The following is a 57671-nucleotide window of genomic DNA, read 5'->3' as shown; positions in this document are numbered from 1 at the left end:
ACAATTTCTCCCGTTTCCTGCAGGGCGTCGACCTTTTGAGCGGCGCCAGATACGTCCTGCGCTGCAAGCTGCGGATGAACGGCTCGGACTTCATCCAGATCGAGGAGTCGGTGTCGGAAAAGGTCGAGGTGGTGCGCAACTTCTATCCCACCGTCACCCAGTGGCTGCTGCCGGCGCTCTACGGGGCCTTCGGTGCGGTGATGTACTTCATGCGGATCTACATCACCTCGATCTATCCGGACCCGCCGCGCAGCGCGGTGCTGTTCCGGGTGATCCTTGCGGCGTTCACCGGCATCTTCGTCGTCTGGTTCACCACCCCCTCGGTGATCAGCGACGCCGGGATCGTCAATCTCTCCTTCGGTTCGCTCTTCCTCGCCTTCATCTTCGGCTTCAGCGTCGACATCTTCTACGACATTCTCGACAAGCTGGCCCGCACGGCAGGCAACGCCGTCGGACAGCTCGGCTCGGGCGGCGGATCCGGCGGCAAGCAGGGCGGCTGAGGCGCGCGCAGCGTCGCCGGCCTGTCGCGATTTCGCTGTGGCTCTGTCATCGTCGGCTCGACAGTCGTAAGATTCGCGTCGAACCGCGATGCTCGTCGGACGATCCGGCCTCGCGTCGGCTTCCTCCGTCCGGGCCTCACCCCGAGAAAGCGTGGCATGATGCGAATTCGACTGGGCTGCCGGCTGACCTACGAATTCCCCGCGCCGACGCCGATGATCGTCATCCTCAACGTCCACTACTCGCGCGTCGGACGGCTGGAGCGGCCGGACCACCTGCAGACTGAGCCGCATGTCCCGATCGAGAGCTATCGCGACTCGTTCGGCAACTGGTGCAACCGCCTGGTCGCGCCGGCCGGACATTTCGTCATGGGCACCGACACCGTGATCCAGGACGACGGCTTGCCGGACGAAGAAGCTCCGGGCACGATGCAGCACCGGGTCGAGGACCTGCCGGCGGAAACGATCCTCTTCCTCCTGCCGAGTCGCTACTGCGAGAGCGATCTGTTGTCCAACGAGGCGTGGCGGCTGTTCGGCCAGACGCCGGAGGGATGGGCGCGGGTGCAGGCGATCTGCGACTTCGTCCACGACCACATCAGCTTCGGCTACGAACATTCGCGGCCCACCAAGACGGCGGCCGAGGCCTATTTTGAGAAGACCGGCGTCTGCCGCGACTTCACCCATCTCGCCGTCGCCTTCTGCCGGGCGATGAACATCCCGACCCGCTACTGCACCGGCTATGTCAGCGATATCGGCCAGACGCCGCCCTTCGGCCCGATGGATTTCGCTGCCTGGATGGAGGTCTATCTCGGCGGCCGGTGGTGGACATTCGATCCGCGCAACAACCAGCCGCGGATCGGCCGCATCCTGATCGCCCAGGGGCGCGATGCCGCCGACGTTCCGCTGACCCATACCTTCGGCCAGAACACGCTGACCGGCTTTGAGGTTTGGACGGACGAGATCGCGGGCTGAGACGAGCAGGACCGCACGCTTTCGCGCCAGCTTCGAAAGCCGGATCCCGAGGTCGCTTCCCGTGCGAGAGCGATCCGGTGCCTGAAGTGATGACAAACTGATCGATAAGTGCTTAAAGGCCGCTCACGCGACTTTCCGGCGGCCTTTTGGCGCAGCGATCGCGAAGAACCCAAGGATTTCCGAGGCGAGGACGACCGGCTGGCCCGGTCAGGAGACATTGCAATGGCGAAGGATTGGACACCGTCGAGCTGGCGCGCAAAGCCCGTTTTGCAGATGCCCGACTATCCGGATCCGGCCGCGCTCGCCGAGACCGAAAGGCGGCTCGCCAGCTATCCGCCGCTGGTCTTTGCCGGTGAGGCGCGCAAGCTGACGCGCTCTCTGGCCGAAGTCGCAAACGGCCGCGCGTTCCTTCTGCAGGGCGGCGACTGCGCCGAGAGCTTCGCCGAGCACGGCGCCGACAATATCCGCGACTTCTTCCGCGCCTTCCTGCAGATGGCGATCGTCCTGACATTCGCCGGTGCCCAGCCGGTGGTGAAGATCGGCCGCATTGCCGGCCAGTTCGCCAAGCCGCGCTCTTCCGACAACGAGACCAAGGACAGCCACACGCTGCCCTCCTATCGCGGCGACATCATCAACGGCATCGAGTTCGACGCGGCGTCGCGCATTCCGAACCCGGAGCGCCAGATCATGGCCTACCGGCAGTCGGCTGCGACGCTGAACCTTCTGCGCGCCTTCGCGCAGGGCGGCTATGCCAATCTCGACAACGTCCACCAGTGGATGCTCGGCTTCGTCGCCGGCAGCCCCGAGGCCGACCGTTACAGGGCGCTCGCCGACAAGATCTCCGAGACCATGGCCTTCATGCGGGCGATCGGGATCGACGCGGAAAACCACCCCTCGCTGCGCGAGACCGACTTCTTCACTAGCCACGAGGCGCTGCTGCTCGGCTATGAGGAGGCGATGACCCGCGTCGACTCGACGTCCGGCGACTGGTACGCCACTTCCGGCCACATGATCTGGATCGGCGACCGTACCCGCCAGCTCGATCACGCCCATGTCGAGTTCTGCCGCGGCATCAAGAACCCGCTCGGCCTGAAATGCGGCCCGACCTCGCAGCCGGACGATCTGTTGCGGCTGATCGACAGGCTGAACCCGGAGAACAAGGCCGGCCGGCTGACGCTGATCACCCGCTTCGGCCACGAGCGGGTCGAGGAATGCCTGCCGAAGCTGATCCGCGCCGTCGAGCGCGAGGGCCGCAAGGTGGTCTGGTCCTGCGATCCGATGCACGGCAACACGATCACGCTGAACCACTACAAGACGAGGCCCTTCGAGCGGATCCTCGCCGAGGTTCAGGCCTTCTTCGACGTCCACGCGGCAGAAGGCACCCATCCGGGCGGCATCCACATCGAGATGACCGGCAAGGACGTCACCGAATGCACCGGCGGCGCCCGGCCGATCCTCGCCGAGGACCTGTCCGATCGCTACCACACCCACTGCGATCCGCGGCTCAACGCCAACCAGGCGCTGGAACTCGCCTTCCTGGTGGCCGAGCTGCTGAAGAAAGACCACGCCGCCGACGCCGGAAAGCGGGCTCAGGCGGCGGGTTGAGAGATTGTTCTCAGTTTGAGCGGATTTCATCGCTCAAGCTGTGAACAATGCGTCGGGGCTTTGGCGTCCTGACGTCTCGATGGCTTCGGCATATTCTTCCGGTCTCACTCACCGGGAGGATCTCCCATGCTGCCGACCCTCTTCATCTCCCACGGCTCGCCGGACATCGCGATCGCCGGAACCGCCGCGACGGCCTTTCTGCGCGATCTGGCGGCGAGCCTGCCGAAGCCGCGGGCGATCGTCGTCGCCAGCGCGCACTTCGAGGCGAATGGCGGTGTCTTCGTTACCGGTGACGCGCGCCCCGAGACGATCCACGACTTCGGTGGTTTTGCCCGCGAGCTCTACGAGATGCGTTATCCGGCGCCCGGCGATCCGAAGCTCGCCGCGACGATCGTCGAAGGGCTCGAGGACGCCGGCTTCCGGGCAAAAGTGCTCACCGGCCGCGGCTTCGATCACGGCGCCTGGGTGCCGCTGATCCTGGCTTTCCCCGAGGCCGCAATCCCGGTGGTCGAGGTATCGGTCGATCCGGGCAAGGACGCGGCCTATCACCACCGGCTCGGCGTGGCGCTCTCGCAACTGCCGGAGGAAGACGTGCTCGTCATCGGATCCGGCTCGCTCACCCACAATCTGCGCGAGGCCTTCACCCATCTCAAGGTCGGCAACCGCACCGCCGCCGTGCCGGACTGGGTCGAGGCCTTCGCCGTCTGGATGGGTGAGCGGCTGGCGCAAGGCGACGTCGAGGCGCTGCTCGACTATCGCGACAGGGCGCCCTTTGCCCGCGAGAACCACCCGACCGACGAGCATCTGATGCCGCTCTTCGTGGCGCTCGGTGCCGGCGGCGGCGCGGCAAGGATGCTGCATCAGAGCCGCGACTTCGGCGTGCTCGCCATGGAGGCCTTCGCCTTCGAACGCGCGGCCTGACCTTCATGTAGCGTCTGCAACACCGTGGCTCGAACTACTCCTCGGAGCCCTGGTCGCGCAGCCGCGGACCGCGCAGCATCATCCGCAGGCGGGCGGCAAGGCCGCGCCGTTCCCGAGCCTCGCGCTCCGGCCGCGCCGGCCGGCGCCACCAGTCGAGGATGACCGGTCCCCATTGCTTCCAGCCGAAATAGGCCGCCAGAAGCACGGCGGCGCCGCAGAGGACGTAGAGCGCGCCCTGTTCGAACACCTGGAGATTGGCGAAGACCGACCAGATCGAATAGCCGAAGACATAGCCGACGGTGGTGAAGATGCCGGCCCAGAGCCCGGCCCCGAGGAGATTGAGCACGGTGAAGCGCAGAACCGAGATGCGCGACATGCCGAGCGCCACCAGCCCGGGCATGCGCAGCCCGTAGACATAGCGGTTCACGATGACGAAATAGGCCTGGTAGCGCTCGACCAGCGACAGCGCCTTGGCGAATCGCGGCTTCTCCCGCCAGGCCCGCACCCAGCGGTGGTTCGAGGAAAAGCGCGCGAACAGGAACACCGCGAGATCGCCGCAGAACGAGCCGGCAAAGGCAAGGCCGATCATCATCTCGAACGGATAAGAGCCGCGATAGGCCAGGAAACCGCCGATGATCGCGAAGACCTCGCCCTCGAAGAAGGTGCCTGCCAGAACGATGACCGGGCCGAACTGCGCGATCAGGGACAGGATCTCGTACACGGTTACTCCATATCGGCTTGCATTCGCGGGCGCCGTCCTGGCGGGGGCGGCCCGGCGCTTCGAACGTGCCTTGTTTCAGAACTTTGCGGCACAAGAAAGTGGCCGCCCGCCGTCGCGGGGGCATGACGCGGCCGGCACCGGCCGTTGCCTCACCGCATGGCGTCCTCCGCGCCCCGCCCTTCGATCCTCTCCAGCCGGTCGATGATCTCCGCTAGAAGGCGCTTCGTATCGGAGATTTCAAGGTCCTTCAGGTGATCGAGCTTGTCGTGCAGCGCCATGATCTCGATCTCGGCCTTAAGATTGACCTCGTAGTCGCGGCTCGCCTCGCGCCGGTCCCTGGCGGCGGCGCGGTTCTGCGACATCATGATGATCGGCGCCTGGATCGCCGCCAGCATCGACAGGACGAGATTGAGAAAGATGTAGGGGTAGGGATCGAAGGCGTCGCTTCGAAGGATGACGGTGTTGACGAGCGACCAGGCGAAGAGGAACACCAGGAAGGAGACGATGAAGGCCCAGGAGCCGCCGATCTCGGCGATCCTGTCGGCCAGCCGGTCGCCGAGGCCGAGCGCCTCCGGCCCGTGCGGCTTCAGCTCCGAGGAGATCGGTCGGCGCAGCCCGATCAGCTCGAGAATGCGGCGCTCGCGGGGAAGCAGGCTTTCCGCGGGGCGGCCGAACCAGCGCTCGGCGCCGTCCTTCAGAGAATGTGTCACCGTCGTCATGTCCGTCGTCAGGGGGATGGGATCTCGATTGCCGCGGCCGGCCTTGCTATCTGATGCAGCGCATCGGTCCTGGAACCGTTGCAACAGATAGCGCACTCTGCCTGCCGCGGGGATGCGCGCCCGACACTGACTGAAATCCGCGCGTCGCGCCGCCCGGGCCGCGGCCTTGCCCACGACACGCGAAACGATCGGCGACAAGCCGGGGAGATGCCGACGATGGCCGATGTGACGAACCGCCTGAAACTTGCCGTCGCGCAGCTCGACCCGGTGATGGGCGACGTCTCCGGGAATCTGGCGCTCGCCCGCAGGGCGCGGGCGGAAGCCGCCGCGGCCGGAGCCGACCTCGTGCTCTTCACCGAGCTTTTCATCTCAGGCTATCCGCCGGAAGACCTCGTCCTGAAGCCGGCCTTCGTCGCCGCCTGCATGGCGGCGGTGGAAGATCTCGCCGCCGACACCGCCGATGGCGGGCCCGGCGTCGTCGTCGGCTGCCCGCTGCGGACGGGCGAGGGGCTCTACAACGCCGTCGCCGTCCTCGACGAGGGCCGCATCGTCAACTGGCGCTCCAAGGTCGACCTGCCGAACTATGGCGAGTTCGACGAAAAGCGGGTGTTCCAGCCGGGCCCCATGCCCGGTCCGGTGAACTATCGCGGCCTCAGGCTCGGCATCCCGGTCTGCGAGGACATCTGGGGCGATCTCGGCGTCTGCGAGACCCTCGCCGAATCCGGCGCCGAGATCCTGCTCGTGCCGAACGGATCGCCGTTCTATCGCGGCAAGCTCGACATCCGGCATCAGGTGGTGCTTCGCCAGGTGATCGAGGCCGAGCTGCCGGTGGTTTATGCCAACCAGATCGGCGGCCAGGACGAACTGCTCTTCGACGGCGCCTCCTTCGCCTTCAACGCCGACCGCTCGCTGGCCTTCCAGCTGCCGCAGTTTCGGACCGGCGTGTTCGTCACCGATTGGGTGCGGGACGGTGACGGCTGGCGCTGCGAGGGCGGCGAAGTCGCCGAGATCCCCGGCGACGACGCGGCGGTGTGGAGCGCCTGCGTCCTCGGCCTTGCCGACTACGTCAACAAGAACGGCTTCAAGTCGGTGGTGCTGGGACTTTCCGGCGGCATCGATTCCGCCGTCTGCGCGGCGATGGCGGTCGACGCACTCGGGGCGGACCGCGTCCACGCGGTCATGCTGCCCTATCGCTACACCGCCGAGACGAGCCTCGAAGACGCAGCTGCCTGCGCGAAGGCGCTCGGCATCCGCTACGACACCGTGCCGATCAAACAGCCGGTCGAAGGCTTCCTCGCCGCGCTCGGACCGATGTTCGAGGGAACGCCCTCGGGCATCACCGAAGAGAACGTCCAGAGCCGCACGCGGGGCGTCATCCTGATGGCGATCTCCAACAAGTTCGGCGCCATGGTGGTGACCACCGGCAACAAGAGCGAGATGAGCGTCGGCTACGCGACGCTCTACGGCGACATGAACGGCGGCTTCAACCCGATCAAGGACCTCTACAAAACGCAAGTCTTCCGCCTCGCCCGCTGGCGCAACGAACACCATCCGGAGGGTCTGCTAGGCCCGTCAGGCAAGGTCGTCCCCGAGCGGATCATCGTGAAGCCGCCCTCGGCGGAGCTGCGCGAGGACCAGAAGGACGAGGATTCGCTGCCGCCCTACGACGTGTTGGACGCCATCCTCGAACACCTGGTGGAACATGACGGCGGCGTCGACGAACTGGTGGAGAGAGGCTTCGATCGCGAGACGGTCGCCCACATCGAAAAGCTTCTCTACATCGCCGAATACAAGCGCCGGCAGTCGGCGCCGGGGACCAAGGTGACGCGGAAGAATTTCGGGCGGGACCGGCGGTATCCGATCACCAACCGATTTCGGGATGGGGTGTGAGGGGCACGGCGTGTTCCAACACTTCCGCCTGGGAGAGATAAAAGACCGGCAGCGTTCGGATTGACGCACTGAAAAGTCGCTTTGAAATTGCGTTTTTCTGTTGATTATTGTGTACAAGAAAATTTAAGTTACGGTAACAAAATCTACGGTCAAGCTGTCCGCTTCGTTGTTCATTCTCTGCATTTCAATCACCGTAATTACGAGCTGAGCCTTTCTTTCAGTCATCGCCACCTGTCCCGCTGTGGCCGGGTTAGTGGCTTATGATGATACATGGAATATCGGGCCACAAGGCCGCTTTAGCTACGGTAGCCGTCGAGTTACCGTCGAGGATAAGGAACTTTCCATTCTCAAACTCGCGGACCCGGATAGGGCTCCGCTTCGGTTTTTCACCAAGGTAGGAGGCAGCCATCAGTTTGAGCGCATTCTCTATGCCCTGCGATCGAGCCCTGCTTTGGATCAGCAAGGCAAGCTGTACGTGTTGGCAACTCGGAATTTCAGAGAAATAGCGGTGTGGGTCGTAACGCAGCGCTCGTGCGGCGTGGACGATGTGTTGGGGGATGGGAATCGATACAACATACCCATTCTCGTTATGAACGCTAACCTGAAGCTGTGCGAAAGAATCTTCGTGACTTGCATTTTCCATCTCATCTTTCCATTCTAACATGGGAGAGTTGGCGGGCTAAGCGCTCGTTAACGATTGCGTGCCATCGTTGACCCGGCTATGAGTCGGCGAGGTTCAGGGGAACCTTAGGGGGGCTGCTTCATTGTTGAAGCGTCAATTAGGAAAAATATGATGATCGATCAAATCTTGGTTATGTCTCGCCCGATTTTTAAGCGCCCGATTTTTAAGACATAGCTCTGGAGCAAGGGCCCTCTCCGGACGCTTCTTAGATTGGCGTTTCATCGCGATTAAGTTGCAAAAGGCGCTTCCGTATAAGCGCCTTTTGCGTTATTAGTTAATGCGTGAAATCAGCTCACTGAGCCCAAAAATTCCTGAAGCGCGCAGGATTAATGAATGGCCGATCTTAATGTAGCGGACAAATTCATCTCCAATTTTGGCGAAAGTTATCGAGAGCTAGTTGATTTAGTGAGACGTGAGTGTGACCGCTACCGCAATGGTGGTGGTTCTGGACGCATAAGTGATATATATACTCGATCTGATTCAACGTCGGGTAAGTTTTTCTTTAAAGAAACGCATAAGATTGTCGAAAAGGTGCGCCGCGCCGGGAAGAATGTTACCCCTAACCATATATTCGAACTCACAGATATTGTTGGACTCACCGTCGTATTCTATTATTCCGATCACATGCGCAAAGGTGTGCAATCCATATCAGCCGCCCTTAACTCAATAGGGGTCAGTACTACAAAGCCGGAAGAGCACTTCAATAAGCGAGGTTACTACGCAACGCACGTCGTGTCTACAAAGCTAATTGCCGGCAATCCGATACAATGTGAAATCCAGTTTAAGACCATGCTGCATGACGCTTGGTCTGCGAAGATGCATGATCTCACCTATAAGCCCCTTGGCTTGCTTGATCCTCGTCTTTCTTCAATGATGGAAAATATTGCTCAGTCGATACAAAGTCTTGAAGAGCAGAGCCGTATCATCCGCAACATGATCCAAGCGAGCTGGAATGTTGAAGAAGCGACACGCCAGGCCGCTAGGGATGAAATTTTTACCAGAATGCTCAGCTACGGGCCGCAATTTAGGGGCGATATCGTACCTGAACGCATTCAGGCTATTGACTCCAGGATCGAGGAGTTGCGGATAGCGCTTGAAAATGAAGACGCTAACAGTGTCAGCTTGCAAGAAGCAATAACCGAAATAGCACAATGCTGTAGAGACTCTTCACTAGTTAGGTACTCATGGATCCTTGCCGGTAAGATCGCAACGATGCGAACGAGAAAATGGGGCAACGATCTCGGAATGTGGTTCTATGTTCAGGCGGAAGCATGGCTAACCGCTTCCTCTGAAGTCTTGCGTTCTGGAAATCGTTTGGAGGACGAAGGCGAGATAATCGCGGTACCGCTGATGTTCTACGTTCTTGGCGACATCGACAGGGCAGTAGACATCTCGGAGCGACTACTCGACGATCGCGAATTTGCGAGCATATCGGACAAAACTAGAAAAAAGATCAAGTTCAATCGGATGTCGTTTCTGGTGGAGAAGGAGTATCATGTGCCAACGCAACATCCTGAAGCGCGGCGCGCGATACGAGCCGAGGTCGAATGTGTGTTGTCCGAGTTCGACGACGATGAGTTCGATGAAGTGAAAGCGGCGGTTGTTGATACGCGGGGGCTGATGAGAATCGCTTTTGGTGAAACTCAACGTGAGGTCCGAGAGGGAATTCGATATTGTATGGAGGCGACGCAATTTGCTACTGGTTCGGAGAAGTCGATTACCGAAGCCTACTCGGACCTTAACCTGAGGTTGGGCTGGAGGCGATACTTCGAACTGGAGGCGTTAGAGGACGCTAGCAGCTCTCTACCTGACTGACGAAGAAGGGTTCTCTAGCGTCGGTGCTTCTCGTCGCCGCAACGTCGACGATCCTGAAAATGCGGAAGCCGCTGCAGAATCCAAGGTAGTATTTAAATACTTGAAGTGGAGCTACTTGCTCTGCCGGACGTATTATGGAATTCCTCACCTTCATGGGCCGGAACGCCCGCTGGCTTTCCGGCGGGTTCCTGCTCTGCTTCTTCTCGTCCTTCGGGCAGACCTTCTACATCTCGCTCTCCAACGGCGACATCCGCCGGGAATTCGACCTGTCGAACGGCGATTTCGGGTTGCTCTACATGGCGGCGACGCTGGCGAGCGCGGCGACCTTGCCGACGCTTGGATGGACGCTCGATCGCTTCAAGGCCTGGCAGGTGGCGGCCGTCACCGTCCTCTGCCTGGCGCTGGCGACAGCAGTGATGTCGCTCGCCGCCAGCCTGCCGCTGCTCGTCCTTTCGCTCTACATGCTGCGGCTGTTCGGCCAGGGGATGATGACCGAGACGGCGATGACGGCGACCGGCCGCTGGTTCGCCGCCAACCGGGGCAGGGCGATGGCGCTGATCTCCCTCGGCTTTCATGTCGGCACCGGGCTGTTTCCGCTGATCTTCGTGGCGGTGGCGGCGAGTCTGGGCTGGCGCGGCACCTGGCTCGCCTGCGGCGCGGTTCTCGTCGTGATCGCGCTGCCGACCCTCGCCTGGACGACGGCGAAGGATCGCGACCCGCAGTCGGAACCGAAGATGCGCGAGCGGCCGGCGGTGCGCGACTGGACGATGCGCGAGGTGGTCGCCTCGCCGACCTTCTGGCTGGTCGCCTCGGCGGTTCTGGCGCCGCCCTTCATCGGCACGACGCTGTTCTTCCACCAGGTCTATCTCACCGAGTTGCGCGGCTGGCCGATCGAGGTCTTCGCCTCGGGCTTCGCGGTGATGTCTGCGACGACGGTGGTCTTCGCGCTCCTCTGCGGCTCGCTGGTCGACCGGTTCTCGGCAGTGCGGCTGTTGCCGTTCTTCCTGATCCCGATGTCCCTCGCCTGCTTCGTCGTCTGGCTGTTCTCGGCAGAAGTGACGATCTTCGTCTTCATGGTCTTCCTCGGCATCTCCAACGGTTTTTCCTCGACGCTTCTGGGCGCGCTCTGGCCGGAGCTCTACGGGACCAAGCATCTGGGGTCTGTGCGCTCGGTGACGGTGGCGCTGATGGTGCTCGCCTCGGCGCTCGGGCCGGGGGTGACCGGCGTCCTGATCGACCGGCAGGTGGACTATCCGCTGCAGATCGGCGTGATGGGGCTCTATTGCGTGGCGATCTCGCTGGTGATGGCGGTCGTGGCGATGCGCCAACGCAAAGTCGAGAGCGCGCATGCCGCCAGCGCGTCAGTGGCCGGCGCCCTTGCCGAGCGCGGCATCGACCGGGTGGATCCTCAGCCGCACGAGCGGTGAGGGTGCCGCCGCCACGTCATCCTCGGCCTCCGTGCCGAGGATCCACTGAGGGTCCCGGTCCAGAACTGTGTCTCGGGATGCACCCTTCCTCCACCGATCTGTCGCTTCGATGGCAGCAGATCCCCGGCACAAGGCCGAGGATGACGGCCTCAAGGGCCGAGGATGGCGGCTTGAAGGGCCAAGGATGACGGCGTTGGGGGCGCTGATGGCGCTGGCCCCGAGGCCGGGCAGTGGGCGGTCGATCGTCGATGCGGTCTCCGCTCGATCGGGGGCTGGCAGGCGGCGGGTGCCGCCACCAACGCTTCGTCATTCTCCATGCCCATAATCCAGGAATTGTCGGGCGCTTCTCGTCGCCGGTGTCACGAGGTGCGTGTCATCCGACGGCCGTGGTTGCCGCCCCTGGGTTCTCGGGACGGGGCCCGAGAACGACGACGCGGAAGAGGGCGGCGCCCTCATCTGCCACATGGTCTGCTATCCGCCTTCGATGGGCGCGATGAAGGACGTAGTCGGCGACGCAGACGCGTCGTCATCCTCGGCCTCCGTGCCGAGGATCTACTGAGGGTGCCGATCCAGAACCGTGTCTCGGGATGCACCTCTCCTCCGCCGATCTGTCGCTTCGATGGCAGTAGATCCTCGGCACAAGGCCGAGGATGACGACCTGAAGGGCCGGGGATGACGGCCTCAAGGGCCGAGGATGGCGGCCTGATGGGCCTAGGATGACGCCGCGTATGAGGGAGGGCGGCCCGGCCTTCCGGCCCGCCACGCTTTCGTGTAGGCCGCTCGCATGACCGCCATCCTCCGCTTCGCGCCGTCGCCGACCGGTCGGCTCCATATCGGCAATCTGCGCACCGCACTGTTCAACTGGCTGTTCGCCGCCAGGGAGAACGGGACCTTCGTCCTGCGCTTCGACGACACCGATCGCGAGCGCTCGCGCCGGGAATATGCCGATCTCATTGAGCGGGACCTCGCCTGGATCGGCATTCGACCGCATCGCACCGCCCGGCAGTCGGAGCGGATCGCGCTCTATGACGCGGCGGCGGAGAAGCTGAAGAGCGCCGGGCTGCTTTATCCCTGCTACGAGACGCCGGACGAGCTCGACCGCAAGAGGAAGCGGCTCGCCGCGCGCGGCCTGCCGCCGGTCTATGGCCGCGAGGCGCTGAAGCTCTCGAAAGGAGAGCGGGCGGAGCTGGAGGCCGAGGGTCGCCGGCCCCACTGGCGCTTCCTCTTGCCGAATTTCCGGACCGAGCCGTTTTCGCCGCAGCGCACCGACCTTGCCTTTGATGACCTCATCCGCGGCGAGACGGTGATCGATCTCGCCTCGCTGTCGGACCCGGTGCTGATCCGCGCGGACGGCAGCTATCTCTACACGCTGCCCTCAGTGGTCGACGATGCCGAGATGGGCGTCACCCATGTCATCCGCGGCGACGACCACGTCACCAACACGGCGGTGCAGGCGGCGATCTTCGAGGCACTGGGCGCAAGGGTGCCGCGCTTCGGCCACCACAATCTTCTGACCACGGTGGGCGGCGAGGGGCTGTCGAAGCGCTCCGGTGCGCTGGCGCTGGAGACGTTGCGCGGGGACGGCTACGAGCCGATGGCTGTCGCCTCGCTCGCCGTCCTCGTCGGCATGTCCGGCGCGATCGAGCCGATGGCCGATCTGGAAGCGCTCGCCGCGCGGCTGGATTTTTCGGCGATCTCCCATTCGGCCTCGAAGTTCGATCCGGCCGAGCTCGACCGGCTGAACCGCGAGATCGTCCATCAGATGCCCTACGAGGCGGTGCGCGACCGGCTGGCGGCGATGGGCGTCAGCGAGCGCGAGGGCGACGCCTTCTGGCAGGCGGTCAGGGCCAATTGCGACAAGGTGCCGGAGGCGAAAGCCTGGGCAAAGATCGTGTTCGGCGAGATCAGGGTGCCGGCGCCGGAGGACGAGGCGGAGCGCGAGTTCCGGGCGGCGGCGCTGCGGCTTTTGCCCGAGGGCGAGCCGGGGCCGGAGACCTTCAAGGCCTGGACCGGCGCGATCAAGGCTGAAACCGGCGCCAAGGGCAAGGCGCTGTTTCTGCCGCTGCGCCGGGCGATCACCGGGCTGGAGCACGGGCCGGAACTCGGGCCGCTGCTGCCGCTGATCGGGCGCGAGCGGCTGGTGGAGCGGCTCAAGGCCGGCTGAGGACGGGCAGGCAGGGTCATTGGACGAATAAGACGCCAACGACCCCTCATCCTAAGGTGCGAGCCGAGCAAAGCGAGGGGAGCCTCGAAGGGTGAGGGGGCCTGGCCTCGATGTCCGCGATTGTAAGATGGCGGTCCGTCTGCCCCGCGCTCTCGCCCTTCGAGGCTCGCCCGATCACAGATCGGGCTCGCACCTCAGGATGAGGGCGCGGGTTGCGCCTTTCGACCAGGAACCCCGCCTATTCCTTCATTGCACCCGGTCCCGGCGTCGCGCCGGCAGGGCACTTGCCGAGGATGATCATGCCGAGCACCTCGTCCTTGGTGACGTCCTCGGTCTTGGCCGAGCCGACCACCTGGCCGTTCTTCATCACCACCACCCGGTCCGACAGGTCGAAGACGTCGTGGATGTCGTGGCTGATGAGGAAGATGCCGATGTCTTCCTTCTTCAGCTCTTTGATCAGGTCGGCGACCTGGGCGGTCTCCTGCGGCCCGAGGGCGGCCGTCGGCTCGTCCATGATCAGGATCTTGGCGTTGAAGAGAATCGCTCTCGCGATCGCCACCGACTGGCGCTGGCCGCCGGAAAGCGCCTTCACCGGCTCCTTGAAGCGGCGGAAGTTCGGGTTCAGCCGGCCCATGACCTTGCGGGCCTCGGCCTCCATCGCGCCGTCGTCGAGGGTGCCCCAGGCGGTCATGATCTCGCGGCCGAGGAAGAGGTTGGCGGCGGCGTCGACATTATCCGCCAGCGCCAGGGTCTGGTAGATCGTCTCGATCCCGTAGGCCTTGGCGTCGCGGGGATTGCCGATCGAGGCCTTTTCGCCCCGCACGTAGATCTCGCCGGAATCGCGCTTGTAGGCGCCGGACAGGATCTTGATCAGCGTCGACTTGCCGGCGCCATTGTGGCCGAGCAGCGCGACGACTTCGCCGGGATAAAGGTCGATCGAGGCGTGGTCGACGGCGTGGATGCCGCCAAAGGCGATCGAGATGTCCTCCATCGCGACGAGCGGCGCGCCGGTGCGATCGACGCTGTCGTGGTGATGGCCCGGGCCGTGGTCCCGGATTTCCTCCATCGTGGTGCTCATGCGGCCCTCCTGCGATAGATGGTGTCGAGCCAGACGGCGACGACAAGGACGGCGCCGACGACGATGTTCTGCAGCGGGGTGTCCATGCCGAGAAGCACCATGCCGGACTGCAGGCTCTGCATGACGAGGGCGCCGAGCATCGCGCCGGCGATCGTGCCGGCGCCGCCGGCGAGCGAGGTGCCGCCGATCACCGCCGCGGCGATGGTGTAGAGCTCGTCGAGCGTTCCCTGCGCGTTGGTCGCCGAGGAGAGACGCGCCGTCGAGATCGCCGCGGCGACGGCGGCGAGCATTCCCATCAGCGCGAACACCATCAGCGTCACCCGCTTGGTGTTGATGCCGGCGAGATCAGCGGCTTCCGGATTGCCGCCGATGGCAAAGACGTAGCGGCCGAAGCGCGTGCGCCTGGCGATGAAGGTCATGACGATGCCGACGCCGATGAACAGGAGCACCGGCACGGCATAGCCGAAGCTGATCTGAAGGCCGCCTTCGGGAACCGCGATGCCATTGGCGTCGGCATAGCGCCGGGCAAGCGGGCCTGGCAGAAGGTAGGAATTGACGATCATCGTCGCGACGATGACGGCGATCACCGAAATGCCGACGGTCACCGCTTCCGCCCACATCGGCTTGACGGCGAAGGCGAAGCGCTTGCGCTGGCGGCGGGCGGCAAAGGCGCCGAAGACGATGAAGACCACTGCGAGGGCCGCGAGGATCCAGCTCCAAGTGGCGCCGATCGAGCCGTCCGAGCCGCCGCCGAGAAGCTTGAAGTTGTCGTCGGTGAGCGGGATCGTCCGGCCGGAGGCGACCCACCAGGCGCCGCCGCGCCAGACCAGGAGGCCGCCGAGGGTGACGATGAAGGCCGGAACGCCGAGATAGGCGATGATGAAGCCCTGCAGGCCGCCGATGACGAGGCCGCAGAGCAGGCCGACGATCAGCGTGGCGATCCAGACGAGGCCGGAGTCATAGCCGAGCATCGGCGTCAGATACTGGGTCTGGGCGACGGCCATGATCATGCCGGTGACGCCGAGGATCGAGCCGACGGAGAGGTCGATGTTGCGGGTGACGATGACCAGCACCATGCCCGTCGCCATGACGCCGACGGAGGCGGTCTGGACCGAGAGGTTCCAGAGATTGCGCGGCGTCAGGAAGGTGCCGCCGGACAGGATGTGAAAGCCGACCCAGATGACCAGCAGCGCGCCGATCATGCCGAGCATGCGTGTGTCGATCTCGGTCGCTCGCATGAAGCCCTTCAGGCCGCCGCCCGACCTGATCGTCGGACTGGCGCCCGGAACGGACGTGTTCGAGGTCGCCTCGCTCAATGCCGCCTCCCTTGCGCAACGGCAGCTGAACGGCCCTCTGGCCGGGGGCTGGCTGTCGCGCGGTGTTGTTTTCGTTGAAGCCGTGTATCCGGCTCGTTCCGGCGCTTCTGCACGTTTTCTTGGCAGGATGGCCCAGTTGCTCCCGTCGGTCGAGAGCACCGTGTCGAAAAATGGCCGCAGCTAAGCGCCGCGGCCATCGTTTTCAGAGGACTGTCAGCTTCAGCCGCAGACGGCGACCGAGCCGGGCTTGACGCCCTGGCAGACCTCTTCCTTGGAGATCCAGCCGGCGTCGATGACGACGTCGAGATTGTCCTTGGTGATCGGAACCGGCTTGAGGAAGATCGACTCGAGCTTCTTGCCGGCCGGGCTGTCCCATTCCTCGGCGCCGGTGACTTCGCTCATCGTCTTGCCGCCGGCGAGTTCCAGGGCGATCTCGGCCGCCCGCTTGCCGAGCTCGCGGGAGTCCTTCCACACCGAGACGGTCTGGGTGCCGAGGGCGATGCGGTTGAGCGCCGCGTGGTCGGCATCCTGGCCGGAAACCGGTACGGAACCCGCCAGACCCTGCGCCTCGAGCGCCGCGATGGCGCCGCCGGCGGTGCCGTCGTTGGAGGCGACCACCGCATCGACCTTGTTGTTGTTGGCCGTCAGGATCTGTTCCATGTTCTTCTGGGCGTTGGCCGGAAGCCAGCCGTCCGTATAGGCCTCGCCGACATTTTTGATCTTGCCGGAATCGATCGCCTCCTTGAGGACTTCCATCTGGCCGGAGAACAGGAAGTCGGCATTGGGATCGGACGACGAGCCCTTGATGAAGGCATAGTTGCCCTCGGGCTGGGCTTCCTGCACCGCGCGGGCCTGCATGCGCCCGACTTCCTTGTTGTCGAAGGTGATGTAGAAGGCGTTCGGATCCTCGATGAGACGGTCGTAGCCGACCACCGGGATGCCGTTGTTGGCGGCCGTCTGGACGGCCGGGCCGATGGCGGCGGAATCCTGCGCGAGGATGATCAGGGCGGTGGCCCCTTGCGTGATCAGCGACTCGACGTCGGTCAGCTGCTTGGCGGCCGAGGACTGGGCGTCGGCCGAAATGTATTTGGCGCCGGCGGCCTCGAGCGCCTTCTTGATGGCGGCCTCGTCGGTCTTCCAGCGCTCTTCCTGGAAATTCGACCAGGACACGCCGACCGTGATGTCCTGTGCAACGGCCGCACCGCTGCCCATGGCAGCCATCGAGAACATCGCGCCGGCAAGCGCGAACTTCAACGTTTTCATGAATTTCCTCCCCTGGCGCCCCTGGCGCCCTTGCGTCACGGAGCCCGGCGACGTGGCGCCGGCCGAGACTTTTTCCAAGCCTCGGAAAAAATGGTGACAGCAATTGCGATCCATGTCAACGTGTTCGATCAGAGCCGCCGAGACGCCGAGAAGAGCGCCAGGCGGAGGGGAGGAGATTGGCTTTGAGCAGTCTGGCGAAGACCGACGCCGACATGGTGCGTGCGCACAATCGGCTGGCGGTGCTCGATCATCTGAGACGTGTCGGCGTGACGACCCGCAAGGCGGTCAGCGAGGCGACTGGCCTGTCGGTTTCCGCCGCCTCGGCGATCTGCGGCACGCTGCTGCGCTCCGGCCTGCTGCAGGAGGTCGAAGAGGAGGACGATCGCTCGACCCGCCGCGGCCGGCCGGGCAAGAGCCTGGCGCTGCGCGGCGGCGCGGCGCGGGTCGCGGCGCTGAAACTCGCCGTCGGCGAGATCACCGGCCGGATCAGCGACTATTCGGGCGCGCCGCTCGCCGAGGCCCGCCGCGAGGTCGACATCTCCGGGCGGAGCGGCGAGAGGCTCGTCGCGCTGCTGGCGGAACTTGCCGAGGAGCTGATCGGCCAATCTGCCGATGGCCGGGGACATCCGTCGGGCGGCAGGCTCGACAAGGTCGTGGTAGCGGTGCAGGGCAAGACCCACAGCGACCTTTCCGGCATCGTCTGGTCGCCGGCCCTCAAGCACTGGAACATCGAGATCGCCGGCCCGCTGTCGGAGCGGCTCTCAGCCGATGTCAGCGTCCTCAACGACTGCTCGCTGATGCCCGAGGCGTTTCGCTGGCGGCCGGATTTCATCGGCCTCGACTTCGCCACACTGTTCGTCGGCTTCGGCGTCGGCATGGGCCTCAGGATCAGCGGTGCGACCTTCCAGGGCAAGCATTCCTCGGCCGTCGAGTTCGGCCATATCAACCACATCCCCCATGGCGCGCTCTGCCGATGCGGCAATCGCGGCTGCGTCGAGGCCTATGCCAGCGACTACGCCATCTGGCGCAGCGCCACCGGCAGCGACGAGATCCCGGCCCACCGCATTCCGGACGACGCGATGCTTCAGCTCGCCGCGGCGGCGCGGCAGGGCGATGAGCCGGCGCGGGCGGCCTTCGAGGCGGCCGGCAACGCCATCGGCTACGGCCTCGGACGGGTCTTCACCATGATCGATCCGCTGCCGATCGTCCTGACCGGTTCGGGGGCGCGGGCGATCGACCTTCTGGAGCCGGCGATCCGAAAGGGCATCACCGAAAGCTCGGTCGACGGGCTCGGCGCCGACGCGCCGCTGGTCATCCAGGAAGACACCGACGCCCTCGTCTTCGATGCGGGCACGGCCTATGCGCTGGCTGCGCTCGACGGAGAATTTGCGCGATCGGCGGCGGAAGCGACGGAGGCGGCATGATGACGGCAAGGCGCGACATACTGCTGATGGCGGCGTTCGCCACGGCCGGTTTGTGGGGAACCGGGGCGAGGGCCGAGGAACCCGCCTGGAGCGAGAAGGCAATCAAGGAGCGCATCGAACCGGTCTCCGGCAGGATCGCCGGTGAGGGGCTGGAGGCCTTGGCAATGAAGGGCCGCGATCTTTTCGAGGCGCGCTTCACCGTGCTCGACGGGGCGGGCCGGCCGAACGCCACCCAGGCGATCGTGCCGACCGCGCCGCGGCGCCCGGCCGAGTTCGCCTTCCAGCGGCTCGCCGGGCCGGACGCCAATGCCTGCTCCTCCTGCCACAACGAGCCGGTGGCCGGCGGTGCCGGCGGCTTCATTGCCAATGCCTTCGTCTCGGAAGGTTTCGAGAGCGCCAATTTCGACACGCTCGACGCGCAGTTTTCCAACGAGCGCGGCACCACCCATCTCTTCGGCGCCGGGCTGGTCGAGCTGCTTGCCCGCGAGATGAGCGCCGATCTCGCGGCCGGCCGGCGCGAGGCGCTGCGCCAGGCGCGGGACAGGCATGAGCCGGTCCGCTTTGCCCTGTCCTCGAAGGGCGTCGATTTCGGCCGGATCACCGCCTTTCCGGACGGCTCGGTCGACCTTTCCGAGCTTGCCGGTGTCGACGACGACCTCGTCGTGCGGCCATTCAGCCAGAAAGGGGTGATGACGTCGCTCCGGCAGTTCACCGTCAACGCCATGAACCAGCATCACGGCATGGAAGCCGACGAGCGCTGGGGCGCCCGCTGGACCGGGGCTGTCGATTTCGACGGCGACGGCCATGGCGACGAACTCGGCGCCGGCGAGATCTCGGCGCTGGTCGCCTTCCAGGCGACCCTGCCGCCGCCGGTGATCGAAGCGCCCGAGGACGAGGGCTGGGCCGAGGCGGCAGCCCGTGGCCGAGATGTCTTTGCCGAGATCGGCTGCGACAGCTGCCACAGGCCGGCGCTGCCCTTGAAGAGCCTTTCCTTCGAAGATCCCGGCCCGGTCGACATGGCCGGGACGCTGAGAGCAGGGGACGTCGAAGCCCCGGCAAGCTACGACCTTGCCAGCCTCGAATGGGCGAGGCGCCTGCCGCGCAACGACGAGGGCGAGGTGATGGTGCCGCTGTTCGGCGACCTGAAGCGCCACCGCATCGCCGACAGCCGTACGCCGCTTCTCGGCAACGAGACGCTCGCGCAGCGCTTCGTCGAGCGCGACGTCTTCATGACCGCCGAGCTCTGGGGCCTTGCCGACACCGCGCCCTACGGCCATCGCGGCGACATCACCACGCTGGACGAGGTGATCCGCGCCCATGGCGCCGAGGGTGAGAAGGCCGGCCGCGCCTATGCCGCGCTGCCCGATGCCGACCGCTCGGCGCTGATCGCCTGGCTGAAGACGCTGAAGGTGGGGGAGTGAGGGGGATGGACCTGAGATTTCGTGCGCGCCTGGATCTGCGGGCGCGGCAGACCCCCTCTGCCCTGCCGGGCATCTCCCCCTCAAGGGGGGAGATCGGCAGCTTTGGGTCTCAGCGCCCTTCCTTCATCGCTTGCGCTTTCTTCAGTCGTCGATGATGGGCCGAGGCGTCGGCGCAGGGTCGATCTCCCCCCTCGAGGGGGAGATGCCCGGCAGGGCAGAGGGGGGCGCGACGGGCGCCGGTCGGACCTGGTGTTCGCCGTTTTTGTCCACCCGAATGGAGGCGGTCTCTCCGACGATATCACCGTCGGTGGAAGTTTGGGCGCAGGCGACAAGGCGCCGTCATCCTCGAGCTTGTCCCGAGGATCTACTGCCATTGACGCTCCGAACCGCTGCAGATGGCGCGATACGGGAAAAGGATCGCAAGTCGCAAGCGAAGGTAGATCCTCGGGACAAGCCCGAGGATGACGACTGGAGGAGCGTGACGGCCAATCGCCGAGGTCGCGAATGCCAGGGGGGCAAGGCACACTCCATCGCGAGCTGGGCATTCTTGGCGATCGCCGCCGCGGCGATCCCGCGTCCCGCTTTCGCCGCCGAACCTGCGGCAAAGCCCTTCGCCGGCGACGTTCCGGTCCTCCACGAAGAGGCCGCAGCGGCGGGCATCGACCACACTTACGGCGGGCCGTGGGAGTTTTTCGTCGGCGGTGGCGGGGCGGCCTTCGACTGCAACGACGACCGCTTTCCGGATGTGTTTCTGGCCGGCGGCAAGGGCGAGGGCACGGTCTACGTCAACCGTTCGCAGGCCGGCGGACGCCTCGCCTTCGAAACGGTGCCGCAGGATCTCGATCCGAAGGACCTCGAAGATGTCACCGGCGCCTATCCGATCGACATCGACCAGGATGGCCGCCAGGACCTCGTGCTGTTGCGCGTCGGCGGCAACATCCTGCTCAAGGGTCTTGCCGAATGCCGCTTCGAAAAGGCGAATTTTTCCTGGGCCTTCGACGGCGGCCGGGCCTGGACGACGGCCTTTTCGGCGATCTTCGAGCCGGGCAACCGCTATCCGACGCTTGCCTTCGGCAACTATGTGGACCGCGCCGCGCCGGGCTCGCCCTGGGGCACCTGTGCCGACAACGTGCTGATCCGGCCGAAGTCATCGGACGAGCGCGATGGGCGGGCAGACCCCGCCGCGGCAATGCAGGGAGCGGGCGCTCCGACCGGCAAGCCGGGCGGTGCGCAAGCGCCCGACTATTCCGAGCCCTTCGCCCTGTCGCCCGGCTATTGTGCCCTGTCGATGCTGTTCACCGACTGGGACCACTCGGGCGAGCCATCCTTGAGGATCACCAACGATCGGCAGTATTATCGCGGCGGCGAGGAACAGCTGTGGCGCGTCGAGCCCGGCCGGGCGCCGCGGCCCTATCGAAAGGCCGACGGCTGGCAGCACCTGTCGATCTGGGGCATGGGGATCGCCGAGGGCGACGTCGACAATGACGGCTATCCCGACTACGCGCTGACCTCGATGGGCGACACCAAGCTGCAGTTCCTCGACCGCGAATTCGAGGATTCCCCGACCTATCGCGACGAGGCCTATCAGCGCGGCGCGACCGCCCATCGCCCTTACGTCCACGATGCCGGAAAGCCCTCGACCGGCTGGCATGCCGGCTTTGCCGACTTCAACAACGATACCCAGCTCGATCTCTTCATCGCCAAGGGCAATGTCGAGGCGATGCCGGATTTCGCCGCCTACGACCCGGACAATCTCCTGATGGGCGGCTTCGACGGTCGCTTCACCGAGGTCGGCGAGGAAGCCGGCATCGCGCTCCCCACCAAGGGGCGCGGCGCGCTGATCGCCGATTTCAATCTCGACGGCGCGATGGATCTCCTCGTCGTCAATCGCGGCCAGAAGGCCAGCCTCTTTCGCAATCTCGGCGGCAGGGCGGATTTCGGCGAACGGCCGCTCGGCAATTTCGTCGAGGTGAAGCTTTCGCAGAAAGACGGCAATCGCGACGCCATCGGCGCCAGGCTGGCGGTGAAGATCGGCGCCAAGACGCTGAACCGGACGATCCAGGTCGGCGGCGGCCATGCCTCGGGAACGGCGGGCTTCGTCCATGTCGGCCTCGGCACCGCTGAGCGGGCGGAAATCCGGGTGCAGTGGCCGGATGGCGAGTGGAGCCATCCCTACCGGGTGTTTGCCGACAACTTCGTGCTGATCGACCGCGGCGCCGATGCCGCCCGCTACTGGTATCCCGATGCCGACCGGCCGGAGCCGCCCACCGCGGAGACGACGGCGCAATCCGACACTCTGCAGGGGCAGGACGGGCGGGCGGGCAGCGCGATTGCTCCGGCGCGCCGCTAGACATAAGTCGCTCATGCGGCTGTGATGATGATCACTTAGGATGTGATCTGGAACGTGTAGCAAGAGACGGTGCATGCCGAATGCTTGCATCTATGTTGCGAAACAGTTTCAGACCGCGGAGACCCATCGATGTTCGGCCCCCCATCCGACCCGATCACCCCCTATCGGGCGCCTGATGCCGATCGGCCGATCCCGGCCAGCCGAGTCCGCCCGAGGCAGACGCGCCGGCAGGCGGGGCTTTCGATCGGGCTCCGCAGGATCATCGTCCTTGCCCTCAATCTCGGCACCATCGCCGGGCTCGGCACGGCACTGTTCCTGCTCCTCGGCAGCGACGGCATCGGCCTGCTCGATGCGGTGATCTTCTCAGGTTTCCTGCTGGCGACGCCATGGACGGTGCTCGGCTTCTGGAACGCGGTGATCGGCCTTTGCGTCATCCATTTCGGCAGGCCGGAAGCCTCCGTCCATCCCTATTTCGCCGTTCCGGGCGACCGTTCCGGCGGCGAGAGTGCGGACGACACGCCGCTTGCGAGCCGCACCGACCTTCTGCTCTTCCTGCGCAACGAGGCGCCCGAGCCGATCTTCGCGCGGCTGGAGGCCATGCGCCGCAGCCTCGAATCGACCGGCAAGGCCCGGCATTTCCGCTTCGCGATCCTCTCCGACACCTCCGACCCGATGGTCGCCGCCGCCGAGCGGCTGGAATTTAACCGCTTCGCCCATCTTTACGAGGGCCGGCCCCAGACCGAGCAGCCGGTCTATCGCCGGCGCACCGACAATGCCGGCTTCAAGGCCGGCAATCTTCGCGACCATCTGCTCTCCTGGCCGGGCGAATCGGACTTCTTCCTGCCGCTCGATTCCGACAGCGTCATGGGCGGCCGGATGATCGTGCGGATGGTCGAGGCGATGGAGGCCAATCCTCAGATCGGCATCCTCCAGAGCCTGGTCGTCGGCATGCCGGCGGAAAGCGGCTTTGCCCGGCTGTTCCAGTTCGGCATGCGCCACGGCATGCGCTCCTTCACCATGGGCTCGGCCTGGTGGAGCGCCGATTGCGGTCCTTACTGGGGGCACAACGCGCTGATCCGCACCCGGCCCTTCGTCGCGGCCTGCGAGCTTCCGGTGCTGCCCGGCAGGGCGCCGCTCGGCGGCCACGTCCTCTCCCACGACCAGCTCGAGGCGGTGTTCATGCGCCGGGCGGACTACGAGGTGCGGGTGATCCCGGTCGAGACCCGCAGCTACGAGACCAACCCGCCGACGCTGCTCGAATTCCAGAAGCGGGACCTGCGCTGGTGCCAGGGCAACATGCAGTATTTCCGCTTCCTCTTCGCGCCCGGGCTGAAGCCTGTCAGCCGGTTCCAGATCCTCCAGGCGATCCTGATGTATGTCGCGCCGCTCGCCTGGATCGCGATGACGATCGCCGCGACCGCCAAGGCGCTCGTCGGCGGCTACGACGCCTCCATGCTGGTGCTCGGCATGGGCCTCTTCGTCACCCTCTTTGCCATGTCGGTCGCACCGAAGATCGCCGGCGTCCTCGACGTGCTTCTCACCCCCGGCGCCGTGAGGGCCTATGGCGGAGCGCCGCGCTTCCTCGCCTCGGCTCTCATCGAGCTTCTCGCCTCGATGCTGATGGCGCCGATCGTCGCCGTCTATGTCTCGGTGTTCCTCGTCGGCCTCTGTTTCGGCCAGACGGTGCTGTGGAACGGCCAGAACCGCGATCGCCTCGGCGTGCCATGGACGACGGCGATCGCCGCGCTGATGCCGCAGACGCTGCTCGGTCTTGGCCTCACTGCTGCTCTCGCCTTCGGCGCCAGCCTCTCGGCCGTCGTCCTCGCCTTGCCGTTCCTTGCCGGTCTCGTCCTTGCGGTGCCCTTCACGGTGGCGACGGCGGCGCCGGTCTTCGGCCGGCTGACAGCCCGGCTCGGGCTCTTCGCGATCCCCGAGGAGACGGTGATGCCGCCGGTGCTGCGCGCCGTGGTGCCCGCCGCGGCAAGGCGCTGGCGCCGACCTGTCGGCCGAAGCGGCGCGACGGGTCCGGCGCTGGCAGGTGAAGACGCCGAGGGCGAGCGGGCGTGAGAATTGCCACGAGCCTCGATGCCTGGCGGGGCATCGCCCGAAGCCTTGTCGTCTACCGACTCGACCGCGAGCATCGCAAAAGCCTCTCGCGCTTCTGCGGCGAGCTTGCCCGCCCCGGCGATCTCGTCTTCGACATTGGTGCCCATGTCGGCGACCGCACGGCGGCCTTTGCGGCGTGCGGCGCGAGGGTGGTGGCGGTCGAGGCACAGCCCCGGCTCGCCAGGCTGCTCGCCTGGCAGTTCGCAGGGGCGCGGAAGGTGAAAGTCGTCGGGAGTGCCGTCGGCCGGATGAAGGGCCGGCTGACGCTCCGGCTGAACACCGCCAACCCGACGGTCGCGACGGCATCGGCGGGCTTCGTCGCCGCAGCCGGGGCCGGAGCGAAGGGGTGGGAAGGCCAGGCCTGGGACGCGGCGGTCGAGGTCGATTGCACCACGCTCGACGATCTTGCCGCGCGCTTCGGCCGGCCGGACTTCGTCAAGATCGACGTCGAGGGCTTCGAGGACGAGGTGCTGGCCGGACTGTCGCCGGACAATGCGCCGACAGCGCTGTCCTTCGAATTCGTGACGATGGACCGCGCGCCGGCACTACGCGCCCTCGACGAGGTCCGGCGGCTGGGTTACTCGGACTTCGACGTCTCGCTCGGCGAAAGCCATGACTGGGTATTCGGCGAGAGGCAGCCAATCCAGACGATCGCCGCCTATCTGCGCGACCTGCCGGAAGAATTCAATTCCGGCGACGTCTACTGCTGGCGAACCGGCTGAGGCGACGGTCCGAGAGGCTGGTCACATCGCGTCTGGCGCCGCTCAGGCGGCGTTCTGGGCCATGGCGTTGGTCATCAGCGCATAGATGGTGTTGCCGTCGCGGGTATCGCGGATCTCGTCGACGATGCCGCGGTTGCGCAACAGCCGCGCCACCTTGGAGAGCGCCTTGAGGTGGTCGGCGCCGGAGCCCTGCGGTGCCAGGAGCAGGAAGACGATGTCAACAGGCTGATCGTCGAGGGCGTCGAAATCCACCGGCCGGCTCAGCCGCGCGAACAGCCCGACGATGTGATCGAGCTCGGCGAGCTTGCCATGCGGGATGGCGATGCCGTTGCCGACGCCCGTCGAGCCGAGCTTCTCGCGGCCGAGGATCGTCTCGAAAATCTCGCGCTCCGAAATGCCGGTGATCTCGGCGGCCCTGGCGGCCATCTCCTGCAACACCTGCTTTTTCGAATTCGCCCTGAGATCGGGCAGGATCGCACCGGGGTCAATCAGGGTATCGACATCCATCGAAGGCCTGCCTTCTCATTTCGGGCACGTCATCCTTACCCGGCACAGATTATCGCGCCGTTACGATTCCCGCGAGTAGTTCGACGGGTCGACCCAGCCGTAATTACCGTCGGCGCGCCGAAAGACGATGTTGAGGTCGCCGGAATTGGCGTTGCGGAACAACACGAAAGGGCTGTCCTGCCGGTCGAGTTCCATCACCGCGCCGGCAACCGAATGGGTGCCGACCTTCAGCGTGGTCTCGGCGATGATCGCGGGGGCGAAGTCGGCCGGGATCTCCTCGGCCTCCTCCGGGATCGCCGCCATCACCGAATAGGCCATCTCGCGATGGCTGTTGTTCTGGTGATCCTTCAGGCGGCGTTTGTAGCGGCGCAGCCGCTTTTCGATGCGCTCTGCCGCGTCGCCGAAACTTGCTTCGGGATCATGCGCCTCGCCGGCCGCCTGGAAGACGACGCCGGTATCGAGATGGACGGTGCAGTCGGTGGCATAGCGGCTGCCCTCCCGCGAGACGACCACCGTCCCGGAGAAGTTTCCGTCGAAATATTTGTCGACCGCTTCGCCGAGGCGCTCCTCGATGCGGACGCGAAACGCCTCGCCCACATCCATGTGCTTTCCCGAAACGCGCAAGCCCATTCCCATTCTCCCATCGTCTCGAAGCGTCCGGCGACGATCGCCGCCCTGCCGCTCCAATCCTCGTAGCGCCGCGTCACCCGGGCCAGAGGCCCGGACACTTCCCGCACCGATCCCCGATCGCGCCGCATCGGGCCGGTGCGGCCGGAAGGCCGCAATGCACCATTCTCTCGGCCGGCCGCCATGACGACCGGAACCCCGCAAGGTGGCGCCTTCTAGGAACGTCCTTTGCTCCTGTCAACGCGGCCAATCCTTTGGAGAAACTAGACGTCGGCGGGCGCTTCGCAATGGAGCCGGACGGCCCGCAATGCCGCAGGCCGCTCCGATCCCGCGGCGGCGAGCCAAAATTTTCAAGCGGGGCGAGGGCCTCAGCAGGCAAGCTGGCGGGCATTCATTTCCCGCCTGCGCTGGATCGAGGAGGGAATGCCGAGGGACTCGCGATATTTCGCCACGGTGCGGCGGGCGAGATCGATTCCCTCCTTCTTCAGCACCGCGGCGATGTCGTCGTCGGACATCACGTTGCCGGCGCTCTCGGCATCGATGAGGATCTTGATGCGCAATTTGACGCTTTCGGCCGAATGGGCGTCGCCGCCGTCCGCCGAGGCGATCGCCACGGTGAAGAAGAAGCGCATCTCGAAGGTGCCGCGGGGCGTCGCGATGTATTTCGTCGAAGTCACCCGGCTGACCGTCGATTCATGCATGCCGATCGCCTCGGCGACGGACATCAGCGTCATCGGCCGCAGGCCGCCGACGCCCCTGGTCAGGAAGCCGTCCTGGCGGCGAACGATCTCGGTCGCAACCTTGAGGATGGTCTTGGCGCGCTGGTCGAGCGAGCGCACCAGCCAGTTGGCCGACTGCTGGCACTCGCCGAGAAAGGCGATGTCGGCCTCGCTCAAGGGGGCGCCGCCGCGCACCGCGGCGAGATAGGTGTTGTCGACGATGACCCGGGGCAGGGCATCCGGATTGAGCTCCACCTGCCAGCCCCCGTCGGACGCCTCGCTGACGAAGACGTCGGGGACGATGGCCTCGGAGCCGTCGTGATCGAAGGCATGGCCGGGCTTCGGATCGAGGCCGCGGATCTCGGCGAAAATCTCCATCAGTCCCGGCTCGTCCTCGCCGGTGAGCCGACGCAGGGCGGAAAAGTCACGCCGGGCGAGAAGGTCGAGATTGAGAAGGACGGTCTCGATCACCGGGTCGAAGCGGTTCTGCCGCTTCAGCTGGATGGCGAGACATTCGGCAAGGTCGCGGGCAAAGAGGCCGGCGGGCGTCACCTCCTCCTGCAGCTGCGTGAGGGCGCTCTCGACGTCGTCGGGGCAGAGCGCGAGGGAGGCGGCGATCTCTTCGGCCGACATGCGCAGATAGCCGCTTTCGTCGAGATGCTCGACGAGAGCCTCGCCGATCTGTCTCGCGGCGCCGTCGCCGAGAATGTCGGCCACCTCCTTCAATGCGTGGCCCTGCAGCGAGACGCGCCGGTCGGCGACATCCTCGATGCTGAAATCGCCTTCGCCGGAGGGACCGCGGGCAGTGCCGCGACGCGACAGGGTTCCGACCGGCCGCGGGGCCGTCGCAGCGCTGCCGGATCCGCTCTCCTGATTGCCCGCGGAAATGGCCGGCGCCGCCTGGCCGGACGCATCGCGCGGCTCGGGCGAGGCGGCCGTCGGCCGCAGGTCGTCGCCGCCGGACGCACCCTGCGCGAGCAACGGGTTGCGTTCCATCTGGGTGTCGACGAAGGCCTGGAGTTCCGTGTTGCTGTATTGCAGCAGTCGGATCGACTGAAGCAGCTGGGGCGTCATCACCAGCGACTGGGACTGTCTTATTTGCAACTTTGCGGAAAGGGCCATTTACGCCGATCGGACTCGCTGTGAATCGGGCGCGACGCGGCGTCATGCCAATGTCACGCGGCGACGATGCGGCGGGTCGGGCCAAGGTCCGTGCGACACTCCCCCCAACCCGCACGCCGTCATCAAAGCGGTTCATGCGAGGGGTTGTCAATCGCGGAAGTGACCTATGGTGCACGCGGGCGACCGCGATGAGCTCAAAAGCTGAACTGGTCGCCGAGATAGAGCCGGCGCACGTCCTGATTGTCGACGATCGCCTGCGGCGTGCCATGGGTCAGGACCGAGCCGGCATGCATGATATAGGCGCGGTCGATGAGGCCGAGCGTCTCGCGGACATTGTGGTCGGTGATGAGAACGCCGATGCCGCGCGCCGTCAGATGCCGCACCAGCCCCTGGATGTCGGCGACGGCGATCGGATCGACACCGGCAAAGGGCTCGTCGAGCAGCATGAAGGTCGGCTTGGAGGCCAGCGCCCGGGCGATCTCGCAGCGCCGTCTCTCGCCGCCCGAGAGCGACGTCGAGGGCTGCTTGCGCAGATGCGAGATGTGGAACTCCTCGAGGAGCTCGTCGAGCTGGCTTTCCCGCGCCTTGCGGTCAGCCTCGGCGACCTCGAGCACGGCGCGGATGTTGTCCTCGACGGAGAGGCCGCGGAAGATCGAGGCCTCCTGCGGCAGATAGCCGATGCCGAGCCGGGCGCGGCGATACATCGGCACCCGGGTGATGTCGTGGCCGTCAAGGCCGATGCGGCCGCTGTCGACCGGCACCAGACCGGTGATCATGTAGAAGCAGGTGGTCTTGCCGGCACCGTTCGGCCCGAGCAGGCCGACGGCCTCGCCGCGGCGCACCACGAGCCCGACATCGTCGACGACGCGCCGGCCGCGATAGGTCTTGGTCAGGCCCTGCGCGACCAGCGTTCCCTCGAGACGGCTGGCGCTCGGCGCCGAACCGTCGGGATGCGATTGGACATTCACGCCGAAACCTTTCTAGCGCGTCTGGCCACTGCCGCTCTGGCCGGGCGTCAGCATCAGGCGGACCCGGCCGCCGCCGCCGCCCTTGCCGCAGCTCTGGCTCTCCAGCCGGGCGACGCCGGTGTCCATCCGGATCGTCAGGCTGCAGCCCTCGGCGACGTTCTCGCCCTGGGTGAGGACGACGTTGCCGGTCAGGGTGACGAGCTTTTTGGCCATGTCGAAGGTCGCGTTGTTGGCCGTCGCGACCTGGTCGGAAGACTTCACATAGACGTTGTTCGTCGCCTCCAGCCGGTCGATCTGGCTGGAGCCGCCGGGCAGCGTGCCGGGGGCCGACTGCGCCTTCGCCGCATCAGCCGACCCATCCGACTGCTTGCCGTCGCGCTTGTAGTAGACCAGCAGCTTGCCGGCGCTGAGCTGGACCTCGCCCTGCTTGACGGCGACATTGCCGGTGAAGGTGGCGATGGTGTTGCGATCGTCGACGTCGAGCTCGTTCGATTCGATGGTGATCGGCTGGTCGCCACGAAGCTGCAGGCCGGTGAAGGTCTGCCGCGAGCCGCTGCTCTGGGCCACCGCCGCGCTGGTGGAGATGAGGAGGAGGGCGGCGCAGGCGGCCTTGATGCGGAACATAGGTGAGCTCATGCTCGATCACTCTTTCGACTGGAACGCGGAAGTCTCGCTCTTCAGCGAGGCGGGATTGATCAGCATCTTCACCCGGCCGCCGAACTGCAGCAGGCGGCCGCTGTCGGAGACTTTGAGGCTCTGTGCCTGGATCGTCTGGGTGCCCGACCGGATCAGGACAGGGCCCTTGCCGTCGAGAACCCCCGACGTGAGGTTGATGTCGGCGCCGGCGAGCTTGACCGAAACGCCGTTGGTCGTCTCGACGGAAATGCCCTTGGTGAGCTGCAGCGTGCCGGCGGTCGCGTCGTAATAGCCGGCCGGGGCGAGGATATCGGCGGTCGCGTCCTCGCCGATCGAGACCTTCGCCTGGATCGCGTCGAGGCTGATGCCGCCGCCGTCGAGGGACTGCACCGCCCGCTGGGCGATCAGCTGATAGGGCCGGTTCTTGCTGTCGACGCCCGACATGCGCGGATCCTGCATCACCACGCTGCCATCGTCGATCGAGGCGCTCGTCACCGAAACATTGTCGGTCACGCTGCGGGCGAGCCAGATCAGCGCGAAACCGCAGACAATGATGACGGCGGCGAGGATCGGCAGGCCGATCTTCAGCGCCCGCACCAGACGGGAGTGCCGCGCGGCACGGGCGAACTCGGCCTGCCGGGCGGCCGAAGCCGCCACGTCATGCGTGGCGCCCAGTCGCCGCGGGTCGAGGTCAACCGTCTGGAATGTCAAGGAAACCTCTCATACAAACCGGCCCTGACGGAATTTGCGGGCCGTCATGCGAGCTATACGAACATGTGCAAAGCGGCGCCTTGTACCATCAATGTGTGTCTATTGCGACAATGATCGGTACCCGCGCGGCATATGGTCCGCGACTGTGGTGAATGAACAGCGCCTGCCGGTAGAAACCGGTTTCGGCTTCACAGTCGCTGCTCTTTTCGCTAGTGCTCCGGCTGAGGGATCGGCCGCGCGCCGATCTCAGGATTTCGCGTCAATGTCGTGAGCGAAGGGGCAACGATCAAGGTCGCCGGCCGCATTGAACAAACCGTTTCGATCGACGATCGGGGTTTTTCGCCGCCGATTGCGGGATCTCGGAGCGGTGGGTGCTGCGAGGCGGACCCGGTCGGGCGGAGTGGTCAATGGTCAATGTCGCCGCAGAGATGATCGACCGACGGCGACTGCGTCGCAGGTTGAGCTTCTGGCGCATCGCCGCGGTCGTCATCGCCATCGTGGCGCTGATCGCGACGCCGCTGCTGCTCGGCTATCCGAAGAGTTTCGGCGAGAGCCTGTCGAACCAGATCGCCAGGGTTTCGATCGAGGGGATGATCCTCGAGAACCAAAAGCTGCTCGACCTTCTGGGCAAGCTGAAGGACGAGGACAACGTCAAGGCCGTGGTGCTGCGCATCGACACGCCGGGCGGCACGACGGTGGGCGGTGAATCGATCTATGAGGCGGTGCGCGCCCTTGCCGAGAAGAAGCCGGTGGTCGCCGAGGTCGGCACGCTGGCGGCCTCGGCCGGCTACATGATCGCCGCGGGCACCGACCACATCGTCGCCAGGCGCAATTCGATCGTCGGCTCGATCGGCGTGATCTTCCAGTATGTGAATGCCGAGAAGCTGCTCAATACGGTCGGAGTGCAGGTCAACGCCATCAAGTCGTCGCCGCTGAAGGCCGAGCCGTCGCCCTTCGGCCCACCGCCGGCCGGCGCCGAGGACATGATCCGGCGCCTGGTGATGGACACCTATGACTGGTTCGTCGGCCTCGTCGCCGAGCGGCGGAACATCTCGGTCGAGGAAGCGCGGCGGCTTTCCGACGGCTCGGTCTTCACCGGCCACCAGGGGCTGGACCTCAAGCTCGTCGACGAGATCGGCGGCCCGGAGACGGTGCGGGCCTGGCTGGAGAAGGAAAAGAAAATTCCCAAGGGGCTGGAGTTCGTCGACCGCAAGCCGCAGGACGATTCGTCCTTCTCCTTCCTGTCCTCGGCGCGCTCGCTCGCCTTCTCCTTCGTCGGCCTCGATCCGCGGGCAGGAGACCTCGAATCCGCCGTGATGATGAAGACCGGCCGGCTTGACGGGCTCGTATCGCTCTGGCAGCCTTTCAGTAGCCGCACAAGTGTTCAGTGAAGCCTCGGAAATGGCTGTGAGTTTCGCCGACGGAAAGGCCCCTGTCGGCCACATCTGGAACCCGCTTCCCATGGCGGTTTTGCATGAGGGATACCGCACATGATCAAGTCCGAGCTCGTCCAGGCCATCGCCACCCGCAACCCGCATCTCTACCAGCGGGACGTCGAGACGATCGTCAACGCCATCTTCGACGAGATCACCGAAGCGCTGTCCGATTCGAACCGGGTCGAGCTGCGTGGCTTCGGCGCCTTTTCGGTGAAGAACCGGCCGCCCCGCTCGGGCCGCAACCCGCGGACCGGCGAAGCCGTCTCGGTCGAGGAAAAGTGGGTGCCGTTCTTCAAGGCCGGCAAGGAGCTGCGCGAGCGGCTCAATCGCAAGTAGGCACGCGACGGGTTGCAGGCGCTGACGCGTCGTGCCGGCGAACCACCGCGCTGCCGCGTTGACGCGGCCCCCGCTCATGCCATCTTATGGCTTGATGCGAACTCGCGACGCGAGAATCGATGAAACGGGCGAGGGCGCCTTTCCGTCGGCCGCCGGGGTGCCTTCCGCGCCGGGCGACAGACGGGGCTTCTCGCCAAGAGCCTGGACGAAGTGACATGATCGCCAAAATCATCGCCGCCCTCATCCTCCTGCCGATCGCCGTGGTGCTGGTCGTCTTCATGGTGGTCAATCGCGGCGACGTCACCGTCAGTCTCGACCCCTTCGGCAGCATCCCGCAGCTGAGCTTCGAAGCCTCCCTGTCGATCCTCCTGATGTGCGCGGTCCTCGCCGGCGTCATTCTCGGCGGGATCGGGACCTTCCTGACCCAGGCGCACCATCGCCGCGCGTCCTACAAGCGCAAGCACGAGATCGAGCGCCTGGAGCGCGAGATGGCCAAGCAGGACGAGCGCATCCGGATGCTGGAAGAGGATCGGGCGGCGACGGCCGCGGGTGAAGGATCGCGGGCGCTCGCACCGGTGGCGCGGGCAGCCTGACGCGCGTCGAAGGGCCCGGCGCACCGGCGCGGCCGTCCATGTGCGCAGACGCGTCGCACCGACAAGATCTCTTTGAAAAAAGAGACCGGGAGCCCCGTCTCAGAACTCCCGGTCCAGCGGCCACAGTGGAAGGGACGGGACACTGCGACCGTTTCGAAACCGCCGAACGCAACATCGAAGACGGGCGGCGGAGCGAACGAGGCGGCTTCTGGATCGCCGGGACCCGATCTGCTCCATGACGCACATCCTGCCAAAGGTCTCCTGAACGCGGCCGGAAGCCGCCATTCATCTGTCGTTCAGACTATTTTGCCGTCCGATGGTCACCTTCTCGGCGACCGGCGACCGCGGGCAGAACTGGTAAATCGGCAGTGGCGGGCCCGGGCGCGGCAGCTGGCGAGTGGTCGGCACAGCTCGCGCGAGCCGCAGCGCCAGTTGCCACGCCAGTCCGTCCCAGCAACCCAAAAATTTTTGCTTGGGGACCCTTGAGGCACTCTTGAAGCGCCGAACAGGGGCTCCCAGATCAGGAGGGCGGCCGCTGGAAAGGGCCGCTAGACCGAAGCAACGCCAGTCGGGTTGCTTGATCGGTCAAGGACGAAACTTGTTGCTCAAATGGAGAACATCATGCGTCACGTCGACTTTGCCCCCCTCTATCGTTCCACCGTCGGTTTCGACAGGCTCGTCTCGATGCTCGACGGGCTGTCCCAGCCGGACAACGGCCAGACCTATCCGCCCTACAACATCGAGCGCACCGGCGAGAACGCCTATCGCGTCACCATGGCGGTGGCCGGCTTCGACGAAACCGAGCTCTCGATCGAGTCGCGTGAGAACACGCTGACCGTCAAGGGCGAGAAAGTCGAGAAGGAGGACGGCTCCACCGAGACCCTCTATCGCGGCATTGCCGGGCGCGCCTTCGAGCGCCGCTTCCAGCTTGCCGAACATGTCGAGGTGAAGGGCGCGAGCCTCAAGAACGGCCTGCTCCACATCGATCTCGTGCGCGTCATTCCCGAGGCGATGAAGCCCCGCAAGATCGAGATCGCCACCGCTGCCGGCAACGGCAACGAGAAGCAGATCGAGGCTGCGGCCGCCTGACGAGGCACGCACATTGCAAGCCGCCTGAGGCGGCTGCCGAGATGAACCGTCGACGCCTCCGGGTCCATTCCCGGGGGCGTTTTCCTGTGCGGTCCCGATCGGTGGTCGTGATGGTCCTGCGATCTGTATCCGGGGTCTCGCCGGCATTTCTCCGCTGAGCGCGGTGCGTCTGCCCGGGGCGCTGGAGATGACGCTGTCACTCACCCCATCGACTTATCGCGCTCTCCGGAAATCGATTGCGATTTTTCGGACTGACGCAGTCGGGAACTGGTACGCTTCCTGCTTGATCTTTCGCCAGGCACGGGAAATGCGGCCGGATCGCTCGGCTCTCCGGTGCGATGACGCAAGGAGAGGCGCAATGAGCGAAAAGACGGCAACCCCTGTCGGCACCCTGATCTACGCCCTCGACGACGTGCCGCCGCCCGGCGCTTCGGCGCTCGCCGCCCTGCAGCACATCCTCGCCGCCATCGTCGGCATCGTCACGCCGACGCTGATCATCGGCGGCGTCCTCGGCCTCGGCTCGGAGGTTCCCTATCTCATTGCCATGTCGCTGTTCGTCTCCGGCGTCGCGACCTTCATCCAGTGCCGGCGGATCGGCCCGGTCGGCTCCGGCCTCCTCAGCCTGCAGGGCACGAGCTTCGCCTTTCTCGGCGCCGTGCTGGCGGCAGGGCTCGCGGTGAAGGGGAGGGGCGGCTCGCCGGAAGACATCCTGGCGATGATCTTCGGCCTCTGCCTCGTCGGCTGCCTGGTCGAGGTCGTGCTGTCGCAATTCATCGGCAAGCTCGGCCGGATCATCACCCCGACGGTGACCGGCATCGTCATCACCGTCATCGGCCTGTCGCTGGTGAAGGTCGGCTTCACCGACTTTGCCGGCGGCGCCAATGCCGGCGAGAGCCTCGGCGATCCGATGAACCTTTTCCTCGGCATCTTCGTCGTCGCGGTGATTCTCGTCCTGTCGTTCCACGCCAACCCGATGATCCGGATCTCGGCGATCATGCTCGGCCTCGTCGCCGGCCTGCTCCTCGCCCTCGTACTCGGCAAGGTCGACTTTTCGAGCTTCGGCTCGGGAGCGCTCCTGGCCGTGCCGATCCCGTTTCGCTACGGGATCGACTTCGACATCGCGCTGTTCCTGCCGATCGCCTTCATCTATCTGATCACCGCCATCGAGACGACCGGCGACCTCACCGCCAATTCGGTCATCGCGGGCGAGCCTGTGAAGGGCGACCTCTACCTTGCGCGCATCAAGGGCGGGGTTCTCGCCGACGGCATCAATTCCGGCCTTGCCGCCGCGTTCAACACCTTTCCGAACACCACCTTTTCCCAGAACAACGGCGTCATCCAGATGACCGGCGTCGCCAGCCGCCACGTCGGCTACTACATCGCCGGCATCCTGGTGGTGCTCGGTTTCTTCCCGATCATCGGCAGCGCCTTCCTGATTCTGCCGAAGCCGGTGCTCGGCGGCGCGACGCTCGTGCTCTTCGGCACCATCGCCGTCGCCGGCATCCGCATCCTCGCCACCGAGGAGATCGACCGGCGCAAGGCCTACATCATGGCCGTGTCCTTCGGCCTCGGCCTCGGCGTGACGCTGGTTCCCGACGCGACGAAACAGCTGCCGGACTTCATCCGCCAGGTCTTCGCGACGCCGATCACCCTGTCTGGCCTGTCGGCGATCCTGTTGTCGCTGCTGATCCCGGTTGGCACCGAGGAGGTGGCGCCGGCGACCGACGAGGCGAATGGCGCGCTGCCGGCGGAGTGACGCGGTGAGGTCTCGCGGCTTCGGCAAACGATTGCCAAACGAGATCAGCAATTCGGCTGAAGATCTTGGTCGCAAGGCAGGATTTCAAATCCGGCCGGAGCTTTGGCCCTATGCGGATTTCGGTCGCCGGTAGCGGATCGTCTCGAAGCGCGGTGCCAGCAGGTCGACCATCAACAGCCGGCCGATCAGCGGCTCGCCGAGGCCGCAGATCAGCTTGATCGCTTCGTTGGCGGCGAGCGTCCCGAGGGCGCCGGTGGTGGTGCCGAGGATCCCGGCCTCGGCGCAGCTCGGCACGACGCCGGGCGGCGGGGCCTCGGGAAAGAGGTCGCGATAGCGCGGGTTCAAACGGCCCTCGGCGTCGGTCAGATGCGGCGCGAGCACGGTGAGCGATCCGGAAAAGCGCTGGACGGCCGCCGTGACGAGCGGGATCCTTGCAGCCTCGCAGAGATCGGCCATCAGATAGCGGGTGGAAAAATTGTCCGAGCCGTCGATGACGAGATCGTAGCCGCCGACGATGGCCGCGCCGTTCTCTTCGTCGATCCGAAGCGGATGCGGGACGAAGGAGACATGCGGATTGATTCCGACGATCCGGCTCGCGGCGCTTTCCAGCTTGTCGCGGCCGACATCGGCGGTGCCGTGGATCACCTGCCGCTGCAGGTTCGACAGCGACACCTGGTCGTCGTCGGCCATGCCGATCGTCCCGACGCCGGCAGCGGCAAGATAGAGGGCCACCGGCGAGCCGAGGCCGCCGGCGCCGATGACGAGGACGCGGGCGCGCTTCAGCTTCTGCTGGCCCGGGCCACCGACTTCCGGCAGCACGATGTGGCGGGCATAGCGCTCGATCTCTTCGCTCTGGAGTGGCGTCTCGCTCATGTCGTCATCCTCCGCTCCTGGCGGCAACCTCGATCATGTCCGCCCGGCCGGTCAGTGCCTCGAACAACTGGGCGTCGGTACCGGTCATGAAGGCCTGGACGCCGAGCGAGGCGACGAGGTCGTAAAGCGCCTCGCGCCGGCCGGGGTCGAGATGGGCGGCAACCTCGTCGAGCAGCAGGATCGGTGCGTGGCCGGAGAGCTGGGCGACCAGCTGCGCATGGGCCAGCACCAGGCCGATCAGCAGCGCCTTCTGCTCGCCGGTCGATGCGAGCGCCGCCGGCATGTCCTTGGCCTGGAAGAACACCGAAAGGTCCGCCCGGTGAGCGCCCTCGCGGGTGCGCCCGCTGGCCCGGTCGAGGCCGCGCGACCGCTTCAGCCCGGCGCGCACCTCTTCCTCGGTTTCGATCGAGGCCCTTGCAAGATCCGCCGCTTCGTAGCCGGAGTTCAGGTCCAGCTTCGCCAGCGGGAAGGGGCTGGCGCTGGCCGCCGAGGCGATCTTTTCGGTCAGCATGCGGGTGAGCTCGCTGCGGGCAATCGCCATGGCGACGCCGAGTTCGGCCATCTGCGCCTCGAGACCGGAGAGCCAGACATCGTCCGTCCGGTCCTCCGACAGGAGGCGGTTGCGCGAGCGCATCGCCCGCTCGTAGTCGCTGGCCCGCCGGCCGTGGCCGGGGTCGATGGCGAGCACCATCCGGTCGAGAAAGCGCCGCCGGTCGCTGGAAGGGCCGGTAAACAGCCCGTCCATCGCCGGGGTGAGCCACAGGACCCGGCATGTCTCGAGCAGCTCGTCGGCGGTCTTCGCCGCGGTCTCGTCGATTTTCAGATTGCGCGAGGCCGGCGCGCCGCTTGGCGGGGAAAGCCGCGATTCGATCAGCGCCTCGCTGCCGTTCGAGACAAGGCCGGCCCGCACCAGGAAGCCGCCGCTGCCGCCCTGCCGCGCCATCTCGCCATAGGTCGCGCGGCGGATGCCGCGGCCGGGCGAGAGCAGGGAGAGGGCTTCGAGGAGGTTGGTCTTGCCGGCGCCATTGTCGCCGTGAAAGACGACGAAGCCGCTGTCGAAGGCGAGATCCAGCGTCGCATAGTTGCGGAAGTCGCCGAGGCGCAGCCGCGTGACCCGCGACGGCGGCGGCGATGAAGGCGTCGTCGGGGCGTCGCTGTCCGGTGCCGTCCTGGAGGCTTCGCTCACACCCGCATCGGCATCAGGACGTAGAGCGTCGTCTCGTCGCCTCCGTCCCTGATCAAGGTCGGCGAGCCGGGATCGGCCAGCATGAAGACGGCGCTTTCGCCGGAGAGCTGGCTGGTGATGTCGAGGAGATAGCGGGCGTTGAAGCCGATCTCGATGTCCTCGGCGTCGTAGTCGACGGCGAGTTCCTCCGTCGCGGTGCCGCTGTCCGGCGAATTCACCGTCAGCACCAGCTGGGCGGGGGAGATCGACAGCTTCACCGCGCGGCCACGCTCCGATGAAATCGTCGAGACGCGGTCGACGGCGGCCGAGAAGGTCTGCCGGTCGAGGGTGAGGGCCTTGTCGTTGTTCTGCGGGATCACCCGCTGATAGTCCGGGAAAGTGCCGTCGATCAGCTTGGAGGTCATCACCACCTCGCCGATGGTGAAGCGGATCTTCGAATCGGAGAGTTCGACCGACACGGTGTCGTCGTCGCCGCAGTCGCCCAGCAGCTTCTGCACCTCGCCGACGGTCTTGCGCGGCACGATGATGCCCGGCATGCCCTCAGAGCCCGCCGGCGCCTTCACCTCGGCCCGGGCAAGGCGATGGCCGTCGGTCGCGACGGCGCGCAGCGACAGGTCGCCGTCGGCCTCGACGGTGTGGATGTAGATGCCGTTCAGATAGTAGCGCGTCTCCTCGGTGGAGATCGCGAACTGGGTGCGCTCGATCAGCCCGAGCAGCTCGGAGGCCTTGAGAGAGAAGCTGTGGCTGAGGCTGCCGGCGGTGATGTCCGGGAAATCGGCCTCTGGCAGGCACTGCAGGCGGAAGTTCGAGCGGCCGGAGGAAACGCTCATCTGCGTTCCCTCGCCATTGGTCTGCAGCTTGACCTCGGAGCCTTCCGGCAGCTTGCGGACGATGTCGTAGAGAAGATGCGCCGGAACCGTCGTCGCGCCGGCCTCCTCGCCCATCGCCGGGACGTTCTCGGTGATCTCGATGTCGAGGTCGGTCGCCTTCAGCCGCATGCCGGTGTCCTCGGTGCGGACCAGAACGTTCGACAGGATCGGAATCGTGTTGCGTCGTTCGACGACGCGGTGAACGTGCGACAGCGACTTCAGAAGGTTCGAACGCTCGATGATGATACGCATGAGATCTGCCGTTCCATTATGTCCCGGCGCGAAGACGTGGCGTCCGGGACCAATGTTCTTAAGGGTAAGCTGCCGGCTTGAAAAGAGCGGCGCAGCCCGGCGAGGCTCCAATCGGAGCATCGAGCGGGCGGCAATTCAAGCGGTGCCTGGGCGAGGCGGGAAAACGCCTATTCCTCGATCATCCGGCGGATGAGATCGAGCTCGTTGGAGAACGTCTCGTCCCGCGAGCGTTCGCCCTCGATCTTGCGCACCGCGTGGAGCACCGTCGTGTGATCGCGGCCGCCGAAGCGCCGGCCGATCTCGGGCAGCGAGCGCGGCGTCATCGTCTTGGCGAGATACATGGCGATCTGCCGGGGTCGCACGATGGTCTTGGTGCGGCGCGAGGAAAGGATGTCGGTCCGGGTCACGTTGTAGTGCCGGGAGACGAATTTCAGGATGTCCTCGATGCGGACCCGGCGCTCGACATTCGCCCGGGTCAGCTGGTTGAGGAGGTCTTCGAGATGCTCGGCCGACAGGGGCTGGCCGAGGGAATGGCGAAAGGCGATCTGGTTGAAGGCGCCTTCGAGGTCGCGGCCCGAGCCGACGACGCGGCGGGCGATCGTGTCGATCATGTGGTCGGGCATGGCGAAGGTCGAGTCCTCGCCGCGCATGGCGCTGGCGCGGGTCTCGAGGATCGCCTTGCGCATCGGATAGTCCGGCACGCCGATTTCCAGCGTGATGCCGTTGGCAAGCCGCGAGCGCACCCGCGGATCGAGGGATTCGAGATCGGCCGCCGGCCGGTCTGCGGCGCAGATCACCTGCTTGGCCGAATCGATCAGCGCGTTGAGGAGATGGCAGAATTCCTGCTGGATCGACTTGCCCTGGAGGAACTGGGTGTCGTCGATGATCAGGATGTCGATACCGCGCAGCGTCTCCTTCAGGTCGAGGGCGCGGTTGTCGCGGATGGCGGTGGCAAAGCGCCACATGAAATATTCCGCCGTCAGATAGACGACCCGCGGCTGGTCCGGCCGGCGCACCGCCGCATTGGCGATCGCCTGCAGGAGATGGGTCTTGCCGAGGCCGACGGCGGCGTGGATGAACAGCGGATTGAAGCGCACCGAGCCCGGGCCGTTCTCGGCCACCGATTTGGCGGCGGCGAGCGCGACGCGGTTCGACGAGCCCTCGACGAAGCTGTCGAAGACGTAGCGCGAATCGAGCGGCGAGCCGAATTCCGGCGAGCCCGAGATGGCGAGCGGCGTCTCGGCGGAACGCGGCTGTTCCACCATTGCGGCCTTCTCGACCATGCGCGCCTCGCCGGCGACCAGCGGCGCGGTGCTTTCGGCCCTGCCGCCGATGCGGCTGGAGCGGATGGTGACGCCGCCGCCCCGCACGGCCGAGCGAACGGCGATGTCGACGCGCAGGTTGCCCGGCACCTCGTCGGCGAAGATCTCGGTCAAGAGCTCCTGATAGTGCGACTGGATCCAGGACCGCAGGAAGGCGGTCGGCACCGACACCTGACAGACGCCCTTGCCGAGGCTGTCGAGCTTCATGCGCTGGAACCAGCTCATGAAAATGTCCTGGCCGAGCTGGGCCTTGAGGCGCATCTTGACGCGCTCGATCACCTCGGCCCGATCCTCGTCACCAACCGTCATGTCTGCCCCGTAATCGCCGCTGTTCTTCGCCTTTCCGGCGGATCCGCCGGAAACCTCGATCCTCGTCCTGCCTGCCGCTGCCGGCCCCGCATGGTTCATCTCTGTAGCCATGGGAGATCCTCCGCTTTCCAGCCGGCCCTGGTTCCGCGATGGCCGTTCTCGTCCGGCGGCCCCTCGAAGCCGTCGAGGACATTGAAGCAGTGCTCGTAGCCCGCTGCGGTGAGGGCTCTCGCGGCCGCGATCGACCGCACGCCGGAACGGCAGAGCAGGAAGACCCGGCTCGACGCATCGTGCGAGCCCTCGGCCAGCGCACCCGCCACCCGTTCGGCGAAGTGCGGATCGACCGCCATGGAGGGGAAGGACTGCCACTCGGCGAGGACCGGCGTCTTGCCGACCGGCGAGAGGTCGGGGATGCCGACATAGGTCCACTCGGCTGCCGTCCTGACATCGACGAGCACAGCCGAGGGGTCGTCCGACAGTGCCGACCAGCATTGCTGGGCGGTCACGTCGCCTTCGTAGCCTTGCGCCATTGCACCTTCCCGTCAGAAAATAAAGCAGAAGTATTGTACCGGCCCATGATAAGGCCAGTAGTCTTCTGTCGCTGGTTTTATGATTGAGACGCTAAAGCTAATAGACTGTCGTAGAGGGAACCGCAGACGGACACATCGCAGCTTGCCTGGAAGCTTTGGATAAGTCCGCTTGTCCCCACACTTTGTCTACTCCGCTCTTGTCGCGGAAAAGAATTTACGAGACCCGGAGGGGCGGGGCAAGCCGAGTCGAGTCGATTTCGGGGCGCTTGGAGAGGGCATGTGGCGACTCGGTCATCAGCGTTTCCGACGAGCCTCGTTGCAAGCCCTTGGCACCAAGCGGTTTGTGCAATGCGCAACCCCTTAATGCAGACCCGAAATATTTAATTTTGCAGATTTTGTGACACGGGACTTGACTCAATGACTTGCGCAAAAATGGTTAGCCGGCAACAACTAGCCATTCAGTGACCTCGCCCAAGTCATTGACGGATATAGGGTTTTCCGAGAGGCCGGGAATCGGCGTGCGATGGCGACAATTCGCCGCCTTTGCTCAACGGATTCGTAATCGGTCGATAGCGGAATCAAAAAAGCCCGGCCGTTAGCCGGGCTCCGATACAGCCAGTGGAGGTGATTTTCAGGCTTCGCCAATGGCTTTGACGCGGTGCGAAAGGCGCGAGATCTTCCGCGACACGGTGTTGCGGTGGAACACCCCCTTGGAAGCGGCGCGGCGCATCTCGGGCTCGGCGGCGCGGAAGGCTGCCACTGCAGCATCCTTGTCGCCGGACGCGATCGCTTCCTCGACCTTGCGAAGGAAGGTGCGCACCCGCGAGCGGCGGGCGCCGTTGATGGCCGTGCGGCGAGCGATCTTGCGCGTCGCCTTCTTGGCCGAAGGAGTGTTGGCCATATTCGTCTCTCTTTCCTGACCGGACCACGCAGCGCCGGCAATCGTTCAAGTGAAGGACGCGGCAGCGCAAAAAAACGGACGGCGCCCGAAAGACGCCGTCAAGTGGCGCGTCTTATACGGACAGGTCTTGATGACGTCAACCAGCAGATACGGCTTGTGATCGACGGATTTCGGCCGGCATTCCACTCTGCGCCGGCAATGCCGCGATCGGCGGCGGACCAGCCTGCGTCAGCGGTTCTTGAACTGCGGCGAGCGCTTCTGGACGAAGGCTTCCATGCCCTCGCTCTGGTCTTCGGTGGCAAACAGCGAATGGAACACCCGACGCTCGAATCGCAGCCCCTCCGAAAGCGGCACCTCGAAGGCGCGATTGACCGCCTCCTTGGCGAGCATCACCGCCGGCAGCGAGAAATTGGCGATCTTGTCGGCAGTCCGTAAAGCTTCCTCGAGCAGATCCGTCGCCGGCACGATCCTCGCAACGAGGCCGCAGCGCTCGGCCTCCTGGACGTCCATCAGCCGGCCGGTGAGGCACAGATCCATGGTCTTGGCCTTGCCGATCGAGCGGGCGAGGCGCTGGGTGCCGCCCATGCCAGGAATCACCCCGAGGGTGATCTCCGGCTGGCCGAATTTCGCGTTGTCGGCGGCAATCACGATGTCGCACATCAGCGCCACCTCGCAGCCGCCGCCGAGAGCATAGCCGGCGACCGCGGCGATGGTCGGCTTGCGGAATTCGCCGAGATTTTCCCATTCGCCCCACAGATCGGCCAGGAGGGCTTCGGGATAGTCCATCGCCTGCATGTCCTTGATGTCGGCGCCGGCGGCAAACGCCTTTTCCGAGCCGGTCAGGACGACGGCGCCGATCTTGGCGTCCATCTGGAACGCCTGCAGCGCCTGCACGATCTCGCGCATCATCTGCTGGCTGAGCGCGTTCATCGCCTTCGGACGGTTGAAGGTGACGAGGCCGACGCGCCCGCGCGTTTCAACCTTGATGGTTTCGTAGGTCATGGCGCTCCACCGGGTCTGCCGCGCCGTAAGGACGACGACGGATTTTCGCCATGCTTGGACGATCAGCGCAGCGAACGCAATACGGCGTGTCGGCGCAGCCCGCGGCCGCGTCGAAGGCGCTTTTTGCCCTATCGCTGGCAGACCGGACAAAAGAAGGTGGAGCGGCCGGACTGGACGATCCGCTTCACCATGCCCCGGCAGGTCGGCCGCCTGCAGGGCTCGTCCTCGCGGTCGTAGACGGCGAAGGAATGCTGGAAGTAGCCGAGCGAGCCGTCGGCCTGGCGATAGTCCCTGAGCGACGAGCCGCCGGCGGCGATGGCGTCGGCGATGGTCTCGCGGATGTGGATGGCGAGTTCGTCGAGCCGCTTCGTGGCAAGCCCCTTGCGTGTCACCAGCGTGCCGGCGGCGCGGCGCGGCGACAGCCTTGCCCGCCACAATGCCTCGCAGACATAGATGTTGCCGAGGCCGGCGATCAGCGACTGGTCGAGAAGCACCGCCTTCAGCGGCGCCGCCCGGCCGGCGAAGTGCGGCGCCAGCGCCTCGCCGGAAAGGACGTTGCCGGTCGGCTCGATGCCGAGATTGCGGAAATGCGGGTGCGAGGCGAATTCGCCGCGTTCGATGAGGCTCATATAGCCGAAGCGGCGCGGATCGTTGAAGATCACCCGGGCGGGTGCGCCGTCGGCAGCGACGAGCTCGAACCGGACATGGTCGTGCAGCCGCTCGCTCGAGCGGGGATGGACGAAGACCCCGGGAAGGCTTTCGCCGGCGTCGCTCTCGATCCGGAACGAGCCGGACATGCCGAGATGCATGGCGAGCACCGTGCCGCCCTCGATGTCGGCAAGGAGATATTTCGCCCGCCGTCCGAGCCCCTCGATCCGCCGGCCGGCAAGGCGCGCGGCAAAGTTCTCCGGCAGCGGGAAGCGCAGGTCCGGCCGCGCGGCGACGACGCGCTCGATCAGGGCGCCCGCCATGACCGGCTCGAGGCCGCGCCGAACGGTCTCCACCTCTGGTAATTCCGGCATCTTCGCTTAAGTCCTTCGCTCGAATGTCGGCTCCGGCGGGTCGCCTCTTGGCGTCGCGCGAAGAAGCCGCTAGGCCCGTCTTTCTCGCAGCCGAGGCGAGGCGATCGGGCGCCCGCAATATCCGCATCGGACCGATGCGTTGCAATGAAGGTCGAATGTCATGTCGCAGTCGCGCGTCGCCGGAGCCGAAGCCATGGAAACCGCCTACGGCTTCGAAACCGTCGGCGGCGGGGCCGAGAAGCAGGAGCGCGTCAATGCCGTGTTCCACCGGGTGGCCGAGCGCTACGACCTGATGAACGATCTGATGTCCGGCGGCCTGCACAGGGCCTGGAAGGCGGCGATGGTCGCCTGGCTGAGCCCGCCGCACCGGCCGGAATACCGCTTCGTCGACGTCGCCGGCGGCACCGGCGACGTCGCCTTCCGGATCGTCGAGGCGACGCGGCGGCGGGGTAAGGGCACCGTCGTCGACATCAACGCGTCGATGCTCGGCGTCGGCGCGGAGCGGGCGATCAAGCGAAAGCTCTCCGACAATCTCGCCTTTCTCGAAGGCAATGCCGAGGAACTGCCGCTTCCGGACGGCCATTTCGACGCCTATACGATCGCCTTCGGCATCCGCAACGTGCCGAAGATCGGCAAGGCGCTGGAGGAGGCCTACCGGGTGCTGAAGCCCGGCGGGCGGTTCCTGTGCCTGGAATTTTCCGAGGTCGACATGCCGATTCTCGACCGCGTCTACGATGCGTGGTCGTTCCAGGCGATCCCGCGGATCGGCGAGATGGTCGCGCGGGACCGGGAGTCTTACGAGTATCTCGTCGAATCGATCCGCCGCTTCCCCAACCAGACGAATTTCGCCGCGGCGATCCGCCAGGCCGGCTTCGAGCGGGTGAGCTACCGCAACCTCTCCGGCGGGATCGCGGCCATCCATTCGGGCTGGAAGCTCTGAGGGCATGACCGGCAGAATGGGATCCACCGTCCCACAACGATCATGCGACGAGACTAGAACGGGGGCGGCCTCGCGAACCGTCGCGACACTTTCCGACCGGGCCGAGCAAAGAGATCCGTGACAAATCCAGTAACCGGGACCTTCGCGCTGCTCAGAGCCGGCTTCGTGCTGGCGCGTGAAGGCGTCGTCGGAGCGTTTCCCGCCGAGGGGTTGCCGCCGGTGCCGGCGCTGCTCCACCGCATGGCACGGCTGATCGAGCGCAAGTCGGTCAGGCATCAGGCCCGCTCCGACCGGTTGTCGCGGGCGCTGCACCGGCTCGGTCCGTCCTATGTCAAGCTCGGCCAGTTCCTGGCGACGCGGCCCGACATCGTCGGCGCCGACATCGCCAGCGAGCTCGGATCGCTGCAGGACAAAGTGCCGCCGTTCCCGCGCGAAGAGGCGGTGGCCGAAATCGAGACCACCCTCGGCCGACCGATCAGCGACCTCTTCGTCGATCTCGGCGAGGTGGTTGGCGCGGCCTCGATCGCCCAGGTCTATAAGGCGCGGGTTCGCGACCGCGACGGGATCGAGCGTTTCGCCGCGGTGAAGGTGATCCGGCCGGGAATCCGCGCCAGATTCCGCCGCGAGCTCGCGACCTTCGCCTTCATCGCAAGGTTTCTGGAAAAATTCGTCGAGGCTTCGCGCAGGCTCCGCCCGGTGGCCGTCGTCGAGACGCTCACCCAGTCCACCCGCATCGAGATGGATTTGCGGCTGGAGGCGGCGGCCTCGTCGGAGATGGCCGAGAACATCGTCCGCGACAAGGGGTTTCGCGTTCCCTCGATCGACTGGGAGCGGACCGGCCGCGACGTCATCACCATGGAGTGGATCGACGGCATCAAGCTGTCCGACGTGGCCGGCGTGGTGGCCGCCGGCCACGACACCAAGAAGATCGGCGTCACCGTCGTCCAGTCTTTCCTGCGCCATGCCATGCGCGACGGCTTCTTCCATGCCGACATGCATCAGGGCAATCTGTTCGTTGCCCCGGACGGCACCATCGTCGCGGTCGATCTCGGCATCGTCGGGCGGCTGTCGCGGGATTCTAAGCGCTTCCTCGCCGAGATCCTCTACGGCTTCATCCAGCGCGACTACCGCCGCGTCGCCGAGATCCACTTCGAGGCCGGCTACGTGCCGCGCACTCAGGACGTCGCGAGCTTCGCCCAGGCGCTGCGGGCGATCGGCGAGCCGATCTACGGCCAGCCGGCCGAGACGATCTCGATGGGCCACCTTCTGTCGTTGCTCTTCGAGGTCACCCAGCTGTTCGAGATGCAGACGCGGCCGGAACTCGTGCTCCTGCAGAAGACCATGGTCGTCGTCGAGGGTGTGGCGCGAACCTTCGATCCGAAGTTCAACATGTGGGTCGCCGCCGAACCGGTGGTCTCCGACTACATCATGACGGAGCTCGGGCCGGCGGCGAAGCTGCAGGAGGCAAGGGACGGGATCGAGGCCGGGCTGAAGCTTCTGCGCAAGGCGCCGGAGCTCGCCGTCGGGCTGGAGATCCTCGGCCGCGAGCTCCCCGAACTGATCGAGAACGGTATCCGGCTCAACGACGACACGCTCTACGACCTCGTCCAGGACGGCAAGGCGAGCATCATCCTCGGCCATGTCGAGCGCTGGGTGATCGCCATTGCCCTGGTCACGATCGCTGGGGCTCTGGTCTTCGGGTGAGGCGAGGGCAGGCGCGTTGCCGGGCGCGTGGGACGCGGCTAAATAGAGACCGAGCGAAATCGCGACGGTGTCGCAAGCCCTGCCGGAGGATACCGTGGCGAGCCTGACGATCGACCATCTCGACGATGCCGTTATGCGCAGGCTGGAGGGCCTGGCAAAAGCGCATGGTCGCTCCGTGGTGGATGAGGCACGCGAACTGATCTCCACCGTCGCCGCAGAGCCGGAAGCAGCACAGGTCCGGCGGGAATGGGACGAGGACAAGGAGAGGCGGTTGCAGCGGATCCTTTCCCTCGGAGAAAAGCCGAAAGAGCCCTTTGACCAGAAGGCCTACACAGACGAACTCTGGAATTTCGTCGAGTGATCGCGGTCGATAGCTCCGCTTTCGTTGCGATCGTGACGGCAGAAGAAGAGGCGGCCAATTTCGCCAGAACCCTGCTCATGGAGGATGCGGCGATCTCTGCCGCCACCCGTCTTGAACTGGCCATCGTCGTTCACGGTAAGCTCGGAGCGAACGGCACCCGGCGGCTGGATGAAATCCTGAAAGAGATGGACGTGCAGACCATGGATTTCACCGAAGCTCAGTCCGTCATCGCCGCCGATGCCTGGCGGCGCTACGGTCGAGGTTCAGGCAGCCCCGCAAAGCTCAATTTCGGCGACTGCTTTTCCTATGCACTGGCACGCTCGCTCGACGTGCCGCTGCTCTTCAAGGGCGACGACTTCGCCCTGACCGACATCACGGCGGCGCTGGTCCCATGAGCACGCTTTCCGACAAGCGCATCCTCCTCGTCATCGGTGGCGGCATCGCGGCCTACAAGTCGCTCGACCTCATCCGCCGGCTGAGGGAGCGCGGCGCGGCGGTGACGCCGGTGATGACCGCGGCGGCGGCGGAGTTCGTCACGCCGCTTGCCGTCGGCGCGCTCGCCGCAAGGCGTGTCTATTCGGATCTCTTCGACCGCGAAGACGAGCAGGATGTCGGTCACATCCGGCTTGCCCGCGAGCATGACCTCGTCATCGTCGCGCCGGCGACGGCGGACCGCATGGCACGGCTGGTGACCGGGCTCGCCGATGATCTTGCCGGGGCGATCCTGCTTGCCACCCGCGCGCCCGTCCTGATGGCGCCGGCGATGAACCCGGCGATGTGGAGCCACACGGCGACCCGGCGCAACCATCTGCAGCTGATCGAGGACGGCGTCCGCTTCGTCGGGCCGGGCAAGGGCGAGATGGCCGAAAAGGGCGAGGCGGGGACCGGTCGCATGGCCGAGCCGCTGGGGATCGTCGCGGAAGTCGAGGCGATTCTTGCGCCCCCCGCAAGGCCGCTCGCCGGCCGCTCGGCGATCGTCACCTCAGGGCCGACCCACGAGCCGATCGACCCGGTGCGCTACATCGCCAACCGCTCCTCCGGCCGGCAGGGCCATGCGATCGCCGAAGCCCTGCGCGATGCCGGCGCAAGCGTGACGCTCGTCTCCGGTCCCGTGTCGCTTCCCGATCCGGACGGCATGGTCGTTCGCCATGTCGAGACGGCGGGGCAAATGCTTGGGGCGGTCGAGGCGGCGCTGCCCGCCGACGTCGCGGTCTTCGTCGCGGCCGTGGCGGACTGGCGTGTGGCGACGGAAAGCAGCCGCAAGATCAAGAAGACCGGCGAGGGGGCCCCGGCCCTGGCTCTTGCCGAGAACCCCGACATCCTCGCGACCATCGGCCATCATGCCGAGCGTCCGGGCCTCGTCATCGGCTTTGCCGCCGAGACCGACGACCTCCTGGAAAACGCCCGTTCGAAGCTCGCCAGGAAGGGCGCCGACGCGATTCTCGCCAATGACGTCTCGCCGGCCGGCGGCGTCATGGGCGGGGCGGACAACACCATCCGCCTCGTCACCGCCGAGGGGGTCGAAGACTGGCCGACGCTGGCAAAATCCGCCGCGGCCAAACGGCTCGCCGCCTGGATCGCCGCGAGGCTCGGGCGGAAGGGCTCGGCATGACGATGAAGGACGACGGCAGGATCGCGGTCGGCGTCGTCCGTCTCGCCCACGGGCAGGATGCGCCGCTACCGGTCTATGCTAGCAGCGGGGCCGCCGGCGCCGACCTCTGCGCAGCGCTCGCGACGCCGCTGGTCCTGAAGCCGGGCGCCCGGGCGCTGGTGCCGACAGGCCTTGCTGTCGAGCTGCCGGACGGCTTCGAAATGCAAATCAGGCCGCGCTCGGGCCTCGCCGCGAAACATGGCGTGACGGTGCTCAACAGTCCCGGCACGGTCGACAGCGACTATCGCGGCGAGGTGAAGGTCATCCTGATCAATCTCGGCGACGCGGATTTCGAGATCGCGCCCGGCGAGAGGATCGCCCAGGCGGTGATCGCCCCGGTCACCCGGGCCGAATTCCGTCTCGTCGACATCCTCTCCGGCACGGCGCGGGGCGAGGGCGGCTTCGGCTCCACCGGCCGGAACTGACAGGCCACGACGCATTCCGGCGATGATGGATGCCGCCGGAACGGCGAAAGGCCGCACGGGGCGGCCTTCCAATCTTGCTTGCGAGAGTTCGTAGACCGCAGGCGACTGGTCTGGATCTCACCTGAAGCCACTGACCCTGCAGGATTTTCTACGATCAGCCTGCCAGCCGCGCGGCCGGCTCGCCGTCGAGCCCGCGCAGCCGGCTGCGGCCCTGAGCGGAGACGCTGGTGATGGTGCAGCGATTGCGGCCGCCTTCCTTGGCCTTGTAGAGATTGGCGTCGGCGGCTTCGTAGAGCCTCTCGAAAGGCTGCGGGTTGCGCAGGAAAACGCCGCCGATCGAGACCGAAAGCTGGGTGCCGTTGGTGCCCGAGCCAACATAGATGCGGTTGATCGCCATGCGGAGGCGCTCGGCGACCATTTCGCCCTGCTCGGCCGTGCCGCAGGGCAGCGACAGCACGAATTCCTCGCCGCCCAGCCGGCCGACCGCATCGCTCTGGCGCACCAGCTTCTTCAGCGTCGCGGCGATGCGCTTCAGGGCGACGTCGCCGACCGGGTGGCCGAGCCGGTCGTTGATCCGCTTGAAGTGGTCGGCATCGACGATGAGCAGCATCAGGCCCTTGTCGACCTGGCCGGAGAGATCGCGCAGATGGCTGCGGAATTTCCGGTCGAAGCCCTGCCGGTTAAGGACGCCGGTCAGCCGGTCGGTCATCGCCGCCCGCATCAGCCCGTCATTGTCGGCATAGAGCGACGAGACGCGGAATGCGAGATAGGCGAGATAGGGAAGGACGCTCGCCGCGGTCACGCAAAGCGTGAAGCCGACCGCCGGCATCAACACTGCCTGCCCGTAGGACTTGAAGAACCAGAGGGCGAGGGCGGTCGCCGCGAGGATCACCACCACCGCAAGGAGGATGAACTCACCGCAAACGGTTTTAGTTCGTTCCGATGATTGTTGCATGATCTTGTCCTAAGCTGCCGATAGAGCTGTGATTTTCTTGGCAATCAGCAAAGGATGCCTGCCTCTCCTTGAAGATTGGCTGTGTTTTGGCGGCAAAAATTGATTCAAATCCGGAAGAATGCTCTGCCGGATCGCGGCGGATCGGTGGAAAGCTGTTCCCGGGCCGGTGGCGCTTTGGGAAAAACCGGCCTCCAAGAAGCCCTGTCGCCGTCCTATGTTGGCTCGAAGCGACGCTTCGCCGCATGGCGCTTGCTTGCGCCCACGTCGCGCCGGGCCGGGCGAAGCTCCGTCAGGGACGGATCGCCAATCTCGCTCCGGCGCCTGCCAATGGCGGCGTCGCGGCAATATCTCTGCCGGCACAGGGCCGGTCGAACAACGGAGGAAATCATGGACAAGCCGGTCACCGACGGTCTTCCCCGCACCAAGGGACGAGGCCGGATCTACGATTCCATCACCGACACGATCGGCGATACGCCGCTGGTGCGCCTGAACAAGGTGGCCAAGCAGTATGGCGTGAAGGCCAATCTCCTCGCCAAGCTCGAATTCTTCAATCCGATCGCCAGCGTCAAGGACCGCATCGGCGTCGCGATGATCGAGAGGCTGGAGGCCGACGGCAAGATCGAGCCCGGCAAGACGACGCTGGTCGAGCCGACTTCGGGTAATACCGGCATCGGCCTCGCCTTTGCCGCGGCGGCCAAGGGCTACAAGCTGATCCTGACGATGCCGGAGACGATGTCGATGGAGCGGCGCAAGATGCTGCGCCTCCTCGGCGCCGATCTCGTCCTCACCGAGGGCGCCAAGGGCATGAAGGGCGCCATCGCCAAGGCCGAGGAACTCGTCCAGGAGATCCCCGACGCGGTGGTGCCGCAGCAGTTCGAGAACCCGGCCAACCCGGAGATCCACCGCCGCACCACGGCCGAGGAGATCTGGAACGACACCGGCGGCAAGGTCGACGTGCTGGTCGCCGGCATCGGGACCGGCGGGACGATCACCGGTGCCGGCCAGGTGCTGAAGTCGCGCAATCCGGACCTGAAGGTCGTCGCGGTCGAGCCCGAGGCCTCGCCGGTGCTGTCCGGCGGCAATCCCGGACCGCACAAGATTCAGGGCATCGGGGCGGGCTTCGCGCCAGCGATCCTCGACCGCGAAATTTACGACGAGATCGTCCAGGTTTCCAACGAGGAGACCTTCGAATATGCCCGCATGGTGGCGCGGCTCGAGGGCATCCCGGTTGGGATCTCCTCAGGAGCGGCGGTGCTGGCAGCGGTGAAGGTCGGCCAGCGCGAGGAGATGGCGGGCAAGAACATCGTCATCATCATCCCCTCCTTTGCCGAGCGCTACCTCTCGACCGCCCTCTTCGAGGGCCTCGCCGAGGAGAGCTGAGCGCGGCTCGCGGGGTCGGCGAAGGGCGAGGGCGATGGACGTCTTCGCCCTTGCCGAACGCGCCATGCGCATGGACGATGCCGCTTGGGCACGCCATGCCAATCCGCTCAGCGTCTGGAGTCGGGTGGCAGCGCTGCCGCTGCTCGCAGCCGCGATCTGGAGCCGCGTCTGGCTCGGCTGGTGGTGCCTGCTGCCGGCCGCGGCCGTCGCGGCTTTCGTCTATCTCAACCCACGGCTGTTTCCGCCGCCCGCCCGAACCGACAGCTGGGCGGCGCGGGCGACCTATGGCGAGCGGCTGTTCCTCGCCCGGCGGAAAACCCCGATCCCGTCCGGCCACCGGCTTGTCGGGATGATCCTCACCGGCGTCTCCGCCGCCGGTGTCCTGCCGCTGATCTACGGCCTTGCGGTTCTGGCGATCTGGCCGACGCTTCTCGGTCTCAGCCTAGCGATGGGCGGCAAGCTGTGGTTCTGCGACCGCATGGTCTGGCTCCACCAGGACATGCGGAAAGGCGCCACCAGGACGGAGCCGTGACAAGCCGGCTCCCTCAGGAACTGAGCGTATCCTGACTTGAAAGGACTGCAGTCCGGCCATGCGCCTGGGTCCGCTGCCCCACCGCCATCTCTCCGCGAAACGTCATTTTCACTTCGCAGCGATGCTGCTATCTTCCGCAACGTTATATCACGCTGCCATTGCGAGGCTGCAGGGGGCGGAGGCCTTCTGCCCGGTTCGCTTCTGATGGAAAGGGAGATGCCGGTCGATGCGGGACGGCCTTCGACGCTGCGGCAGCATGCCGGCGATCCTCTTCGCTGGGGCGACGGCTCTGCTGGCCGCGACTCTGCCTTCTGGTGCGGCAGACTTCCGCCTCGTCCGAGACGCCTTCAGCGCCAGCCGGCAGGACCCGGTGATCGAACTCTCCGGCGTTATCGGCAAGGGCGATGCCGCCAAGCTCGCCACCCTCGTCGACACGCTCTGCCGGACCAACGACTGCGACATTCAGAACACCGCCGCGATGCTGAGCCTCAACAGCCCCGGCGGCGCCTTTACCGAGGGCATCGCGATTGCCGAGACGATGCGCGAGAAGAACGTCGCGGCGATCGTCGAGGAGGGTCATGTCTGCCTTTCCGCCTGCGCCCTCACATGGCTCGGCGGGTCGAGCTTCCATGCCACCGGCGGCGTCGGCACCTATGTCGACCGCTATGTCGAGCCGGGAGGCCGGATCGGCTTTCATTCGCCCTACATCTCGCCGGCGGCCATCGCCGCGCTGCCCGAGGCGGAGCGCCTCGACACCCAGGCGAACGGGCTTCGCCTCGGCATCTCGACCCTCGTCCGGTTTCTGGCGAACTACAATGTCGATCCGCTGGTGATCGACCGGATCGTCGCAATGGGGCCGGACGACGTGATGGCGATCGAGACGGTCGCCGACGTCGTCGCCTTCGGTGGCGAGCTGCCGCCGATTCCCGTCTCGACCCTCGGCCTTGATCGGCGCACGATCACGCGGAATGTCTGCGAGAAGCTTCTGGCGCTGCATTACCGCACGGATCTTTCGAACGTGACGGCGCTTGAGGCGGACTATCACGAATCCCCGTCCGGCAAGACCAAGGAGGGCGAGGTCTTCTACGGTTTCGACATCGACGACCGGCCGCTGACGCTGGCATTCTGTGGAGCGGGCGCGTCCCAGTCGATCCCGTCCGACGACTTCACCGTCTCGCTCGCCCGCATGGCCTGGCTCGAGGACGTCAGCGACACCTATACCGAGCCCTTCACCAGCTTCAGCTTTTCCGCCAGTGGCTGGAACCAGGCGGCCTATGACGGCCAGCGCGCCAGCCAGAGCGTTCTGAGGCTGACACCGATGGTCTCCTGGCTGCTGCCGAAGGAGATGAAGATCGCCGACCTGCCGGCGCCGGCGCGCGCCGCGATCGCCGCCGACAAGCGCGGCGTGCCGCTTCCCGCCGCAGCGCCCGGCGCGCCCGAGGCGCCGGCTGGGGCCGTTTCTGCCTCGCTCGCCGGGGTCGACGCGTCACGCTTTTCCGCCGCCGTGGTCTCGAATGCCGCGCCGCTGATCGAGGAGGCGGGCCTCAGGATCTGGCGCTTCGGCGATCTCGACGTGGAGGTGGATGTCGGCGAGGCGGCGATCTTCACGGAGGAGCGCGACCGCCGCGACGCGCTCGACCGGCGCAACGTCACCTACGACAAGAGCTTTGCCGGCGCCTTCGTCTATTCGGGTGTCGCCGCCGACCGGCGCTCGGGATTTTACAATTTCGCTCTGGACGACGGCGACGCGGCGGCGACGGTGCGCATGCGCTTTACCCTCGGCTCGGACGGCCGGGCCTCGAAGAACGCCCAGGCGCTGATCGGCCAGATCGCCTGTTCGGCGCGGTTCGGCGGTGCGGCCTTGCCCTGCGCGAAGAAATGAACCCGGCGACACGGGCGGCGCGCGCCGCTGCGCGCCTCATGGATGCGGGTTGGACGCGGGTCGGGCGCGGGCCGGGGCGACACGAATGGCTCTGGGGTTTCCACTGCCGGAAAAAAGCGACGGAAGGGCAGGCATGACAGGCGTGAACGCGTTCAAGGAGACCATCACTCGAGCCCGGCTCGCCGCGCGCAAGCGCCGTGGCGCGCTAAGAGCCGTCATGGCGCTGCTCCTCGCCGGGGCGATGGCGGCGTCTTCGCTGGAGGCCGCCCGCGCCGCCGGAGCCGACGACACGCTCGACCTCATCGAGGCACGGCTGCGCGACACCGTCGCCGACGTCCTCACCCGCAACTGCATCGGCCTGAAGGAACCGCGGCCGTTCACCGTGACCTTCTACGGCCTGCCGATCGGCGATCCGCATTTCACCCAAAACGACCGGCAGCGGGTCAACGACCTCGTCCTCAGGGGTCTGCGCGAAGCGCGGCGGGTGGCCGTCGATGTCAGCGCTGCCGCCGATGCCGGCGCGCTGGCGCCGATTTCCGGCCTCGGCACGCAGGACCAGAACCAGCTGGCCACGGCGCTGTCGCGGCTCGGCTCGTCGACCCTGCCGATCGTCCTCAAGGCGACCCGGCCGGAGCCCGGTGTCGCCAGGATCGACATGTCGGTCTTTGCCCGCGGCGCCGACGGCGCCTATGGCTGCAACCGCTCGATCGCCTTCAACCTGGCGCTGGATACGCTGGAGCCGATGGCCGACAGCCGCAGCCCGCGCGACTATCTCACCCTCGAAGGCGCCTACCGCGCAGCGCTCGACACGCTGGCACCGCGGCTGAAAAGCCTTCCCGGCGTCTATCTGAAGTCCTCCGCCGATCCCGGCTGCGCCTATCTCGACCGGGCGGCCGAGCGCTTTCAGGACGCCTATTACGGCGCCGACCAGCTGAACGTGTCTTCGGGGCTGGCAGGCCGCAACCTGCCGGACCTCCTGCTCGGCGAACCGGCGGAAGGGGACGAAACGGCAATCCTCGACCTTGCCTTCACCGTGCCGAGCCAGCCGGCCGACACGCTCGACATTCTGGCTTCGCTGAGGTCGAAGGGCCGGCTCCTGTCGCGCCAGCGCTTTTCGGTGGCGGCCGAATCCGGCGAGTTCGATGCCTGCCGCATGGTGCCGGAGGCGGTGAACGAGCCACAGCCGGATACCGTCGACACACCGGATCCGACGCCGACCGCCAGCAATGGCGAAGGGACCCCGGCCCTCGGTCTTTCCGAAACGCCGCCGGAGGTGGTGGATCCGGACGGAGCGGAGAACGGCGTCTCCACCGATCCGACGCCGCGCGCCGACGGGACGATCCCGACGGTCCCAGTGCCCGTCGAACCCGACGCCGGTCCGGACGAGCCTTCCAGTGAACTCGCCGGGCTCCCGGACGCGCCCCAGCCCGAGCCGATCGCCGTGCCCGAGCCCGTCGCGCCTTCCTGCCGGGAAGAGGGCCAGATCCTCGACTTTTCCGTCGGCCCGACGACCGGCCGCACCGGTGACCGGCTGTCCCTGCGCGCCCTCGTGCGCCAGTGCACGCCGTCCTTCTTTGCCTTCGCATCCGGCAAGGTCACGCCGATCCCGGTGCGGATCTTCGAAAAGTCGGAGACCGCCTCCGGCGCGACGGCCTACGAATCCTCGCCGAAAACCAAGGCCAAGCTCTATCTCGAGGAAGCCGATCCGCTCGGCCTCAACAAGGTGGTGCTGTTCTGTTCGAGCTGTGTCGTCGAGCCGCAGAAGCAGGATCTCGTCGGCTGGCTCGGCGGCATCAGGGGCGAACTTTCGAGCGAGCGCCGCGCCGCGGCCGCGACGCTGCCGGGCGGCGTCGGCTACGCCTTCGGCTCGGTCGAGAAGCTGCAGTGAGAAACGAAGGGAGACGATGATGACCAGGATCGCGGCGACCACGACGAGACATTCTGCTCGCGGCAGACCCGGTCGCTCAACCGCCCTTGCGGGTGCCGCGGCGGTGGCGCTTCTCCTCTGGTCGGGTCCGGCGCTCGCACAGGGCATGTCGCTCGACAGTTTCGACCTCGATTCGGTCGCCCCGAGCGATGCCGGCTCTCCGGCCGAGCCGGCGCCCGCGGCCAAGCCCTCCGGTGGCGGCCTCAGCGACTGCCTCGTCAGCGGCGGCGCCGATTGCGGCGGGGCCGCGAAGAAATCGTCGAAATCCTTCTCGCTGGACGACCTGCAGAATCTCGGCGTCATCGAGGAAGAGCCGGAACCGGTCGCCGTCACCACCGCGGCGACGCCGGAAAAGGCCGAGGAGGCCCGGGCGGCGATCGCCGTCGAGAATTCGAGGCCGCTGCCTTCGATCGATATCGAGGTGTTGTTCGCCTATAACGACGACCAGCCGCTCTCCTCCGAATACGGCAAGATCTACGAACTGGCGACGGCGCTGACCGATCCGCGCCTGGCCGACAAGCGCTTCGTGCTCCTCGGCCACACCGACGCGGCCGGCAGCGACGCCTACAATCTCGACCTCTCCCAGCGCCGGTCCGAGCAGCTGGCCGACGCGCTGGTGAGGGCCTCCGGCCTGCCGCGCAGCCGCTTCGTCACTTCGGGCCGGGGCGAGCGGGACCTGAAGAACCCCTACGACCCGGACGCCGCCGAAAATCGCCGGGTGCAGATCCTTCTCGTCGGCCGCTGAGGCGCCGTCCGCCGGTGTTTCGCTGCACTGCAGCGACGTTTCCGGCTGACAGCGCCGCCGGGATGCCTATCTTCGGGCCCGCACAAGAAGGAGATTGCCCCGCATGCTGACGCTCGAAAAAGCCCGCATCATCATCGCCGAAGCCCTCAAGGCCGGCATCGCCAAGGGCTTCAAGCCGCTGACCGTCGCCGTCCTCGATTCCGGCGGTGCGCTGATCGCGCTCGAGCGCTCCGACGGCGCATCGCGGATGCGGCCCGACATCGCCATCGGCAAGGCGAACGGCGCGATCTCTCTCGGCATGGGCTCGCGGGCGATCCACAAGCGGGCGGAGGAGCAGGCCTATTTCATCCAGGCGATGAACGCGCTCGCCAAGGGCGTTCTGGTGCCGGTGCCGGGCGGCGTGCTCATCAAGGGCGAGGGCGGCGCGATCCTCGGCGCCGTCGGCATCACCGGCGACACCTCGGACAATGACGAGGCCGCGGCGATCGCGGGCATCGAGGCGGCAGGCTTCGCCGCCGACGGCGGCTGACGGCGGCCTTTTCGGCTTGCCGCCCCGGGACCGTCGAGATCACGGGCGAATTGATGCTGCGGATGTGAAACAATCGCGGCGGCGCCGGCGAAGTTTCCTCGAAGACCTCGCCGGCCCGCCGCGGATGCCGGCGTTTTCATGCCGCGGGGCGACTGGCCCGGTGGCGGGACCGATGAAGGAGACCGGAATGAAACGCAGCTTCACAGTCGCAGGCGCCCTTGCGCTGTCCCTGAGCCTGGTTGGATTTGCGGCGCCGGCCGGCGCCCAGAAGACCGAGACGGCGATCTTCGCCGGCGGCTGCTTCTGGTGCGTCGAGAGCGACTTCGACCATCTTGGCGGCGTCCTCGACACCACCTCCGGCTATATCGGCGGCAAGGCGCAGAACCCAACCTATTACGACCACGAGGGCTTCCGCGAGGCGGTCCGCGTCACCTTCGATCCCTCGAAGGTCAGCTACGACAAGCTGCTCGAGGTATTCTGGCATTCGGTTGATCCGACCGATGCCGGCGGCCAGTTCTGCGATCGCGGGCACGCCTACACCACCGCCATCTACGCGACCTCGCAGGCGCAACTGAAGCAGGCGAAGGCGTCCGAAGCCGCGGTGAAGAAGGATCTCGGCCAGGTCGCCACCGAGGTGACCACGGCGCCGACCTTCTGGCCGGCCGAGGGCTATCACCAGGACTACTACAAGAAGAACCCGCTGAAATACCGCTATTACCGCACCGGCTGCGGCCGCAATGCGCGGGTGGAATCGGTCTGGGGCGACAAGGCCTATATGGGC

At 66.1% G+C, this 57671-nt stretch carries 52 protein-coding genes (2 of these 52 running past the window's edge); 32 read left to right on the top strand and 20 right to left on the bottom strand.

Annotated elements, in window-relative coordinates; genetic code table 11:
• The 4 genes from E3C22_RS19380 to E3C22_RS19365 all read left to right on the top strand — a co-directional run.
• On the top strand, positions 1-500 hold the 3' portion of the coding sequence (locus E3C22_RS19380) for a hypothetical protein (protein WP_134763517.1). It extends 727 nt beyond the left edge of the window; only the last 500 of its 1227 coding nucleotides appear in the window; its start codon lies beyond the left edge, outside the window; its stop codon occupies positions 498-500.
• 159 nt (positions 501-659) lie between these two features.
• On the top strand, positions 660-1469 hold the full coding sequence (locus E3C22_RS19375) for a transglutaminase-like domain-containing protein (RefSeq protein WP_134763646.1): 810 nt from the start codon (positions 660-662) through the stop codon (positions 1467-1469).
• 222 nt (positions 1470-1691) lie between these two features.
• Positions 1692-3074 (top strand): class II 3-deoxy-7-phosphoheptulonate synthase, encoded by a 1383-nt coding sequence (locus E3C22_RS19370; RefSeq protein WP_134763516.1) that lies wholly within the window; start codon positions 1692-1694, stop codon positions 3072-3074.
• 126 nt (positions 3075-3200) lie between these two features.
• Positions 3201-3995: a DODA-type extradiol aromatic ring-opening family dioxygenase gene (locus E3C22_RS19365; protein ID WP_134763515.1), complete on the top strand. Its 795-nt coding sequence runs from the start codon at positions 3201-3203 to the stop codon at positions 3993-3995.
• 34 nt (positions 3996-4029) lie between these two features.
• On the opposite strand, the gene E3C22_RS19360 is transcribed toward E3C22_RS19365, so the two are convergent.
• The gene (locus E3C22_RS19360) at positions 4030-4716 is read right to left on the bottom strand and encodes a DedA family protein (RefSeq protein ID WP_134763514.1); all 687 of its coding nucleotides are present in this window, start codon (positions 4714-4716) and stop codon (positions 4030-4032) included.
• Between the two features lie 149 nt (positions 4717-4865).
• A complete protein-coding gene (locus E3C22_RS19355; protein WP_134763513.1) occupies positions 4866-5435 on the bottom strand; it encodes a DUF1003 domain-containing protein in 570 nt (189 codons plus the stop codon).
• A 207-nt stretch (positions 5436-5642) separates the two neighbouring features.
• Here E3C22_RS19355 and E3C22_RS19350 point away from each other — a divergent pair, with 207 nt between their 5' ends.
• From E3C22_RS19350 to gltX, 4 genes are all read left to right on the top strand, one after another.
• Positions 5643-7325 (top strand): NAD+ synthase, encoded by a 1683-nt coding sequence (locus E3C22_RS19350; protein WP_134763512.1) that lies wholly within the window; start codon positions 5643-5645, stop codon positions 7323-7325.
• A 1015-nt stretch (positions 7326-8340) separates the two neighbouring features.
• A complete protein-coding gene (locus E3C22_RS19345) occupies positions 8341-9822 on the top strand; it encodes a hypothetical protein (protein WP_134763511.1) in 1482 nt (493 codons plus the stop codon).
• 134 nt (positions 9823-9956) lie between these two features.
• Positions 9957-11249 carry an MFS transporter gene (locus E3C22_RS19340; RefSeq protein ID WP_134763510.1) on the top strand — a complete coding sequence of 431 codons (1293 nt, stop codon included), beginning with the start codon at positions 9957-9959 and terminating at the stop codon, positions 11247-11249.
• A gap of 784 nt (positions 11250-12033) precedes the next feature.
• Positions 12034-13413 carry a glutamate--tRNA ligase gene (gltX, locus tag E3C22_RS19335; RefSeq protein ID WP_134763509.1) on the top strand — a complete coding sequence of 460 codons (1380 nt, stop codon included), beginning with the start codon at positions 12034-12036 and terminating at the stop codon, positions 13411-13413.
• 238 nt (positions 13414-13651) lie between these two features.
• Here the strand turns inward: gltX and E3C22_RS19330 are convergent, their stop codons facing one another.
• Together E3C22_RS19330 and E3C22_RS19325 are read right to left on the bottom strand one after the other, a co-directional pair.
• On the bottom strand, positions 13652-14404 hold the full coding sequence (locus E3C22_RS19330; RefSeq protein WP_134763645.1) for an ATP-binding cassette domain-containing protein: 753 nt from the start codon (positions 14402-14404) through the stop codon (positions 13652-13654).
• Positions 14405-14487: 83 nt separating this feature from the next.
• A complete protein-coding gene (locus E3C22_RS19325) occupies positions 14488-15807 on the bottom strand; it encodes a sugar ABC transporter permease (protein ID WP_425364993.1) in 1320 nt (439 codons plus the stop codon).
• Here E3C22_RS19325 and E3C22_RS19320 point away from each other — a divergent pair.
• A complete protein-coding gene (locus E3C22_RS19320) occupies positions 15728-15991 on the top strand; it encodes a hypothetical protein (RefSeq protein ID WP_167591832.1) in 264 nt (87 codons plus the stop codon). The genes E3C22_RS19325 and E3C22_RS19320 overlap by 80 nt on opposite strands.
• A gap of 35 nt (positions 15992-16026) precedes the next feature.
• Here the strand turns inward: E3C22_RS19320 and xylF are convergent, their stop codons facing one another.
• Positions 16027-17037, bottom strand: a complete 1011-nt coding sequence (gene xylF, locus E3C22_RS19315; RefSeq protein WP_425364996.1) for a D-xylose ABC transporter substrate-binding protein — start codon at positions 17035-17037, stop codon at positions 16027-16029.
• A gap of 215 nt (positions 17038-17252) precedes the next feature.
• Between xylF and E3C22_RS19310 the strand changes: the two genes are divergently transcribed.
• The 5 genes from E3C22_RS19310 (at position 17253) to E3C22_RS19285 (ending at position 25093) form a co-directional block, all read left to right on the top strand.
• Positions 17253-18494 carry an ROK family transcriptional regulator gene (locus E3C22_RS19310; protein WP_245515078.1) on the top strand — a complete coding sequence of 414 codons (1242 nt, stop codon included), beginning with the start codon at positions 17253-17255 and terminating at the stop codon, positions 18492-18494.
• Positions 18491-19915: a di-heme oxidoredictase family protein gene (locus tag E3C22_RS19305; protein ID WP_245515077.1), complete on the top strand. Its 1425-nt coding sequence runs from the start codon at positions 18491-18493 to the stop codon at positions 19913-19915. The genes E3C22_RS19310 and E3C22_RS19305 overlap by 4 nt, the downstream gene beginning before the upstream one ends.
• A 547-nt stretch (positions 19916-20462) precedes the next feature.
• The gene (locus E3C22_RS19295) at positions 20463-22265 is read left to right on the top strand and encodes a CRTAC1 family protein (protein ID WP_245515076.1); all 1803 of its coding nucleotides are present in this window, start codon (positions 20463-20465) and stop codon (positions 22263-22265) included.
• Between the two features lie 129 nt (positions 22266-22394).
• Entirely contained in the window at positions 22395-24332 is a 1938-nt protein-coding gene (mdoH, locus tag E3C22_RS19290; RefSeq protein ID WP_134763505.1) for a glucans biosynthesis glucosyltransferase MdoH, read from the top strand.
• Entirely contained in the window at positions 24329-25093 is a 765-nt protein-coding gene (locus E3C22_RS19285; protein ID WP_134763504.1) for an FkbM family methyltransferase, read from the top strand. Before mdoH ends, E3C22_RS19285 begins: the two co-directional genes overlap by 4 nt.
• Positions 25094-25135: 42 nt before the next feature.
• On the opposite strand, the gene ptsN is transcribed toward E3C22_RS19285, so the two are convergent.
• From ptsN to lptC, 6 genes are all read right to left on the bottom strand, one after another.
• Positions 25136-25600: a PTS IIA-like nitrogen regulatory protein PtsN gene (gene ptsN, locus E3C22_RS19280; protein WP_134763503.1), complete on the bottom strand. Its 465-nt coding sequence runs from the start codon at positions 25598-25600 to the stop codon at positions 25136-25138.
• Between the two features lie 60 nt (positions 25601-25660).
• Entirely contained in the window at positions 25661-26230 is a 570-nt protein-coding gene (gene hpf / locus E3C22_RS19275) for a ribosome hibernation-promoting factor, HPF/YfiA family (RefSeq protein WP_134763502.1), read from the bottom strand.
• Positions 26231-26595: 365 nt separating this feature from the next.
• Positions 26596-28068, bottom strand: coding sequence for an RNA polymerase factor sigma-54 (gene rpoN / locus E3C22_RS19270; RefSeq protein WP_134763501.1), 1473 nt, complete (start codon positions 28066-28068; stop codon positions 26596-26598).
• A gap of 194 nt (positions 28069-28262) precedes the next feature.
• Positions 28263-29036 carry an LPS export ABC transporter ATP-binding protein gene (gene lptB / locus E3C22_RS19265; RefSeq protein ID WP_134763500.1) on the bottom strand — a complete coding sequence of 258 codons (774 nt, stop codon included), beginning with the start codon at positions 29034-29036 and terminating at the stop codon, positions 28263-28265.
• Between the two features lie 12 nt (positions 29037-29048).
• Entirely contained in the window at positions 29049-29672 is a 624-nt protein-coding gene (locus E3C22_RS19260; RefSeq protein WP_134763499.1) for an LptA/OstA family protein, read from the bottom strand.
• Positions 29673-29678: 6 nt separating this feature from the next.
• Positions 29679-30383, bottom strand: coding sequence for an LPS export ABC transporter periplasmic protein LptC (gene lptC, locus E3C22_RS19255; RefSeq protein ID WP_134763498.1), 705 nt, complete (start codon positions 30381-30383; stop codon positions 29679-29681).
• Between the two features lie 407 nt (positions 30384-30790).
• On the opposite strand from lptC, the gene sppA reads away from it, so the two are divergent.
• From sppA to E3C22_RS19230, 5 genes are all read left to right on the top strand, one after another.
• Positions 30791-31774, top strand: coding sequence for a signal peptide peptidase SppA (sppA, locus tag E3C22_RS19250; protein ID WP_134763497.1), 984 nt, complete (start codon positions 30791-30793; stop codon positions 31772-31774).
• A 99-nt stretch (positions 31775-31873) separates the two neighbouring features.
• Entirely contained in the window at positions 31874-32155 is a 282-nt protein-coding gene (locus E3C22_RS19245) for an integration host factor subunit beta (protein WP_134763496.1), read from the top strand.
• Positions 32156-32370: 215 nt separating this feature from the next.
• Positions 32371-32748 (top strand): LapA family protein, encoded by a 378-nt coding sequence (locus tag E3C22_RS19240; protein ID WP_167591831.1) that lies wholly within the window; start codon positions 32371-32373, stop codon positions 32746-32748.
• Positions 32749-33369: 621 nt separating this feature from the next.
• Entirely contained in the window at positions 33370-33837 is a 468-nt protein-coding gene (locus E3C22_RS19235; RefSeq protein ID WP_134763494.1) for an Hsp20 family protein, read from the top strand.
• Positions 33838-34195: 358 nt separating this feature from the next.
• Positions 34196-35593, top strand: a complete 1398-nt coding sequence (locus E3C22_RS19230; protein ID WP_134763493.1) for a nucleobase:cation symporter-2 family protein — start codon at positions 34196-34198, stop codon at positions 35591-35593.
• A gap of 108 nt (positions 35594-35701) precedes the next feature.
• On the opposite strand, the gene E3C22_RS19225 is transcribed toward E3C22_RS19230, so the two are convergent.
• The 8 genes from E3C22_RS19225 to mutM all read right to left on the bottom strand — a co-directional run bounded on the left by E3C22_RS19225 (position 35702) and on the right by mutM (position 43859).
• Positions 35702-36466, bottom strand: coding sequence for a HesA/MoeB/ThiF family protein (locus E3C22_RS19225; protein WP_134763492.1), 765 nt, complete (start codon positions 36464-36466; stop codon positions 35702-35704).
• Between the two features lie 4 nt (positions 36467-36470).
• Positions 36471-37652: a DNA replication/repair protein RecF gene (gene recF, locus E3C22_RS19220; RefSeq protein WP_134763491.1), complete on the bottom strand. Its 1182-nt coding sequence runs from the start codon at positions 37650-37652 to the stop codon at positions 36471-36473.
• On the bottom strand, positions 37649-38773 hold the full coding sequence (dnaN, locus tag E3C22_RS19215; RefSeq protein WP_134763490.1) for a DNA polymerase III subunit beta: 1125 nt from the start codon (positions 38771-38773) through the stop codon (positions 37649-37651). Before dnaN ends, recF begins: the two co-directional genes overlap by 4 nt.
• Positions 38774-38940: 167 nt before the next feature.
• Positions 38941-40404 (bottom strand): chromosomal replication initiator protein DnaA, encoded by a 1464-nt coding sequence (dnaA, locus tag E3C22_RS19210; RefSeq protein WP_134763641.1) that lies wholly within the window; start codon positions 40402-40404, stop codon positions 38941-38943.
• 95 nt (positions 40405-40499) lie between these two features.
• Positions 40500-40934: a rhodanese-like domain-containing protein gene (locus E3C22_RS19205; protein ID WP_134763489.1), complete on the bottom strand. Its 435-nt coding sequence runs from the start codon at positions 40932-40934 to the stop codon at positions 40500-40502.
• A 631-nt stretch (positions 40935-41565) separates the two neighbouring features.
• A complete protein-coding gene (gene rpsT / locus E3C22_RS19200; protein WP_134763488.1) occupies positions 41566-41835 on the bottom strand; it encodes a 30S ribosomal protein S20 in 270 nt (89 codons plus the stop codon).
• A 228-nt stretch (positions 41836-42063) separates the two neighbouring features.
• On the bottom strand, positions 42064-42837 hold the full coding sequence (locus E3C22_RS19195; RefSeq protein WP_134763487.1) for an enoyl-CoA hydratase: 774 nt from the start codon (positions 42835-42837) through the stop codon (positions 42064-42066).
• Positions 42838-42965: 128 nt separating this feature from the next.
• Entirely contained in the window at positions 42966-43859 is an 894-nt protein-coding gene (mutM, locus tag E3C22_RS19190) for a bifunctional DNA-formamidopyrimidine glycosylase/DNA-(apurinic or apyrimidinic site) lyase (protein WP_134763486.1), read from the bottom strand.
• Positions 43860-44019: 160 nt separating this feature from the next.
• Here mutM and ubiE point away from each other — a divergent pair, with 160 nt between their 5' ends.
• From ubiE to dut, 6 genes are all read left to right on the top strand, one after another.
• The gene (gene ubiE, locus E3C22_RS19185) at positions 44020-44799 is read left to right on the top strand and encodes a bifunctional demethylmenaquinone methyltransferase/2-methoxy-6-polyprenyl-1,4-benzoquinol methylase UbiE (protein WP_134763485.1); all 780 of its coding nucleotides are present in this window, start codon (positions 44020-44022) and stop codon (positions 44797-44799) included.
• Between the two features lie 117 nt (positions 44800-44916).
• A complete protein-coding gene (ubiB, locus tag E3C22_RS19180; protein ID WP_134763484.1) occupies positions 44917-46503 on the top strand; it encodes a 2-polyprenylphenol 6-hydroxylase in 1587 nt (528 codons plus the stop codon).
• 67 nt (positions 46504-46570) lie between these two features.
• Positions 46571-46864: a FitA-like ribbon-helix-helix domain-containing protein gene (locus tag E3C22_RS19175; protein WP_167591830.1), complete on the top strand. Its 294-nt coding sequence runs from the start codon at positions 46571-46573 to the stop codon at positions 46862-46864.
• Positions 46861-47259, top strand: a complete 399-nt coding sequence (locus E3C22_RS19170) for a type II toxin-antitoxin system VapC family toxin (protein WP_245515075.1) — start codon at positions 46861-46863, stop codon at positions 47257-47259. The genes E3C22_RS19175 and E3C22_RS19170 overlap by 4 nt, the downstream gene beginning before the upstream one ends.
• Complete coding sequence (gene coaBC / locus E3C22_RS19165; protein ID WP_134763482.1) at positions 47256-48476, top strand: bifunctional phosphopantothenoylcysteine decarboxylase/phosphopantothenate--cysteine ligase CoaBC; 1221 nt, start codon at positions 47256-47258, stop codon at positions 48474-48476. The genes E3C22_RS19170 and coaBC overlap by 4 nt, the downstream gene beginning before the upstream one ends.
• Complete coding sequence (gene dut, locus E3C22_RS19160) at positions 48473-48940, top strand: dUTP diphosphatase (protein WP_206026988.1); 468 nt, start codon at positions 48473-48475, stop codon at positions 48938-48940. The genes coaBC and dut overlap by 4 nt, the downstream gene beginning before the upstream one ends.
• Before the next feature lie 154 nt (positions 48941-49094).
• On the opposite strand, the gene E3C22_RS19155 is transcribed toward dut, so the two are convergent.
• A complete protein-coding gene (locus E3C22_RS19155) occupies positions 49095-49895 on the bottom strand; it encodes a GGDEF domain-containing protein (RefSeq protein WP_134763481.1) in 801 nt (266 codons plus the stop codon).
• 387 nt (positions 49896-50282) lie between these two features.
• Here E3C22_RS19155 and cysK point away from each other — a divergent pair, with 387 nt between their 5' ends.
• From cysK to msrA, 7 genes are all read left to right on the top strand, one after another.
• The gene (cysK, locus tag E3C22_RS19150) at positions 50283-51275 is read left to right on the top strand and encodes a cysteine synthase A (RefSeq protein ID WP_134763480.1); all 993 of its coding nucleotides are present in this window, start codon (positions 50283-50285) and stop codon (positions 51273-51275) included.
• A gap of 34 nt (positions 51276-51309) precedes the next feature.
• A complete protein-coding gene (locus E3C22_RS19145; RefSeq protein ID WP_134763479.1) occupies positions 51310-51807 on the top strand; it encodes a DUF6653 family protein in 498 nt (165 codons plus the stop codon).
• A gap of 226 nt (positions 51808-52033) precedes the next feature.
• Positions 52034-53689 (top strand): hypothetical protein, encoded by a 1656-nt coding sequence (locus E3C22_RS19140; RefSeq protein WP_134763478.1) that lies wholly within the window; start codon positions 52034-52036, stop codon positions 53687-53689.
• Positions 53690-53822: 133 nt separating this feature from the next.
• Entirely contained in the window at positions 53823-55577 is a 1755-nt protein-coding gene (locus E3C22_RS24575; protein WP_167591829.1) for a hypothetical protein, read from the top strand.
• A gap of 16 nt (positions 55578-55593) precedes the next feature.
• Entirely contained in the window at positions 55594-56361 is a 768-nt protein-coding gene (locus E3C22_RS24570; protein WP_167591828.1) for an OmpA family protein, read from the top strand.
• 103 nt (positions 56362-56464) lie between these two features.
• Positions 56465-56890 carry a GlcG/HbpS family heme-binding protein gene (locus tag E3C22_RS19130; RefSeq protein ID WP_134763477.1) on the top strand — a complete coding sequence of 142 codons (426 nt, stop codon included), beginning with the start codon at positions 56465-56467 and terminating at the stop codon, positions 56888-56890.
• A gap of 187 nt (positions 56891-57077) precedes the next feature.
• On the top strand, positions 57078-57671 hold the 5' portion of the coding sequence (gene msrA / locus E3C22_RS19125) for a peptide-methionine (S)-S-oxide reductase MsrA (protein WP_134763476.1). Its footprint extends 21 nt past the window's final position; 594 of the gene's 615 nt are visible here — the first part of the coding sequence; the start codon lies at positions 57078-57080; the stop codon falls past the right edge of the window.

It is taken from the genome of Jiella endophytica, assembly GCF_004519335.1.
In the GTDB taxonomy this organism is placed as follows: Bacteria; Pseudomonadota; Alphaproteobacteria; order Rhizobiales; family Rhizobiaceae; genus Jiella; species Jiella endophytica.
This window is presented reverse-complemented; position numbering and strand designations above follow the sequence as displayed.

Excerpts from the sequence above, each read along its gene's own strand:
- sppA (WP_134763497.1), top strand. The coding sequence starts at position 30,791 with ATGGTCAATGTCGCCGCAGAGATGATCGACCGACGGCGACTGCGTCGC.
- E3C22_RS19320 (WP_167591832.1), top strand. The coding sequence starts at position 15,728 with ATGAAGCCCTTCAGGCCGCCGCCCGACCTGATCGTCGGACTGGCGCCC.
- dut (WP_206026988.1), top strand. The coding sequence starts at position 48,473 with ATGACGATGAAGGACGACGGCAGGATCGCGGTCGGCGTCGTCCGTCTC.
- E3C22_RS19355 (WP_134763513.1), bottom strand. The coding sequence starts at position 5,435 with ATGACGACGGTGACACATTCTCTGAAGGACGGCGCCGAGCGCTGGTTC.
- E3C22_RS24575 (WP_167591829.1), top strand. The coding sequence starts at position 53,823 with ATGACAGGCGTGAACGCGTTCAAGGAGACCATCACTCGAGCCCGGCTC.
- cysK (WP_134763480.1), top strand. The coding sequence starts at position 50,283 with ATGGACAAGCCGGTCACCGACGGTCTTCCCCGCACCAAGGGACGAGGC.
- rpsT (WP_134763488.1), bottom strand. The coding sequence starts at position 41,835 with ATGGCCAACACTCCTTCGGCCAAGAAGGCGACGCGCAAGATCGCTCGC.
- hpf (WP_134763502.1), bottom strand. The coding sequence starts at position 26,230 with ATGGGCTTGCGCGTTTCGGGAAAGCACATGGATGTGGGCGAGGCGTTT.
- E3C22_RS19305 (WP_245515077.1), top strand. The coding sequence starts at position 18,491 with ATGATGACGGCAAGGCGCGACATACTGCTGATGGCGGCGTTCGCCACG.
- E3C22_RS19350 (WP_134763512.1), top strand. The coding sequence starts at position 5,643 with ATGCCGACGATGGCCGATGTGACGAACCGCCTGAAACTTGCCGTCGCG.
- E3C22_RS19375 (WP_134763646.1), top strand. The coding sequence starts at position 660 with ATGCGAATTCGACTGGGCTGCCGGCTGACCTACGAATTCCCCGCGCCG.
- E3C22_RS19235 (WP_134763494.1), top strand. The coding sequence starts at position 33,370 with ATGCGTCACGTCGACTTTGCCCCCCTCTATCGTTCCACCGTCGGTTTC.
- E3C22_RS24570 (WP_167591828.1), top strand. The coding sequence starts at position 55,594 with ATGATGACCAGGATCGCGGCGACCACGACGAGACATTCTGCTCGCGGC.
- mutM (WP_134763486.1), bottom strand. The coding sequence starts at position 43,859 with ATGCCGGAATTACCAGAGGTGGAGACCGTTCGGCGCGGCCTCGAGCCG.
- ptsN (WP_134763503.1), bottom strand. The coding sequence starts at position 25,600 with ATGGATGTCGATACCCTGATTGACCCCGGTGCGATCCTGCCCGATCTC.
- E3C22_RS19130 (WP_134763477.1), top strand. The coding sequence starts at position 56,465 with ATGCTGACGCTCGAAAAAGCCCGCATCATCATCGCCGAAGCCCTCAAG.
- E3C22_RS19140 (WP_134763478.1), top strand. The coding sequence starts at position 52,034 with ATGCGGGACGGCCTTCGACGCTGCGGCAGCATGCCGGCGATCCTCTTC.
- E3C22_RS19155 (WP_134763481.1), bottom strand. The coding sequence starts at position 49,895 with ATGCAACAATCATCGGAACGAACTAAAACCGTTTGCGGTGAGTTCATC.
- E3C22_RS19205 (WP_134763489.1), bottom strand. The coding sequence starts at position 40,934 with ATGGCGCAAGGCTACGAAGGCGACGTGACCGCCCAGCAATGCTGGTCG.
- mdoH (WP_134763505.1), top strand. The coding sequence starts at position 22,395 with ATGTTCGGCCCCCCATCCGACCCGATCACCCCCTATCGGGCGCCTGAT.
- xylF (WP_425364996.1), bottom strand. The coding sequence starts at position 17,037 with ATGTTCTCGATGGCTGCCATGGGCAGCGGTGCGGCCGTTGCACAGGAC.
- E3C22_RS19245 (WP_134763496.1), top strand. The coding sequence starts at position 31,874 with ATGATCAAGTCCGAGCTCGTCCAGGCCATCGCCACCCGCAACCCGCAT.
- E3C22_RS19370 (WP_134763516.1), top strand. The coding sequence starts at position 1,692 with ATGGCGAAGGATTGGACACCGTCGAGCTGGCGCGCAAAGCCCGTTTTG.
- E3C22_RS19260 (WP_134763499.1), bottom strand. The coding sequence starts at position 29,672 with ATGAGCTCACCTATGTTCCGCATCAAGGCCGCCTGCGCCGCCCTCCTC.
- E3C22_RS19225 (WP_134763492.1), bottom strand. The coding sequence starts at position 36,466 with ATGAGCGAGACGCCACTCCAGAGCGAAGAGATCGAGCGCTATGCCCGC.
- E3C22_RS19365 (WP_134763515.1), top strand. The coding sequence starts at position 3,201 with ATGCTGCCGACCCTCTTCATCTCCCACGGCTCGCCGGACATCGCGATC.
- coaBC (WP_134763482.1), top strand. The coding sequence starts at position 47,256 with ATGAGCACGCTTTCCGACAAGCGCATCCTCCTCGTCATCGGTGGCGGC.
- E3C22_RS19340 (WP_134763510.1), top strand. The coding sequence starts at position 9,957 with ATGGAATTCCTCACCTTCATGGGCCGGAACGCCCGCTGGCTTTCCGGC.
- dnaA (WP_134763641.1), bottom strand. The coding sequence starts at position 40,404 with ATGACGGTTGGTGACGAGGATCGGGCCGAGGTGATCGAGCGCGTCAAG.
- E3C22_RS19230 (WP_134763493.1), top strand. The coding sequence starts at position 34,196 with ATGAGCGAAAAGACGGCAACCCCTGTCGGCACCCTGATCTACGCCCTC.
- gltX (WP_134763509.1), top strand. The coding sequence starts at position 12,034 with ATGACCGCCATCCTCCGCTTCGCGCCGTCGCCGACCGGTCGGCTCCAT.
- E3C22_RS19145 (WP_134763479.1), top strand. The coding sequence starts at position 51,310 with ATGGACGTCTTCGCCCTTGCCGAACGCGCCATGCGCATGGACGATGCC.
- rpoN (WP_134763501.1), bottom strand. The coding sequence starts at position 28,068 with ATGGCCCTTTCCGCAAAGTTGCAAATAAGACAGTCCCAGTCGCTGGTG.
- E3C22_RS19345 (WP_134763511.1), top strand. The coding sequence starts at position 8,341 with ATGGCCGATCTTAATGTAGCGGACAAATTCATCTCCAATTTTGGCGAA.
- dnaN (WP_134763490.1), bottom strand. The coding sequence starts at position 38,773 with ATGCGTATCATCATCGAGCGTTCGAACCTTCTGAAGTCGCTGTCGCAC.
- E3C22_RS19195 (WP_134763487.1), bottom strand. The coding sequence starts at position 42,837 with ATGACCTACGAAACCATCAAGGTTGAAACGCGCGGGCGCGTCGGCCTC.
- ubiE (WP_134763485.1), top strand. The coding sequence starts at position 44,020 with ATGTCGCAGTCGCGCGTCGCCGGAGCCGAAGCCATGGAAACCGCCTAC.
- E3C22_RS19240 (WP_167591831.1), top strand. The coding sequence starts at position 32,371 with ATGATCGCCAAAATCATCGCCGCCCTCATCCTCCTGCCGATCGCCGTG.
- E3C22_RS19330 (WP_134763645.1), bottom strand. The coding sequence starts at position 14,404 with ATGGAGGACATCTCGATCGCCTTTGGCGGCATCCACGCCGTCGACCAC.